This is a genomic window from Streptomyces sp. NPDC055243 (assembly GCF_044544025.1).
In the GTDB taxonomy this organism is placed as follows: Bacteria; Actinomycetota; Actinomycetes; order Streptomycetales; family Streptomycetaceae; genus Streptomyces.
In genome coordinates this window covers 167,528-225,198 of the sequence record NZ_JBITWR010000011.1, presented here as the reverse complement: position 1 = coordinate 225,198, position 57,671 = coordinate 167,528, and the positions used below count along the sequence as shown (strand labels likewise).

Annotated in this window: 48 protein-coding genes and 3 pseudogenes (1 of these 51 cut by a window edge); 16 read left to right on the top strand and 35 right to left on the bottom strand. The window is 70.1% G+C overall.

Features of this window, described 5'->3' with window-relative positions; translation table 11 throughout:
- On the bottom strand, positions 1–158 hold the start of the coding sequence (locus tag ACIGXX_RS29905) for an NADH-quinone oxidoreductase subunit B (RefSeq protein WP_399980259.1). The gene continues 499 nt to the left of window position 1, outside the view; the window shows 158 of its 657 coding nt (coding positions 1–158); it begins with the start codon at positions 156–158; its stop codon lies beyond the left edge, outside the window.
- Positions 149–538, bottom strand: a complete 390-nt coding sequence (locus ACIGXX_RS29900) for an NADH-quinone oxidoreductase subunit A (RefSeq protein WP_351170314.1) — start codon at positions 536–538, stop codon at positions 149–151. Before ACIGXX_RS29900 ends, ACIGXX_RS29905 begins: the two co-directional genes overlap by 10 nt.
- A 218-nt stretch (positions 539–756) precedes the next feature.
- Between ACIGXX_RS29900 and ACIGXX_RS29895 the strand changes: the two genes are divergently transcribed.
- From ACIGXX_RS29895 to ACIGXX_RS29875, 5 genes are all read left to right on the top strand, one after another.
- A complete protein-coding gene (locus ACIGXX_RS29895; protein WP_361468998.1) occupies positions 757–1,947 on the top strand; it encodes a sensor domain-containing protein in 1,191 nt (396 codons plus the stop codon).
- Positions 1,948–2,126: 179 nt separating this feature from the next.
- Positions 2,127–3,482 carry a sensor domain-containing protein gene (locus tag ACIGXX_RS29890; RefSeq protein WP_351170308.1) on the top strand — a complete coding sequence of 452 codons (1,356 nt, stop codon included), beginning with the start codon at positions 2,127–2,129 and terminating at the stop codon, positions 3,480–3,482.
- Positions 3,483–3,756: 274 nt separating this feature from the next.
- Positions 3,757–4,416: a response regulator transcription factor gene (locus tag ACIGXX_RS29885; protein WP_351170452.1), complete on the top strand. Its 660-nt coding sequence runs from the start codon at positions 3,757–3,759 to the stop codon at positions 4,414–4,416.
- Positions 4,417–4,723: 307 nt separating this feature from the next.
- On the top strand, positions 4,724–6,655 hold the full coding sequence (locus ACIGXX_RS29880; RefSeq protein ID WP_351170305.1) for a 2-oxoacid:acceptor oxidoreductase subunit alpha: 1,932 nt from the start codon (positions 4,724–4,726) through the stop codon (positions 6,653–6,655).
- A complete protein-coding gene (locus tag ACIGXX_RS29875) occupies positions 6,648–7,730 on the top strand; it encodes a 2-oxoacid:ferredoxin oxidoreductase subunit beta (RefSeq protein WP_351170302.1) in 1,083 nt (360 codons plus the stop codon). Before ACIGXX_RS29880 ends, ACIGXX_RS29875 begins: the two co-directional genes overlap by 8 nt.
- Positions 7,731–7,766: 36 nt before the next feature.
- On the opposite strand, the gene ACIGXX_RS29870 is transcribed toward ACIGXX_RS29875, so the two are convergent.
- Positions 7,767–8,159, bottom strand: coding sequence for a helix-turn-helix domain-containing protein (locus ACIGXX_RS29870; RefSeq protein WP_351170299.1), 393 nt, complete (start codon positions 8,157–8,159; stop codon positions 7,767–7,769).
- 91 nt (positions 8,160–8,250) lie between these two features.
- On the opposite strand from ACIGXX_RS29870, the gene ACIGXX_RS29865 reads away from it, so the two are divergent.
- The 5 genes from ACIGXX_RS29865 to ACIGXX_RS29845 all read left to right on the top strand — a co-directional run bounded on the left by ACIGXX_RS29865 (position 8,251) and on the right by ACIGXX_RS29845 (position 14,097).
- Entirely contained in the window at positions 8,251–9,111 is an 861-nt protein-coding gene (locus ACIGXX_RS29865) for an SDR family oxidoreductase (RefSeq protein WP_399980252.1), read from the top strand.
- 147 nt (positions 9,112–9,258) lie between these two features.
- On the top strand, positions 9,259–10,314 hold the full coding sequence (gene rarD / locus ACIGXX_RS29860; protein WP_361469006.1) for an EamA family transporter RarD: 1,056 nt from the start codon (positions 9,259–9,261) through the stop codon (positions 10,312–10,314).
- 465 nt (positions 10,315–10,779) lie between these two features.
- A complete protein-coding gene (locus tag ACIGXX_RS29855; protein WP_399980248.1) occupies positions 10,780–12,327 on the top strand; it encodes a hypothetical protein in 1,548 nt (515 codons plus the stop codon).
- Between the two features lie 114 nt (positions 12,328–12,441).
- Entirely contained in the window at positions 12,442–13,383 is a 942-nt protein-coding gene (locus tag ACIGXX_RS29850; protein ID WP_361469012.1) for a M28 family metallopeptidase, read from the top strand.
- A 132-nt stretch (positions 13,384–13,515) separates the two neighbouring features.
- A complete protein-coding gene (locus ACIGXX_RS29845; protein WP_361469015.1) occupies positions 13,516–14,097 on the top strand; it encodes an NAD(P)H-dependent oxidoreductase in 582 nt (193 codons plus the stop codon).
- A gap of 36 nt (positions 14,098–14,133) precedes the next feature.
- On the opposite strand, the gene ACIGXX_RS29840 is transcribed toward ACIGXX_RS29845, so the two are convergent.
- The 5 genes from ACIGXX_RS29840 to ACIGXX_RS29820 form a co-directional block, all read right to left on the bottom strand.
- The gene (locus ACIGXX_RS29840; protein WP_399980244.1) at positions 14,134–15,123 is read right to left on the bottom strand and encodes an ABC transporter permease; all 990 of its coding nucleotides are present in this window, start codon (positions 15,121–15,123) and stop codon (positions 14,134–14,136) included.
- Positions 15,110–16,078 (bottom strand): ABC transporter ATP-binding protein, encoded by a 969-nt coding sequence (locus tag ACIGXX_RS29835; protein ID WP_366461880.1) that lies wholly within the window; start codon positions 16,076–16,078, stop codon positions 15,110–15,112. Before ACIGXX_RS29835 ends, ACIGXX_RS29840 begins: the two co-directional genes overlap by 14 nt.
- Before the next feature lie 121 nt (positions 16,079–16,199).
- Positions 16,200–17,489 (bottom strand): DUF2092 domain-containing protein, encoded by a 1,290-nt coding sequence (locus ACIGXX_RS29830; protein ID WP_366461879.1) that lies wholly within the window; start codon positions 17,487–17,489, stop codon positions 16,200–16,202.
- A gap of 249 nt (positions 17,490–17,738) precedes the next feature.
- Positions 17,739–18,731 carry a CHRD domain-containing protein gene (locus tag ACIGXX_RS29825; protein ID WP_399980240.1) on the bottom strand — a complete coding sequence of 331 codons (993 nt, stop codon included), beginning with the start codon at positions 18,729–18,731 and terminating at the stop codon, positions 17,739–17,741.
- A 155-nt stretch (positions 18,732–18,886) separates the two neighbouring features.
- Positions 18,887–19,897: a polyprenyl synthetase family protein gene (locus ACIGXX_RS29820; protein WP_351170272.1), complete on the bottom strand. Its 1,011-nt coding sequence runs from the start codon at positions 19,895–19,897 to the stop codon at positions 18,887–18,889.
- Positions 19,898–20,222: 325 nt separating this feature from the next.
- Here ACIGXX_RS29820 and ACIGXX_RS29815 point away from each other — a divergent pair, with 325 nt between their 5' ends.
- A complete protein-coding gene (locus ACIGXX_RS29815; protein ID WP_399980237.1) occupies positions 20,223–21,737 on the top strand; it encodes a peptide MFS transporter in 1,515 nt (504 codons plus the stop codon).
- Between the two features lie 19 nt (positions 21,738–21,756).
- Positions 21,757–23,745, top strand: coding sequence for a CocE/NonD family hydrolase (locus ACIGXX_RS29810; protein WP_399980234.1), 1,989 nt, complete (start codon positions 21,757–21,759; stop codon positions 23,743–23,745).
- Positions 23,746–23,751: 6 nt separating this feature from the next.
- Here the strand turns inward: ACIGXX_RS29810 and ACIGXX_RS29805 are convergent, their stop codons facing one another.
- The 3 genes from ACIGXX_RS29805 to ACIGXX_RS29795 form a co-directional block, all read right to left on the bottom strand.
- Positions 23,752–24,567 (bottom strand): HAD family hydrolase, encoded by an 816-nt coding sequence (locus ACIGXX_RS29805; RefSeq protein WP_351170263.1) that lies wholly within the window; start codon positions 24,565–24,567, stop codon positions 23,752–23,754.
- Positions 24,568–24,791: 224 nt separating this feature from the next.
- A complete protein-coding gene (locus tag ACIGXX_RS29800; RefSeq protein WP_351170260.1) occupies positions 24,792–25,994 on the bottom strand; it encodes an FAD-dependent oxidoreductase in 1,203 nt (400 codons plus the stop codon).
- A gap of 129 nt (positions 25,995–26,123) precedes the next feature.
- Positions 26,124–27,380, bottom strand: coding sequence for an ATP-grasp domain-containing protein (locus ACIGXX_RS29795; protein WP_366461877.1), 1,257 nt, complete (start codon positions 27,378–27,380; stop codon positions 26,124–26,126).
- A 193-nt stretch (positions 27,381–27,573) separates the two neighbouring features.
- Here ACIGXX_RS29795 and fahA point away from each other — a divergent pair, with 193 nt between their 5' ends.
- Positions 27,574–28,869 carry a fumarylacetoacetase gene (gene fahA / locus ACIGXX_RS29790; protein ID WP_351170254.1) on the top strand — a complete coding sequence of 432 codons (1,296 nt, stop codon included), beginning with the start codon at positions 27,574–27,576 and terminating at the stop codon, positions 28,867–28,869.
- A gap of 142 nt (positions 28,870–29,011) precedes the next feature.
- Here fahA and recQ read toward each other — a convergent pair whose 3' ends face one another.
- The 15 genes from recQ to ACIGXX_RS29715 all read right to left on the bottom strand — a co-directional run bounded on the left by recQ (position 29,012) and on the right by ACIGXX_RS29715 (position 47,209).
- Complete coding sequence (gene recQ, locus ACIGXX_RS29785; protein ID WP_351170251.1) at positions 29,012–31,006, bottom strand: DNA helicase RecQ; 1,995 nt, start codon at positions 31,004–31,006, stop codon at positions 29,012–29,014.
- A gap of 175 nt (positions 31,007–31,181) precedes the next feature.
- Entirely contained in the window at positions 31,182–32,885 is a 1,704-nt protein-coding gene (gene nuoN, locus ACIGXX_RS29780; RefSeq protein WP_399980229.1) for an NADH-quinone oxidoreductase subunit NuoN, read from the bottom strand.
- Positions 32,882–34,453 carry an NADH-quinone oxidoreductase subunit M gene (locus ACIGXX_RS29775; protein ID WP_351170245.1) on the bottom strand — a complete coding sequence of 524 codons (1,572 nt, stop codon included), beginning with the start codon at positions 34,451–34,453 and terminating at the stop codon, positions 32,882–32,884. Before ACIGXX_RS29775 ends, nuoN begins: the two co-directional genes overlap by 4 nt.
- A gap of 5 nt (positions 34,454–34,458) precedes the next feature.
- On the bottom strand, positions 34,459–36,354 hold the full coding sequence (gene nuoL, locus ACIGXX_RS29770; RefSeq protein WP_351170242.1) for an NADH-quinone oxidoreductase subunit L: 1,896 nt from the start codon (positions 36,352–36,354) through the stop codon (positions 34,459–34,461).
- Positions 36,355–36,368: 14 nt separating this feature from the next.
- Complete coding sequence (gene nuoK, locus ACIGXX_RS29765; RefSeq protein ID WP_249588397.1) at positions 36,369–36,668, bottom strand: NADH-quinone oxidoreductase subunit NuoK; 300 nt, start codon at positions 36,666–36,668, stop codon at positions 36,369–36,371.
- Positions 36,665–37,480 (bottom strand): NADH-quinone oxidoreductase subunit J, encoded by an 816-nt coding sequence (locus tag ACIGXX_RS29760; protein ID WP_351170238.1) that lies wholly within the window; start codon positions 37,478–37,480, stop codon positions 36,665–36,667. Before ACIGXX_RS29760 ends, nuoK begins: the two co-directional genes overlap by 4 nt.
- The gene (gene nuoI, locus ACIGXX_RS29755; RefSeq protein WP_366461874.1) at positions 37,477–38,148 is read right to left on the bottom strand and encodes an NADH-quinone oxidoreductase subunit NuoI; all 672 of its coding nucleotides are present in this window, start codon (positions 38,146–38,148) and stop codon (positions 37,477–37,479) included. The genes ACIGXX_RS29760 and nuoI overlap by 4 nt, the downstream gene beginning before the upstream one ends.
- Positions 38,141–39,505, bottom strand: a complete 1,365-nt coding sequence (gene nuoH, locus ACIGXX_RS29750) for an NADH-quinone oxidoreductase subunit NuoH (RefSeq protein WP_351170446.1) — start codon at positions 39,503–39,505, stop codon at positions 38,141–38,143. The genes nuoI and nuoH overlap by 8 nt, the downstream gene beginning before the upstream one ends.
- 8 nt (positions 39,506–39,513) lie before the next feature.
- Entirely contained in the window at positions 39,514–42,027 is a 2,514-nt protein-coding gene (locus ACIGXX_RS29745) for an NADH-quinone oxidoreductase subunit G (protein ID WP_399980222.1), read from the bottom strand.
- On the bottom strand, positions 42,024–43,388 hold the full coding sequence (gene nuoF, locus ACIGXX_RS29740) for an NADH-quinone oxidoreductase subunit NuoF (protein ID WP_361469045.1): 1,365 nt from the start codon (positions 43,386–43,388) through the stop codon (positions 42,024–42,026). The genes ACIGXX_RS29745 and nuoF overlap by 4 nt, the downstream gene beginning before the upstream one ends.
- The gene (nuoE, locus tag ACIGXX_RS29735) at positions 43,385–44,191 is read right to left on the bottom strand and encodes an NADH-quinone oxidoreductase subunit NuoE (protein ID WP_351170443.1); all 807 of its coding nucleotides are present in this window, start codon (positions 44,189–44,191) and stop codon (positions 43,385–43,387) included. The genes nuoF and nuoE overlap by 4 nt, the downstream gene beginning before the upstream one ends.
- Positions 44,192–44,229: 38 nt before the next feature.
- On the bottom strand, positions 44,230–45,552 hold the full coding sequence (locus tag ACIGXX_RS29730; RefSeq protein ID WP_351170226.1) for an NADH-quinone oxidoreductase subunit D: 1,323 nt from the start codon (positions 45,550–45,552) through the stop codon (positions 44,230–44,232).
- Positions 45,552–46,277 carry an NADH-quinone oxidoreductase subunit C gene (locus tag ACIGXX_RS29725; protein WP_351170224.1) on the bottom strand — a complete coding sequence of 242 codons (726 nt, stop codon included), beginning with the start codon at positions 46,275–46,277 and terminating at the stop codon, positions 45,552–45,554. Before ACIGXX_RS29725 ends, ACIGXX_RS29730 begins: the two co-directional genes overlap by 1 nt.
- Positions 46,274–46,828, bottom strand: coding sequence for an NADH-quinone oxidoreductase subunit B family protein (locus tag ACIGXX_RS29720; protein ID WP_160506582.1), 555 nt, complete (start codon positions 46,826–46,828; stop codon positions 46,274–46,276). The genes ACIGXX_RS29725 and ACIGXX_RS29720 overlap by 4 nt, the downstream gene beginning before the upstream one ends.
- A gap of 21 nt (positions 46,829–46,849) precedes the next feature.
- Positions 46,850–47,209 carry an NADH-quinone oxidoreductase subunit A gene (locus tag ACIGXX_RS29715; protein ID WP_003992243.1) on the bottom strand — a complete coding sequence of 120 codons (360 nt, stop codon included), beginning with the start codon at positions 47,207–47,209 and terminating at the stop codon, positions 46,850–46,852.
- A gap of 998 nt (positions 47,210–48,207) precedes the next feature.
- On the opposite strand from ACIGXX_RS29715, the gene ACIGXX_RS29710 reads away from it, so the two are divergent.
- Entirely contained in the window at positions 48,208–49,023 is an 816-nt protein-coding gene (locus ACIGXX_RS29710; RefSeq protein ID WP_399980216.1) for a C40 family peptidase, read from the top strand.
- 106 nt (positions 49,024–49,129) lie between these two features.
- Here ACIGXX_RS29710 and ACIGXX_RS29705 read toward each other — a convergent pair whose 3' ends face one another.
- From ACIGXX_RS29705 to ACIGXX_RS29695, 3 genes are read right to left on the bottom strand one after another with little or no spacing between them, the layout of a single operon-like run.
- On the bottom strand, positions 49,130–49,456 hold the full coding sequence (locus ACIGXX_RS29705) for a putative quinol monooxygenase (RefSeq protein ID WP_351170218.1): 327 nt from the start codon (positions 49,454–49,456) through the stop codon (positions 49,130–49,132).
- 48 nt (positions 49,457–49,504) lie between these two features.
- Positions 49,505–50,242: an IclR family transcriptional regulator C-terminal domain-containing protein gene (locus tag ACIGXX_RS29700; RefSeq protein ID WP_361469052.1), complete on the bottom strand. Its 738-nt coding sequence runs from the start codon at positions 50,240–50,242 to the stop codon at positions 49,505–49,507.
- A gap of 7 nt (positions 50,243–50,249) precedes the next feature.
- Entirely contained in the window at positions 50,250–51,539 is a 1,290-nt protein-coding gene (locus ACIGXX_RS29695) for a geranylgeranyl reductase family protein (protein ID WP_351170213.1), read from the bottom strand.
- A 97-nt stretch (positions 51,540–51,636) separates the two neighbouring features.
- Here ACIGXX_RS29695 and ACIGXX_RS29690 point away from each other — a divergent pair, with 97 nt between their 5' ends.
- Positions 51,637–52,161, top strand: a complete 525-nt coding sequence (locus ACIGXX_RS29690) for a GNAT family N-acetyltransferase (protein WP_351170211.1) — start codon at positions 51,637–51,639, stop codon at positions 52,159–52,161.
- 29 nt (positions 52,162–52,190) lie between these two features.
- The gene (locus tag ACIGXX_RS29685) at positions 52,191–52,538 is read left to right on the top strand and encodes a PASTA domain-containing protein (protein WP_383820321.1); all 348 of its coding nucleotides are present in this window, start codon (positions 52,191–52,193) and stop codon (positions 52,536–52,538) included.
- 41 nt (positions 52,539–52,579) lie between these two features.
- Here ACIGXX_RS29685 and ACIGXX_RS29680 read toward each other — a convergent pair whose 3' ends face one another.
- The 6 genes and pseudogenes from ACIGXX_RS29680 to ACIGXX_RS29655 form a co-directional block, all read right to left on the bottom strand.
- Positions 52,580–54,883 carry a hypothetical protein gene (locus ACIGXX_RS29680; RefSeq protein ID WP_399980333.1) on the bottom strand — a complete coding sequence of 768 codons (2,304 nt, stop codon included), beginning with the start codon at positions 54,881–54,883 and terminating at the stop codon, positions 52,580–52,582.
- Between the two features lie 276 nt (positions 54,884–55,159).
- A pseudogene (locus ACIGXX_RS29675) lies at positions 55,160–55,228 on the bottom strand (zinc-ribbon domain-containing protein); the annotation flags it as partial.
- Positions 55,229–55,444: 216 nt separating this feature from the next.
- Entirely contained in the window at positions 55,445–56,137 is a 693-nt protein-coding gene (locus tag ACIGXX_RS29670; protein WP_351170206.1) for a demethylmenaquinone methyltransferase, read from the bottom strand.
- A 42-nt stretch (positions 56,138–56,179) separates the two neighbouring features.
- Positions 56,180–56,434: pseudogene (locus ACIGXX_RS29665) on the bottom strand (acyltransferase); the annotation flags it as partial.
- A pseudogene (locus ACIGXX_RS29660) lies at positions 56,430–57,113 on the bottom strand (polysaccharide deacetylase family protein); the annotation flags it as partial. The pseudogenes ACIGXX_RS29665 and ACIGXX_RS29660, both read right to left, overlap by 5 nt.
- Positions 57,110–57,484: a hypothetical protein gene (locus ACIGXX_RS29655; protein WP_361469062.1), complete on the bottom strand. Its 375-nt coding sequence runs from the start codon at positions 57,482–57,484 to the stop codon at positions 57,110–57,112. The pseudogene ACIGXX_RS29660 and the gene ACIGXX_RS29655, both read right to left, overlap by 4 nt.
- Between the last annotated feature and the right edge of the window lie 187 nt (positions 57,485–57,671).

Below are 57,671 nucleotides of genomic sequence, written 5' to 3'. Positions count from 1 at the left end.
CACAGCGAGTACCGGCGGCCCCAGTTGAGGACCACCTTCATCGGCTCGGGCGCGAGACGGGACAGCACGCCGAGCTTCTGGGGCTCGGCACGCAGCACCGGCGCCGGCAGGTCCACCGAGGCGGCAGCGGAGGAGGCGGAAGCGGGGGTCACGTCCATGTGAGGACGCCCTTCTTGTATGCGTACAGCAGGCCCACGGTCAGGAAGCCGAGGAAGACGAACATCTCCACCAGCGTCGTCGCACCGTAGCCGGGCGCGGCGAAGACCGTCGCCCATGGAAAGAGGAAGATCGAGTCGACGGCGAAGATGACATAGAGGAACGCGTAGACGTAGTAGCGGACCTGGGTGTGCGCCCAGCCGTCGCCGACCGGGTCGACGCCGCACTCGTACGTCAGGAGCTTCTCGGGTGTCGGCACGACGGGCCGCAGCAGCCGCCCCGCGCCGAAGGCGACGGCGACGAACAGCACGCCGACGACGGCGAGCAGTCCGACGACGGAGTACGACTGGTAGTAGCTCGCCGCGACGTTCGTCACGTGCACGTCAGCCCCTCACTCCCTGACCGCCTCTGACACTCAGCACTGTTCGACGATCTGTACGCACGGGAGTCTAGGGCCTGCTAAAGACGAGGTAAGCAGAGCGTCACGCATCGGCAAGGACTGATCGCCCGTGCCGGACCACTGGCGGTGGGGTTATCCCCCGGGTCTCCGGGCGGCCCTCCTCATGGCATCACGACGGCGAGCCGTGCACCCTAGCGCGTATGACCGCACGCGCCATGTCCTCATCCACGTCCCCGCTGCCGCCCGCGCGCTTCGCGGGATACGACCGGCAGACCTGGAAGGAGATCGCGCACCTTCTCGTCAACCTCCCGCTGGGAGTGGCCGGTTTCGTCTACGTGGTCGCGACGCTCGCGACCGGCGGCGCCCTCGCCGTTACGGTCGTCGGCCTGCCGCTGCTCGCGGGCGCGCTGCTCGGCGCGCGGCTGCTCGGCAGGGCGGAGCGGGCCCGCGCGCGCAAGCTGCTCGGGCTGCGGATCGACGAACCGAGCCCGATGCCGAAGCAGCGCGGCCACGGCTTCTTCAGCTGGCTGTGGTCGAGCCTGAAGGATCCGGTCGGCTGGCGCACGATGCTGTACTCGTTCATGCGGCTGCCCTGGGGCGTGCTGACGTTCGCCGTCACCCTGGTCGGGCTCTTCGTGCTCTGGCCCGTGCTCCCCTACCTCGTGCGCGGCCTGACCAACGCCGACCGCGCGATGGTGCGCGGCCTGCTCTCGCCCTCCGACGAACTGGAGCGGCGCATCGTCGAGTTGGAGTCGGACCGCGGAGTCGTGGTCGACACGGCGGCGGCCGACCTGCGCCGCATCGAGCGCGACCTGCACGACGGGGCACAGGCCCGCCTGGTGGCGCTCGCCATGGGGCTCGGTCTGGCCAAGGAGAAGCTCCTGGAGGGCCAGGCCGACGACACGGTGGCGGCGATGGTCGACGAGGCGCACGGCGAGGTGAAGCTCGCCCTCCAGGAGCTGCGCGATCTCGCCCGCGGCATCCACCCGGCGGTCCTGACCGACCGCGGCCTGGACGCGGCGCTCTCCTCGCTCGCCGCCCGGTGCACGGTCCCGGTGAAGGTGACGGCGGATCTGCCGCACCGCCCGGCCGCCGCGATCGAGGGCATCGCGTACTTCACCGTCTCCGAGCTGCTGCAGAACGTCAGCAAGCACAGCGGGGCGCGCTCGGCGTCCGTGGACGTGTGGCGTGCCGATCAGCGGCTGCTCATCCAGGTGGGGGACGACGGCCGGGGCGGCGCGAGCCTGGACGGGGGCACGGGCATGGCGGGGCTCGCGGACCGGCTGGGCGCGGTCGACGGCCTGTTCGTGATCGAGTCTCCGCAGGGCGGTCCCACGACGATCACGGCGGAGCTGCCGTGGCGGGACCGCGACCGCGCCGCCCAGGCATGACGGGCTGGGCGACGCGCCGCGTGACACACGGGCCGGCACGCGGGGCCGACACGCGAGGTAGGGAAAACCCCCGGTCGAAGACACCTACGCACCGCATGGTCCCGATCAGCCGCGGCCGACACTCTGGAGATACAACGGCCGAGCGGCCCGAGCAGACCGAGCAGAAACGGACGACACCGATGGCCACGGAGTACGGACAGGAGTACGGGCACATGGAGCGTTCGGAGTTCCGGGGGTCCGACCTCGACGAGCGGCGGCGGCGTCTCCCCGCCGGTCTTCGCGCGCCGATCGAGGCCCGCGCCTGGAAGGAATTCGGCTATGTGCTCCTGAGCCTGCCGATCAGCCTGGTCACGTTCGTGTTCGCGGTCACGATGCTGTCGCTCGGCGCCGGCCTGCTGATCACGTTCATCGGCATCCCGGTGCTCGCCGCCGGGCTCGCCGCCTGCCGCGGCATCGGCTCGCTGGAGCGGGTGCGGGCGCGGGCGCTGCTCGACGTGGAGGTGGCGGACCCGGAGCCGCTGCGGCCCAAGAGCGGCGGCCCGACGGGGTGGATGGGGGCCGTGCTCAAGAGCGGCGTCTCCTGGCGGCACGTCCTCTACTCCGTGCTCCACATGCCGTGGGCGGTCTTCTCCTTCACCGTGTCGGTGATCTTCTGGACGTACGGATGGGCGATGCTCACGTACCCGCTGTGGCACTGGATCTTCCCGGTCTACGCAGGTCAGGACGGTATCCAGCTCTACGGCGACGACGGACACCGCATCTACGTGGACAACCCCTTCGAGATCGGCGTCACCGCCCTCACCGGCCTGCTGATCACGCTCGCCACCCCCTGGATCATCCGGGCCCTGACCACCGTCGACCGCGTCATGGTCGTCGGGCTGCTCGGCCCCTCCAGCCTGGCGACGCGCGTCGTCGAGCTGGAGTCGGACCGCGGTGTCGTCGTCGACACGGCGGCGGCCGACCTGCGCCGCATCGAACGCGACCTGCACGACGGCGCGCAGGCCCGCCTGGTGGCGCTCGCCATGGACCTGGGCCTGGCCAAGGAGAAGCTGACCGAGGACCCGGAGGCCGCGGCGCGCATGGTGGGCGAGGCGCACGGCGAGGTGAAGGTCGCCCTCCAGGAGCTGCGCGACCTGGCCCGGGGCATCCACCCGGCGGTCCTGACCGACCGCGGCCTGGACGCGGCGCTCTCCTCGCTCGCCGCCCGGTGCACGGTCCCGGTCCAGGTCGAGGTGGACCTGCCCGCGCGGCCCGCCGCCGCGATCGAGGGCATCGCGTACTTCACGGTCTCCGAGCTCCTGCAGAACATCAGCAAGCATGCGCGGGCGTCGCGTGGTTCGGTCGACGTCTGGCAGGTCGAGGACCGGCTGATGCTCCAGGTCTCCGACGACGGGGCCGGGGGCGCGGACGTGACCGGCGGCTCGGGTCTCGCGGGGCTCGCCGAGCGGCTCGACGCCGTCGACGGAATCCTGGTCGTGAACTCGCCGGTGGGCGGGCCCACGACGGTGACGGCCGAGCTGCCCTGGCGGGCCTAGTCGCCTGGCGGGCGCGGCCGCGGATCTTCGCGCGCTCACTCACCCGTTCACCCACCCGTTCACCCACCCGTTCACCCCGCGGCACGGGGGATCGGGTGGGTTCCGCCATGCCGCAGATGCGCGGCGCGGGCGAGGGGTCCGTCCTCTGGCGGACAAGGGGTCTGTCCACCAACTGTCCACGAACGCGGTAACGCCCCTCCGTACGCGCGATACTGAGGTGCCGGGGGACAACCAGAACCGAATATGCCGGGGGGCCGTGAACGTGGAGGACAAAGTGCGGGTCGTCATCGCCGAGGATTCAGTGCTGCTGAGGGAGGGCCTGACCCGGTTGCTGACCGACCGCGGGCACGACGTCGTCGCGGGGGTGGGCGACGCGGACGCGCTGATCAAGACGATCAACGAACTCTCCTCGGAGGGCGCGCTGCCCGACGTGGTCGTCGCCGACGTGCGGATGCCGCCGACGCACACGGACGAGGGGGTGCGGGCCGCTGTGCACCTGCGCCACCAGTTCCCCGGGCTCGGGGTACTCGTCCTGTCGCAGTACGTGGAGGAGCAGTACGCCACCGAGCTGCTCGCCGGATCGAGCCGTGGCGTCGGTTATCTGCTCAAGGACCGCGTCGCCGAGGTGCGCGAGTTCGTGGACGCGGTGGTGCGTGTCGCGCAGGGCGGCACCGCGCTCGACCCGGAGGTCGTGGCGCAGCTGCTCGGCCGCAGCCGCAAGCAGGACGTCCTCGCGGGGCTTACACCGCGCGAACGCGAGGTACTCGGTCTGATGGCCGAGGGGCGGACGAACTCCGCGGTCGCCCGGCAACTGGTGGTGAGCGACGGTGCCGTCGAGAAGCACGTCAGCAACATCTTCCTGAAGCTGGGGCTTTCCCAGAGCGACGGGGATCACCGGCGCGTGTTGGCGGTTCTCACCTATCTGAACTCCTAGCAATCTGACACTTCGTCAGCTATTGAGTGTCCGTAGAGGCGATCGCGCCACGATCGCACCAGCACGAGCACGAGCATCAGCACGAGTACGGAGAACAGTCCTAGAACCAAAGGATGAGTGGGGGCGTCTTCCATGACGGGCCGGGGGGCGAGGCACACCGTGACAAATCGGGGCATCGTTGCGTCTCAAAAGCGCGTCCGTCATGCGATCTACCACAGGTAGGCGACCCTTACCGACGTAGGGTGGGCCTTGGGGAGGTCGCTCGCCCGGCCCTTCCCGCTCAGCCGCCCGAGGGAGGTCCAGTTCAGTGACCAGCCAGGTCAGTAGCCCAGCCGAGCAGGCCGATGGGGCAGTCGTCGGAGAACAGCGCAAGCCTGCTGGTGAGAAGGATGTACGCCGTCTGGACCGGGTGATCATCCGCTTCGCGGGTGACTCCGGTGACGGTATGCAGCTCACCGGTGACCGTTTCACTTCGGAGACGGCGTCCTTCGGGAACGACCTCTCGACTCTGCCGAACTTCCCCGCCGAGATCCGCGCTCCTGCCGGGACCCTGCCGGGCGTCTCCTCCTTTCAGCTGCACTTCGCCGATCACGACATCCTCACGCCGGGTGACGCGCCGAACGTTCTGGTGGCGATGAACCCGGCCGCGCTGAAGGCGAACATCGCCGATGTGCCGCGCGGCGCGGAGATCATCGTCAACACGGACGAGTTCTCCAAACGGGCGATGCAGAAGGTCGGCTACGACGTCTCGCCGCTGGAGGACGGCTCACTGGACGGCTACAGCGTCCATCCGGTGCCGCTGACGACGCTCACCGTCGAGGCGCTCAAGGAGTTCGACCTCTCGCGCAAGGACGCGGGCCGCAGCAAGAACATGTTCGCGCTGGGGCTGCTCTCGTGGATGTATCACCGCCCGACGGAGGGCACCGAGAAGTTCCTGCGCACGAAGTTCGCCAAGAAGCCGGAGATCGCGGAGGCGAACATCGCCGCCTTCCACGCGGGCTGGAACTTCGGCGAGACGACCGAGGACTTCGCGGTCTCGTACGAGGTCGCCCCCGCCGCCTCGGCCTTCCCGACCGGCACGTACCGCAACATCTCGGGGAACCTGGCCCTGTCGTACGGACTGATCGCCGCGGGCCGGCAGGCGGATCTGCCGCTGTATCTGGGCTCGTACCCCATCACTCCGGCCTCCGACATCCTGCACGAGCTGTCCAAGCACAAGAACTTCGGTGTGCGCACCTTCCAGGCCGAGGACGAGATCGCGGGGATCGGCGCCGCGCTGGGCGCGGCCTTCGGCGGCTCGCTCGCGGTGACGACGACCTCGGGGCCGGGAGTGGCGCTGAAGTCGGAGACCATCGGGCTCGCGGTGTCGCTGGAGCTGCCGCTGCTGGTGGTGGACATCCAGCGCGGCGGACCCTCGACCGGTCTGCCGACCAAGACCGAGCAGGCGGACCTGCTCCAGGCGATGTTCGGGCGCAACGGCGAGGCACCGGTGCCGATCGTGGCGCCGATGACGCCGGCCGACTGCTTCGACGCGGCGATCGAGGCGGCCCGCATCGCGGTCACCTACCGCACGCCCGTCTTCCTGCTGTCCGACGGCTACCTGGCCAACGGCTCCGAGCCCTGGCGCATCCCGGACACCGACGAACTCCCGGACCTGCGCGTGCAGTTCGCCTCGGGGACCAACCACACCGAGGACGACGGCACCGAGGTGTTCTGGCCCTACAAGCGCGACCCGCAGACGCTGGCCCGCCCGTGGGCGATCCCCGGAACGCCGGGTCTCGAACACCGCATCGGCGGCATCGAGAAGCAGGACGGCACCGGCAACATCTCCTACGACCCCGCCAACCACGACTTCATGGTCCGCACCCGCCAGGCCAAGATCGACGGCATCCAGGTCCCCGACCTGGAGGTCGACGACGCGACCGGCGACGCCAAGCTCCTGGTCCTGGGCTGGGGTTCGACCTACGGCCCCATCACCGCGGCGGTGCGCCGGCTGCGGGCGGTCGGCGAGAGCGTCGCGCAGGCCCATCTGCGCCACCTCAACCCCTTCCCGCGGAATCTGGGCGAGGTCCTGAAGCGTTACGACAAGGTGGTGATTCCCGAGATGAACCTCGGGCAGCTCGCCACGCTCCTCCGCGCCAAGTACCTCGTGGACGCGGTCTCGTACAACCAGGTCAATGGAATGCCGTTCAAGGCCGAGCAGCTCGCCACGGCTCTCAAGGAGGCCATCAATGGCTGACACGAAGACCGAAGGCACCGGGAGCACGATCGAAGCGCTTTCGCTGGTGCCCAAGGCCGAGGCCAAGCAGTCCATGAAGGACTTCAAGTCCGACCAGGAGGTGCGTTGGTGCCCCGGCTGCGGTGACTACGCGGTCCTGGCGGCCGTGCAGGGCTTCATGCCCGAACTCGGCCTGGCCAAGGAGAACATCGTCTTTGTCTCGGGCATCGGCTGCTCCAGCCGCTTCCCGTACTACATGAACACCTACGGGATGCACTCCATCCACGGCCGCGCCCCCGCCATCGCCACCGGACTCGCCTCGTCCCGGCGGGATCTGAGCGTCTGGGTGGTCACCGGCGACGGCGACGCGCTGTCCATCGGCGGCAACCACCTCATCCACGCCCTGCGCCGCAACGTGAACCTGAAGATCCTGCTCTTCAACAACCGCATCTACGGACTCACCAAGGGCCAGTACTCCCCGACCTCCGAGGTCGGCAAGATCACCAAGTCGACGCCGATGGGCTCGCTGGACGCGCCCTTCAACCCGGTCTCCCTCGCGATCGGCGCGGAGGCGAGCTTCGTGGCCCGCACCGTGGACTCCGACCGCAAGCACCTCACCTCGGTGCTGCGCGAGGCCGCCGAACACCCCGGCACCGCCCTGGTGGAGATCTACCAGAACTGCAACATCTTCAACGACGGCGCCTTCGAGGTCCTCAAGGACAAGCAGCAGGCCGAGGAAGCCGTCATCCGCCTCGAACACGGGCAGCCCATCCGCTTCGGGGCGGACGGCGGCAAGGGCGTGGTGCGCGACCCGGCCACCGGCGACCTCAAAGTCGTCCCGGTCACGCCTGAGACCGAGTCGCAGATTCTGGTCCACGACGCGCACTCGACCTCGCCGACGCTGGCCTTCGCGCTGTCGCGGCTCGCGGACCCCGACACCCTGCACCACACCCCGATCGGCGTCTTCCGCAGCGTCGAGCGCCCGGTCTACGACACGCTGATGTCCGACCAGCTCGACACCGCCATCGAGCAGAACGGCAAGGGCGACCTGGCCGCGCTGCTCGCGGGCGGCGACACCTGGACGGTCGTCGGCTAGCTCGACCGGCTCGTCCCGAGGCCCGGTCCTGATCCTTCAGGACCGGGCCTCGTCGTACGCCTGACGCGCTTCGTCGTACGCCTGCCGCGCTTGCTGCACGTCGGCGAGGCGCCGCTCGGTCCACTCGGCGAGGCCACGGACCTGCCCGCCTACCTCGCGCCCGAGGTCGGTGAGCGAGTAGTCGACGCGCGGCGGGATGACCGGCTTGGCGTCGCGGTGCACGAGGCCGTCGCGCTCCAGGGTCTGGAGGGTCTGCGTCAGCATCTTCTCGCTGACCCGGCCGAGGGCCCGGCGCAGCTCACTGAAGCGGTACGAGCGCTCGTCCAGGGCGATCAGGACGAGCACGCCCCAGCGGCTCGTGACGTGTTCCAGGACGAGGCGCTGCGGGCACATCCCCTCGTCCCCGAGGTTCCAGTTACTTACTGCCATGTCAGTACCTTACTTCAAAGTGGGTACTTTCCAGAAGTTAGCGCTAGACGTAGGATCGTTGCCAGAACCACACCAAAGGGAGATTCCAGACATGAGCATCGTCGTCACCGGAGCCACCGGACACCTCGGCCGTCTCGTCATCGACGGGCTGCTCGACGCGCGGGTGCCCGCCGGGCAGATTGCCGCCGTCGTCCGCGACAAGGAGAAGGCGGCCGATCTCGCCGCGCGCGGCATCGAGCTGCGGATCGCGGACTACAGCGCGCCCGAGACCCTCGCCGGCGCCTTCGCCGCGGGCGACAGGGTCCTGCTGATCTCCGGCAGCGAGGTCGGGCAGCGCGTGCCGCAGCACGCGGCGGTGATCGACGCGGCGCGCGGCGCGGGCGTCGCGCTCCTGGCGTACACCGGCATCCTGGGCGGACCGGACGCCGACTTCGACCTGGCGGCCGAGCACAAGGAGACCGAGCGGCTCGTCCTCGACTCCGGCCTTCCGCACACGTTCCTGCGCAACGGCTGGTACCACGAGAACTACACGGCCAACCTCGCCCCCGTCCTGGAGCACGGCGCCGTCGTCGCCTCCGCGGGCGAGGGCCGGGTCGCCTCCGCGGCGCGCGCCGACTACGCGGCGGCCGCCGTCGCCGTCCTGACCGGCGACGGCCACGAGGGCAAGGTCTACGAGCTGAGCGGTGACGTCGCCTGGAGCCTGTCCGAGTACGCAGCCGAGATCGCCCGGCAGACCGGCAAGGACATCTCGTACGCGAACGTCTCCGCCGAGCAGAACCTCGCGATCCTGACCGGCGCCGGTCTTCCCGAGCCGTTCGCCGCGATCCTCGTCGACGTGGACTCGGCGATCGAGCGGGGGCTGCTCGCCGGTACGAGCGGCGATCTGGCCCGGCTGATCGGGCGGCCCACGACGCCGCTCGCCGATGCGGTCGCGGTGGCGCTCAAGGGCTGACGCCGGGCGGCTCACGGGGCTGTCGGCGGGCGACTCGCGGGACTGACTGCGGGCAGCTCGCGGGGCTGACTGCGGGCGAGACGGAGGTCATGACCGTTTTCGTGAGACGGGCATGACACGGGGGCGTCCGGGCCGCTACCTTCTTGGATGCAGCGTGGGGCTGCCGTGCACCAAGGAGGGGCCGTGGACGCTGCCGCAGCTGAGCAGTCGAAGAGCGAGCAGCGCATAGGCCTGCTGAACGGCTTCGCCGCCTACGGGATGTGGGGCCTCGTGCCCCTCTTCTGGCCCCTGCTCAAGCCGGCCGGAGCGGGCGAGATCCTCGCGCACCGCATGGCGTGGTCCCTCGTCGTGGTCGGCGTCGCGCTGCTGATCGTGCGGCGCTGGGCCTGGGCGGGCGAACTGATCCGCCAGCCGCGCAAGCTGGGCCTGGTGACGATCGCGTCGGCGGTCATCACCGTCAACTGGGGCGTCTACATCTGGGCCGTGAACTCCGGCCACGTCGTGGAGGCCTCCCTCGGCTACTTCATCAACCCCCTGGTCACCATCGCCATGGGCGTCCTGCTCCTGGGCGAACGGCTGCGTCCCGTGCAGTGGGCGGCCGTCGCCGTCGGCCTCGCGGCGGTCCTCGTGCTGGCCTTCGGGTACGGGCAGCCGCCGTGGATCTCGCTCTGCCTCGCCTTCTCCTTCGCCACGTACGGCCTGGCGAAGAAGAAGGTCGGGCTCAGCGGTCTGGAGTCCCTCGCCGCCGAGACCGCCATCCAGTTCCTGCCCGCGGTCGGGTTCCTGGTGTGGCTGGGGGCGCGGGGCGACGCCACGTTCGGCGCGGAGGGCCTCGGGCACGCGGCGCTCCTCGCGGCGACCGGTGTGGTCACCGCCCTTCCCCTGGTCTGCTTCGGCGCCGCCGCGATCCGGGTGCCGCTGTCGACGCTCGGGCTGCTCCAGTACCTCGCTCCCGTCTTCCAGTTCCTGCTCGGCATCCTGTACTTCCATGAGGCGATGCCGCCCGAGCGGTGGGCCGGGTTCGGTCTCGTGTGGCTGGCGCTGACGCTGCTGACGTGGGACGCGTTGCGCACCGCGCGGCGCAACGCGGTGCGGCTCGCCGCGGGGCGTCAGGCTGCTGTTGCGGCGGCTTCGGCCTCCGCCGCCGGGCGGGAGACCGAGCCGATGACTCCCGCTGCGGGGCGGGAGGGGTCCGCGGTCTGACGTCGCGAGGTCTTTCTGCTTGCGGCCGCGAGTGCGTTGTGGCTGGGCGCGCGGTTCCCCGCGCCCCTTTGGGGCGCCCCCGGCAGCAAGATCAGCCCCAGGCCTTCGCCTTCGCCGCGGCCTTCGCGTAGACGCCGAAGTCGCGCGGCTCTCGGCCCAGGACATCTCGTACGCCCGGCGTGGGCTTCGCGTTGTGGCCCCCCGCCAGCCAGGCCAGGACGTCCGCGAGGGCGCGGGCCGCGTCATCGGGGACGTCGGCTGCACGCGGATCACCGCCGCGTCGGGCGAGCCGCGCGTCCTGCGGGAGGGTGACGCCGCCGTGGTCTGCACGACGGCCGGCCGGCGGAACACGTCGGCCCCACCTCCTGCGATTTCGGCGTCATCGTCGCTACCTTCCCCATAAGGGAACAGAAGTGATCGAAAGCGACATGACCTGACCGAGGCCGGCGGGAGGTCGAGACCCTCGTGCCCGAGAAGCCGCGGACGCCGCAGAAGCCGCAGACACTGCCGACACTGCAGACGCTGCGGAAACCGACGAAGCCGTGGACGCCGCGGAAGCCGCGGAAGCCGCGTCCGAGTGGCCGCCGCCCCCTCCTCGCCGCCTGCGCCGCCTTCGCCCTCCTCTCCGCGGCCCTCGTCCCGTTCACCCTCTCCCTCGGCTGGGACGAGATCGTCTACGCGAGCCGCTTCCCGCCGTACGCGCCCGCCACCCCCTTCAGCGCGCCCCGCACCCGTGGCGTCCCGGTACTCATCGCCCCCGTGGCGGCCTGGAGCGACTCGGTCGTCCTGCTCAGGGTCTGGCTGACGCTGCTCGCGACCGCCGCCCTCTACCTGGGCTTCCGTCCCTGGCTGCGCGTCCTCGCGCACCGTCCCGCCGCCGTCGGCGTGGCCGCCGGGCTCTACGGAAGCCTCTGGTTCGCGCTGTTCTACGCGAACGCCGCGATGCCGAACCACTACACCGCCATGGGGATCACGGCCGCGGTCGGGCTCTTCCTCGGGGCGGGCCCCGGGCGCCTCGCCCTCGCGGGGATCGCGGCGGGGCTCGCCCTCGCCGCCCTCATGCGTCCCAACGACGCTGCCGCCGTCGCCGCCGCGCTGCTCCTCGCCGCCCTGGCCGTGCCCGTCTGGCGGACGCGGGGGCGCTTCATCGCCGTGGCGGGCGGCGTCGCGGCCGGTCTGCTGCCGTGGATCGTCGAGGCGTACGTCCGCTTCGGCGGCGTACGCGAGCGGCTCACCGACGCGAGCGACGTGCAGGGCGGTCTGCGTCCCCTCGCGGCCATCGAGGCCCAGTTCACCGCGCTCGACGGCCCGTTGCTCTGCCGCCCCTGCGACGCCGACCGGCTCAGGGTCCCGGCCGCGGAGTGGTGGATCCTGCTGCCGCTGCTCGTGGCCGCGGGGCTGTGGGCCGTGCGAAGGGCGGTCGACGGCTCCGAGCGGGCGACCCGCCGGGCCCTCTGGCTGGCCGTGGCCGTCGCGCTGACCGCCGCCCTCCCCTATCTCCTCCTCGTCCCCTACGGCGCCCCGCGCTTCCTCCTGCCCGCCCACGCCCTCCTCGCCGTCCCCGCGGCCGTCGGCGTCCTCGCCGTCGCCGACCGCGCGCGGCGCGCCCTCACCGTCGCCCTCGCCGTCCTCCTCGTCGCCCACCTGGCGGTCCAGCTCCCCCTCACCTTCGGCAACGCCCGTATCCAGACGGGCGCCCGCGGCGACTGGGCCCGCATCACCGACGTCCTGTACGCGCAGGGGGTCCGCGCCCCGTGCCTCCTGAAGGGCAACACTTCGGTGATCCCCATCGCGTACGTGTCCGGATGCTCGGCCGCTCACCGGGACGACCGGCGCCGGCCCGCCGCCCTGGTCCTGCGCGAGAAGGAACCCCCGCGCTGGGCCCGCGACTGGCGGCGCCACCCCGTGCCGGACACCTACGCGCCCGGCTGGACGGTGTTCCTGCCACCCCCTGCCGCCGAGTCGAGCCGTTCGACCGCCCTGCGGAACACGGCGCCCGATATGCGCTCTTGACGCACGGTCAAGCTCCGCAGCACCATCAGGCACGCCAATTCTGTTCGACGTTCACGGAATTGGCGTACCCCCAACCCCCCACCGAACGATCCAACAGAACACGGAGCCCCCCACATGAAGCTCTCCGTTCCCGGACGCGCCACGGCCGCGGCCGTCATAGCCGTCACCGGACTGCTGACCACCAGCGCGATATCCTCCGCGGCCCCCGCCCCCACGGCGGCCGCCCCCGACATCTCCGTGGCCAACGTCCAGGGCCACCTCTCGCAGCTCCAGTCCATCGCCTCGTCCAACGGCGGCAACCGCGCCCACGGCAGCGCGGGCTACAAGGCCTCCGTCGACTACGTGAAGGGCAAGCTGGACGAGGCCGGATTCACCACGTCCCTCCAGGAGTTCACCTCCAACGGCAAGACCGGCTACAACCTGATCGCCGACTGGCCCGGCGGCAACGCCGACGAGGTCGTCATGGCGGGCTCGCACCTCGACAGCGTCGACTCGGGCCCCGGCATCAACGACAACGGCTCGGGCTCCGCCGCGATCCTGGAGACCGCGCTCACCGTGGCGCGCGAGCAGTACAAGCCCACCAAGCACCTGCGGTTCGCCTGGTGGGGTGCCGAGGAGCTGGGGCTCGTCGGCTCCTCGCACTACGTCGACAAGCTGCCCGCCGACGAGCGCTCGAAGATCAAGGGCTACCTGAACTTCGACATGATCGGCTCCCCGAACCCGGGCTACTTCGTCTACGACGACGACCCCACGATCGAGAAGACCTTCAAGGACTTCTACGGCGGCCTGGACCTCGCCACGGAGCCCGACGAGGAGGGCGACGGCCGCTCGGACCACGCCCCGTTCAAGGACGCGGGCGTCCCGGTCGGCGGTCTGTTCAGCGGCGCCGACTACAAGAAGACCGCCGAGCAGGCCCAGAACTGGGGCGGCACGGCCGGTGAGCCGTTCGACAAGTGCTACCACTCCGCCTGCGACACGGAGTCGAACGTCGACGGGACCGCTCTCAACCACAACAGCGACGCCGTGGCATACGCGGTGTGGGGGCTCTCCTCGTAGACCCCTGGGGCCCGAGGGCGGCCGAGCACCCCCTGGACGCAATTACCTGCGCGTGCATATAGTGCATGCGCAGGTAATTGCGCGGCCTTGAGCGGCCGTGCGCGACCACGCCACTGATCCAGGGGGCCCACCATGACCCGCAACTTCCTCTTCGTCCTCGGCAGCTCCCGCCCCGAGGGCAACACGGAGATCCTGGCCCGCCGGGCCGCCGAGCAACTCCCCTCGGACGTCGGGCAGCGCTGGCTGAACCTGGCCGACCACCCGCTGCCGGACTTCGAGGACCTCCGCCACGACAGCGATCACGTCCGCCCGAGCGGCGACAGTGCCGCGGTCCTGCTCGACGCGACCGTCGAGGCGACCGACATCGTCATCGCCTCGCCCCTGTACTGGTACTCGGTCTCGGCCACCACCAAGCGCTACCTCGACTACTGGTCGGGCTGGCTGCGCACCCCCGGCGTCGACTTCAAGGCCACGATGGCCGGGCGCAATCTGTGGGGCGTGACGGCGCTCGCCCACGAGGAGGGGGTCGTCGCCGATCCGCTCGTCGGCACCCTGCGCAACTCCGCCGCGTACCTCGGGATGCGCTTCGGCGGCGTACTGCTCGGCAACGGCAGCAAGCCCGGCGACGTACTGAAGGACGAGCGGGCGCTGACCGAGGCCAAGACGTTCTTCGCGCAGGAGCCGCCGCTCGCGCGCTTCCCGTACGACAGCTGACGCCGACCACGCCGTGCTGCCGGGCGCCATGACGTCCTACGCCGTGATGTCCTTCGCCCCGAACCGCGCCCACGCCGCCGAGCCGAACAGCACCGCGTACAGGCCCTGGAGGCCGAGGTTCTTGACCAGCTCGTCCCAGTAGACGGGCTCGCGCATGAGGTCCGCGAAGGACAGCCAGTAGTGCGAGAAGAAGTACGGCTGGATGGCGTGCAGTTGCGGGATCTGGTCGAGGATCTGGACCGTGATGAGCAGGCCGACGGTCGTCGCCATCGCCGCGATGCCGCTGCTGGTCAGCGTCGACACGAAGAGACCGAGCGCCGCCACACCGATCAGTGACGCGGCGACCACGAGGGCGATGAGCAGGGCGCGCAGCAGCCCCTCGCCGAAGCCGATCCGGGTGCCGGAGATCGTGGTGACCTCGCCGACCGGGAAGAGCAACGCCCCGACGGCGAGCGCCGACAGGGCCACGACGAGCGTCGCGACCAGGCAGAACGTCATCGTCGTCGCGTACTTGACGAGCAGCAGGCGGGTCCGTCCCGCCGGGGCGACCAGGAGATAGCGCAGCGTCCCCGCGCTGGACTCGCCCGCTATGGAGTCGCCCGCGACGACACCGACCGCCATGGGCAGGAAGAAGGGGAGCGTCGCGGCGAGCGCGGTGAAGACCAGGAACAGGCCGTTGTTCGTGACCTGCGCGATGAACGCGGGGCCGCCGGCCTCGCCGCCCCCGCCCACCGTCGAGCCGTCGCTGGTCTCGATCTTGACGGCCACGCCCACCAGGATCGGCACGGCGGCGAGCACACCGAGCAGGGCGAGGGTGCGCCAGCGGCGGAAGGTGATCCCCAGCTCGCTGCGGAAGAGCCCGAGGGTCCAGATCCGCCGCACCTCACGCACCTCACGCACCTCACGCGCTTCACCGCTCTCCCGCGCTTCACCGCTCTCCCGCACGTCGTCGCGTGTGTCGCGTGCGTCGCGTGCGCCCTGTGCGTCGCTTGCGTCGTGTACGTCGTCGACCTCAGCCCGCGACATCGAACCCCTCCCCCGTCAGTGCCACGAACGCGTCCTCCAGCGAGGCCCGTTCGACGCCGAAGCCGCGCACCCGGACGCCCGCGCCGACCAGGGCGGCGTTCAGCTCCGCGAGGTCCGTGCCGGTGTCCGCGCCCGGCGGTTCGCCCGTCACGCGGTCCTCCGTCACCACGAGATCCGGCACGCCGAGCTCCTTCAGGACGCGGACCGCGTCGCCCGTGTCCGGTGTCGTCACGACCAGACGTCCGCGCGCACCGGCGGCGAGTTCGGCGACCGGGCCCTGGGTGATCAGGCGGCCCTGGGCCATCACCGCGGCATGCGTGCAGACCTGCTCGATCTCGTCCAGGAGGTGCGAGGAGAGGAAGACCGTCGTGCCCTCCGACGCCAGCTCGCGCACCAGCGACCGGATCTCGCGCATGCCCTGCGGATCGAGGCCGTTGGTCGGCTCGTCGAGCACGAGGAGCCTGCGCGGCTGGAGCAGCGCCGCCGCGAGACCGAGGCGCTGCTTCATCCCCAGCGAGTACGCCTTCGCCTTCTTGCCCGCGGCGGCCGTAAGACCCACCCGGTCCAGGGCCGATTCGGCGCGGACACGGCGGGTGCGCGGGTCGGCGGTCGGGTCGGCGGCGTCGTACCGCAGGAGGTTGTCGCGGCCGGAGAGGAAGCCGTAGAGAGCCGGGCCCTCGATGAGCGCGCCCACGTGCGGGAGCACCGTACGGATCTCGCGCGGCATCGGGCGGCCAAGGACCTTGGCCCGGCCCGAAGTCGGCTCGATCAGGCCCATCAGCATCCGGATGGTGGTCGTCTTGCCCGAGCCGTTCGGCCCGAGGAACCCGAAGACGCTTCCGGCGGGGACGGTGAGGCTGAGGCGGTCCACGGCCAGCTGCTTGCCGTAGCGCTTGGTCAGCACGTCGGTCTCGATCACGCTCTCCGCCGTGGCCCCGGCACTGCTTCCCGGCACCTTCGTCCTCCCCGCTCTCAGCCGCTCTTAGCCGCTCTTAGCCGCATTCAGCCGTGACGGCGGGTCCGAGGTGCCTGCCCGGCACCTCGGACCCGCCGCTCCATCGCCTTGCCGCGGCACGCTACTTCGCGTCGTTCGCCGCCTTCACGAGGGCGTCCTTGGTGACCGCGCCCGCGTAGACCTTGCCGTCGTCGGTGATCAGGGCGTTGACCAGGCGGGTCTTGAAGACCGTGCCCGAGCCGAACTCGCCCGTCACCTTGTCGCCGAGCGAGTCGAGCAGCCGCTGCGCGTCCGGCGGGACATCACCGGAGCCGCCCGTCGGGAGGCCCTGGCCGCCCGGCAGCTTCAGCTCGGCGATGGAGTTCCAGCCCTCGCCGATGACGTTCAGGCCGTTCAGGTCCTCCTCGCCCTTGAACTCCTTGCCGCCGAACTCCTTGCCCCCGAACTCCTTGCCGCCGTCCGTGAAGCCGTGCTTCTCGGCCTTGGCCTCGTCGCCCTCCTCCGTGACCTTCGCGCCCTTGGGCGGCGTGAAGTCGAACGTCGACGCGGCCGGCTTGCCGAAGTCGACCTTCGTGAAGCCCGCGTCGACGACCGCGCTGCCGCCGCTCGCCGGGGTGAGCGTGAACTTCAGCGGCGTACCGGTCTTGGAGTCCACCGCGACCGTGATCTGGCCGATCGTCGAACCGGACTGCTTGGGCTTGATGACCAGGCGGTAGGCGTCACGGCCCGCGACCTGCGCGGTGCCGTCCACCTTCACCGACGTCGTGCCGTCGACCGCCTTCAGTGCTTCCTCGGCCAGCTCCTTGGGCGTGGACGGGACGTCCTTGGGGAGGTCCTTCTTGCCGGAGTCCTTGCCGGAGTCCGCGGCCTTGCCCGCCGACTCGGAGTGGTAGACCTCGTTCGACTTGCTGTCGTACGCCCACACGTCGTCGCCGTTGTGGATCAGGCTGTACTCGGCGGCGTCGTCCAGGACGGACAGCTTCTGCTTGTCGGGGCCATCGGCCGCGACGCGCAGCGTGTGCGTGCCGGACGCCAGCTCCATCAGCTTCGACTGCGGGTCGGCGGCCGAGCCCTTGCCGTCGCCGTCCTCGCCGTCGCCGCCCGAGCCGCTGCCCGGGGCGAAGCCGCCGGCCAAGTCGCCGCCGAAGGACGGGAGGCCGAGGTCGGTGCTGATCTTCACGGTGCCCGAGAGCTGCTCCGTGTCCGAAGCGGCGATCTTCTCGATGAGTTCCTGTGCGGTGACGTCGGGCAGCTTGGGGTCGCCCGACGTCGCGAGCGCCGGGACGAGCCCGATGGTCGCCGCCGCCACCCCCGCCACCGCGACGGGGACCACGTAACGCGCCGCCTTCCGGCGGCCTACGCGCAGCTCCCCGGTCTCACTGGTGTTCTGCTCCGGTTCGTACGGTGCCATTGTGTGCCCTACCTCCGTGGTCGGCGGCGGCCTTCCCAGTACGTGCGTGCGTCCACCCCGCGCCGCCATTCTCACCCGAATAGGTCAGGAGTGGTTGTTCTTGCTGGACCTTGCTGTTCTCTATACGACCAAATCGGCCAGCCGGAAGCGTCAGACCCCGGGAGCAACTCCACGTACTGCTGTGGGATGACAAAAACAGGCGGCGCCTCCCCCGACCAGTAGGGGAAGCGCCGCTTCGGTCTCAGGGGCTCAGCGCTGCACGAACACGTAGTCCGCCTTGTACGGCACCTTCGCGATGGCACCCGGCTTGCAGGAACCCGCCGGTGCGACCCCGCCCTCGGTGTTCAGGCGCAGGATCTCCGCGGTGCCGGCGAGCAGACCGCGCGGCTTGCCCGTCTGGGTGGCCGCCAGGTCGAGTTCGGGGATGTTCTTGTCGCCGTTCGGGGTCCGGGAGATCAGCTTGCCGGTGACCTGGCTGCGGTCGGGGGCGGTCCAGCGCGGGGTGCCCGAGTTGGGGGCGACGAAGTCGTGCGCGATGGCGCCGCCGAGTCGGGCGCGCACGTCACGCTGGGCGAAGGCGAACTTTCCGGAGCCGTCGTCGGCCTTCTTGCACTCGTAGATCTGCTCGCCCCGGATCACGGACGCCTGGAAGTTGGCCGCCGCGCCCCGGAAGTCGAAGTCCGTCGTCACCTTGTGGAGCTGGCCGCGGACCGCGCCGCCGGGGAACTCGGCGGTGTGCAGGTTGGCGTAGAAGCTGTTGGGATCGGCCTTCAACTGCTTGAGCAGCGCCGCGTCGTCGACCTTGACCGTGCCCGTGACGCGGTTGCCCTTGCTCTTGCCGAGCAGCCCGGTGAAGTCGATCCTGACGCCGCCGTTGGTGCCCTTGGCGCCCTGGTGGATGTGCAGGGCGGTCGGCTTTCCGGTGCCGCGCCACTTGACCGTGACGGACACCTTGTCGCCCTTGACCTGGACGAACTCCAGGGCCTTGCCGTCCTTGTCGTTGACCGCGGGCCCGCCCGGCACCGGCACCTCGTTCGCGCCGTTCATGCTCGCCGCGAAGATGGCTCCGCCGGTGCTGCTGGTGGTCCTGGTCGTGGTGCTGGTGCTGGCGCTGCTGCCGCCGTCCGCGAAGGCGGGCATCGCCGCCACCGCCAGGCTTCCCGCAGCGGCGACGGCCACACCGGCGGCGAGCAAGGTCCGGCGCCTGTTCGCGACAGTGCCGGAGGTACCAAAAGTGCCCATGGTCAGAAATCTCCCCGTACCTGAGCCGACGCCCCACTGCGTCGGCTTCCGGGCATAGGTACGGAATAGATCTGATCCTGGACTCAATCCAAGGCCAACGTAAAGTGTGACGTAGGTCACACTCCGTAGGTGCCTGACCGGCTCTGGCGGGGGTCTCAGCCCGCCCGGTGGACCACCAGATCGCAGAGCTCGACGAGCGAGGTCTTCGCGTCGCAGTCCCGCAGCGGCGCGAGCGTGTCCCGCGCCTCCTCCGCGTACCGCACGGTGTCCTTGCGGGCCTGCTCCAGGGCCGGGTGGGCCCGCAGCCGCGCCAGCGCCTCCGCGTGCCGCGCGTCGTCCGTCAGGTCCGAGTCCAGGAGCTCGGAGAGGGCGATGTCCTCGGGGAGCCCGAGCTTCTCCACCCGCTCGCGCAGCCGCAGGACCGGCAGCGTGGGAATGCCCTCGCGCAGGTCGGTGCCGGGCGTCTTGCCGGACTCGTGCGAGTCCGACGCGATGTCCAGTACGTCGTCGGCGAGCTGGAAGGCCACGCCGAGCCGCTCGCCGTACTGGGTCAGGACGTCCACGACGGTCTCGTCGGCGCCCGACATCATGGCACCGAAACGGCAGGCCACGGCGACGAGCGAGCCGGTCTTGCCGCCCAGCACGTCGAGGTAGTGGTCGATCGGGTCGCGGCCCTCGGTCGGGCCCGCCGTCTCCAGGATCTGGCCGGTGACCAGGCGTTCGAAGGCCTCCGCCTGGATGCGCACGGCGTCCGGGCCGAGGTCGGCCAGGATGTACGAGGCGCGGGCGAAGAGGAAGTCGCCGGTGAGCACGGCGACGGAGTTGCCCCAGCGCTGGTTGGCGCTGTCGACCCCGCGGCGCACGTCCGCCTCGTCCATCACGTCGTCGTGGTAGAGCGTCGCGAGGTGCGTGAGCTCGACGACGACGGCGGAGGGCACGACGCCCGGCGCGTACGGATCGCCGAACTGCGAGGCGAGCATCACGAGGAGCGGCCTGAACCGCTTGCCGCCCGCGCGCACCAGATGCTGCGCGGCCTCCGTGATGAAGGGGACCCCGCTCTTGGTGGCGTCGAGCAGACCTTCCTCGACGGCCGCCAATCCGGCCTGGACATCGGCTTCGAGAGCCTGGTCCCGCACGCTGAGGCCGAAGGGCCCGACGACGGTCACGAGGGGTTCTCCTGTCTGCTGACGATCACAAGTCGGTCACTCGGTCGATCATCACTCGGTCGATCTTTGCGTGATGATCGCGTCGATGACACGGTTTGTCGATGTGTCGCTGCCATCACTCAAGTCAGCGTATCCGGTCGCCTTTCGATCACAGTGGGCACCCGCCTGTGCAATGCCGCCCAGGCGACGTGCGATCACCACCGGTATGTTCTTGATCAGCTGATACGACACAGAAGACCGCATCGCCCCGTAATCCGCGTAATCCCCGTGACCCCCGTGATCCCCGAAAGCCCCATGAACAACGGAACTACCGGGAGCAGAACCTTTGTCCCGCACTGAGGCCGACACCGAACCGCCCGCGGAGCCGCCGACGGAGCCACCGCCCGGCGACGACCACGCCTTCTTCGGGCAGCCGCGCGGGCTGCTCACCCTGTCGGGTCTCGAGGTCTGGGAGCGCTTCTCGTTCCTGGGCATGCAGGCCATCCTCGTCCTGTACTTCGCGGACTCCGTCGCGAACGACGGAATGGGCATGGATTCCGGGACCGCCGCCTCGGTGTCGGCGGCGTACGGAACGCTCGTCTACCTCGTCTCGGTGGCGGGCGGCTGGCTCGCCGACCGAATCCTCGGCTCGTACCGCGCGGTCCTGTGGGGCGGCATCCTCATCGCCTGCGGCCACTACTCGATGGCCGTCCCGACGGCGACGATGACCTGGGTGGGCCTGGGCCTGATCAGCGCGGGCACCGGTCTCCTGAAGCCGAACGTCGCCTCGATGGTGGGCAAGCTCTACCGCACCGACGACGACCGCCGCGACGCGGGCTTCGCGCTGTACTACATGGGCATCAACATCGGCGCCTTCGCGGGCCCGCTGATCACCGGCTGGCTCGGCGACCACAAGGGCTGGCACTGGGGCTTCTCGGCGGCCGCGATCGGCATGACCTTCGGCCTCGTCCAGTACGTCCTGGGCCGCCGTCACCTCGCCGGACGCAAGGCGGCGGCCGAGTTCGCGCTGCCCAAGGACGCGATGCGCCGCGCGGTCGTCCTGATCGTCGTGGGCGTCCTCGTGTTCGCGGCACTCGCGGGGCTGCTCGCCGCCCTGGGCTGGCTCACGATGGACCGCTTCGTCGACCTGCTCACCCTGATCTCGGTGATCGCGCCGATCGCCTACTTCGTGGTGATGTTCCGCAGCCCGCGCGTGAGCAGCGAGGAACGCGGGCGGCTGAGGCCGTACGTGGTCCTCTTCCTCGCCTCGGTCGTCTTCAACTTCATCCTCTTCCAGGCCTACTCGACGATGATCCTGCTCGCGTCGACGAACGCCGAGACGTCGATCCTCGGCTACGAGTTCCCCGCCAGCTGGTACGCCTCCGCGCTCGGCGCCTTCGAGGTCGCGCTCGCCCCCGTCGTCGCCGCGGTCTGGGCCAGGATGGGCCACCGCCAGCCGCACGCCTCGAACAAGATCGCCTTCGGCGTGATCCTGGGCGGGCTCTCGTTCCTCCTGATGGTCCTGCCGACCTCGGGGCACGGGGACGACACGTACAAGATGGCCGTCTGGTGGATCGTCGGCTCCTACCTGCTGCTCGGGCTCGGCGACATCCTCGTCGAGACGTCCGGCATGTCGGCCACGACGAAGCTCGCCCCCAAGGCCTTCGCCAGCCAGACCATGGCCCTCTGGTTCCTCTCGCTCGCCCTTGCCAACGGCATCCAAGCGCAGATCGTGAAGCTCTACGGAGAGGTCTCCAACCCGGCGTACTTCGGCGTGAACGGCGCGGTCGCGGTGGCCGCGGGTGTGGCCGTCGTCCTGCTCGCGCCGTGGCTGCGCCGCACCATGCATCCCGTCCACTGAGGACACTGAGGTTCCCGCCATGCAGATTCGCACTTCCTTCCCGTACGAGACCACGCGCGAGGACGTCCAGGTACCCCTCCCGGACGGGACCAAGCTGTACGCGCGCGTCTGGCGCCCGGTGACGGACGAACCCGTCCCCGCGCTCCTGGAGTACCTCCCCTACCGCCTGAGCGACTGGACGGCGCCGCGCGACTTCCAGCGCCACCCCTGGTACGCGGGCCACGGCTACGCCTCCGTGCGCGTGGACGTGCGGGGCCACGGCAACTCGGAGGGCATGCCGGGCGACGAGTACGACGCCGTGGAGCTGGCGGACGGGGTCGCGGTCGTCAACTGGCTCGCCGAGCAGCCCTGGTGCACCGGCAAGGTCGGCATGTTCGGCATCTCCTGGGGCGGCTTCAACTCCCTCCAGATCGCGGCCCTGGCGCCCGAGCCGCTCAAGGCGATCATCACGGTCTGCTCCGCGGACGACCGTTATGACAACGACGTGCACTACATGGGTGGTTCCGTCCTGGCGGTGGACATGCACGCGTGGGCGGCCACGATGCTCGCCTTCGTCTCGCGCCCGCCGGACCCGCTGTTCGTCGGCGACCGCTGGCGGGACATGTGGCTGAGCCGTCTCGAAGCCGTGGACCCCTTCATCCACACCTGGCTCGACCACCAGACGCGGGACGCCTACTGGCGCCACGGCAGCGTCTGCGAGGACTACTCGGCGATCGGCGCGGCGGTCCTCGCGGTGGGCGGCTTCCACGACCCCTACCGGGACACGGTCCTGCGCCTGGTCGAGCATCTGCCGGGCGAGGTACGGGGGCTGATCGGCCCGTGGTCGCACCAGTACCCGGACCGGGGGCTGCCGCCGGGCCCCGCGATCGGCTTCCTCCAGGAGACGCTGCGCTGGTGGGACCACCACCTCAAGGGCGTCGACACGGGCATCATGGCCGAGCCGAAGCTGCGCTCCTGGATCAGCGACTCGCACCCGCCGGCGACCGTGTACGCCGAGCTGCCGGGCGGCTGGGTCGGGGACCCCTCCTGGCCGTCGCCGAACGTCACACCCACGTCCTACGCCCTCCAGGGCGCGCCCATGGTGGTGAACTCCCCCCAGCACACCGGCCTGGACGCGGGCCGCTACTTCCCCTTCGGCAACGACGCGGACCTGCCGCCGGACCAGCGCGACGAGGACGCGAAGTCGGCGTGCTTCGAGTTCGAGGTCCCCGCTGCCGTACGCATCCTGGGCCGCCCCAAGGTGACGCTGCGCCTGAAGATGGACGCCCCGTCCGGCCAGGCGATCGCGCGGGTGTGCGACGTGGCCCCGGACGGTTCGTCGACCCTGGTCACCCGGGGCGTACTGAACCTGTCGGCCCGCAACGGCCGGGACCGGGTGGATCCGTGGCCGGTGGGCGGGACGGAGGACGTGACGTTCGAGCTCAACGCGATCGGCCACACCTTCCCGCCGGGTCACAAGATCCGGCTCGCGGTGTCGTCGGCGTACTGGCCGTGGATCTGGCCGCAGGCCGAATCGGCGGGTTTCGTCCTGGACCCGGCGGGCAGCGCGCTCGAACTCCCGGTGCGGCAGGGCGATCTCGACCCTTCGATCACCTTCGAGGCTCCCGAGCAGTCGGAGCCGCTCGGGGTGGTGTACCCGGCGACGCTCGACGAGCTGCGTCCCGAGCGCCTCGTCGTACGCGATGTGGCGAAGGGCGAATGGCGCATGGAGGTGGACCCGCGCTACGGCGGTACGCGGGTCTACCCGGACGGCCTCGAATTCACCGAGGACGCGGTGGAGACGTACACGATCGACGAGTCCGACCCCCTCAGCGCCCGCACCCGCTCCGACTGGACGATCCGCCTGCACCGCCCGGAGCTGGCGTGGGACGTGTCGATCCGGTCCCGCTCGGAGATCACCTGCGACGCGGCGGACTTCATCACGTCGAACGAGGTGGTGTGCAAGGACGGGGACGAGGTGGTGTTCCACCGGACGTGGGAGAACCGCATCCCGCGGACGGCGGGCTGACGCGCCCTACCGCCGCGCCGAGAGCAGCCGCTCCAGGACGACGGCCACCCCGTCGTCCTCGTTGGACGAAGTCACCTCGTCGGCGGCCGACTTGAGGTCGGGGTGGGCGTTGGCCATGGCGACACCGCGGGCCGCCCACACGAACATCGGTACGTCGTTGGGCATGTCCCCGAAGGCGATGGTGTCCTCGGAGGTCATCCCGAGCCGCTCGGCGGCCAGCGCGAGCCCGGTCGCCTTGGTCACCCCGCGCGGCTGGAGCTCGACGGTGCCGGGCCCGGACATGGTGACGGTGGCGAGGGGCCCGACGGCGTCGCGGGCGACGGCGGCCAACTCGTCGTCGGTCAGCTCGGGATGGCGCAGGAGCACCTTGCTGATGGGCTCGGCCCAGAGCGCGTCACGCCCTCGCACGCGTACGGCGGGCAGCGTGGGGTGCGGCATCAGATAGCCGGGCTCGATGAGCGTGAGCCCGTCCACGCCGTCCTGGTCCACGGCGGCGTAGACCTGCCCGACCTCCGCCTCGATCTTCCCGAGCGCGGCCTCGGCGAGCTCGCGGTCGAGCGTCACGGACCAGACCATGCGGTCGGCCCCGGAGTCGTACAACTGCGCCCCCTGACCGCAGACGGCGAGGCCACCGCCGCCCAGATCGTCGAGGAGCGGCTTCACCCGCGGCGCGGGTCGCCCGGTCACCACCAGGTGGCGCGCCCCCGCCGCGGCCGTCGCCGCGAGCACGGCCAGCGACCGGTCGGAGACGGTGTCGTCGCCGCGCAGCAGCGTCCCGTCCAGGTCAGTGGCGATGAGTGAATATGCGAGGGGGGCAGCCATGATCCAGAGAATACGGATCCCCGGCGATGCTGAAAGCAACGTGACAGGAGCTGTGACGCGCGCAGTGCGCTGGTCGCACAACCGGCGCTCGGAGGATTCACCGGGACGAGTCGCCGCGAACCGGCTTCGGGGCGCATCCCGGCGGCCCGCCCCGCTCTTGAAGTGCGCGGAGTGTGCAGGGGCCGGAGGCGCCAGGCGTACGCCCCCTGCGCACTCCCGTCACCTCACCCGTGCACCCGCGCCAAGTGCCCCACCAGCCGCGGCGAAGCGAACTCCGTGCCGCACACGAAGCGCATCACGGGGCCGTACGACGCCGCCGCCGGAAGGCCCGTGAAGTACAGGCCCGGGACCGACGAGACGTACCCCGCGCCCAGCTTCGGCGTGCCGCGGCTCGTGGCGAGGCGGGCCCGGAGCGCGGGGCCCAGGAAGTCCATCGCGGCGATGTCGACCCGGTAGCCCGTCGCCGCTATGACGTGGTCGGCGGAGAGCTCGCGGTCCCGGCCGCCCAGGGTCTCCACCCGCAGGACGGGGCTGCCGCCCCGGACCTCCGCCGACGTCACACGGCGGACCTCGCGCGTCTCGACCTTGCCCTCGAAGCGCTCGCGCAGCCACCACGCGCCCAGCGGTCCGAGGATGCGGCGGACCAGGAAGTGGCGAGCCTGCGGGGGCAGATAGCGGTAGGGGTGGGGGTAGTAGCTGATCGCGTAGAGCGACCAGGCGCGGCCGAACGGCGACTCGGGGCGCAGCCTCGGCTGCTTCCACGGAGGCTCACCGAAGGCCACCGACCCCTTGCCGCGCGCCACCACCCGTACGTTCGCGCCCGCTTCAGCGGCGAGCGCGGCCGTCTCCAGGGCCGACTGCCCCGCGCCGACCACGATCAGCTCACGCCCCGCGAACCGCGACAGGTCGCTGTGCTGCGAACTGTGCGAGACCGGCCCTGTGGGGGTCGGCCCGTCCGGGGCGGCCGCGGCGAGCGCGGGCGGCAGCTGCGCCAGGCCCGAGAGACCGGTGGCGACGACGACCGCGCGGGCCGTGAACTGCTCGCCGGAGTCCAGCTTCAGGTCGAAGCCCGCCGTGCCCCCGCGGTCGACCGACACGACCCGCACCTGCTCCAGGTCGGGCACGAGTTTCTCCTTGAACCACTCCCCGTAGGCCACGAACGTCTCGATCGGGATGATGTCCTCGTCAGTGACCAGGCGCCGTATCCCCGCCGCGTCGCAGTAGTCCACGAGGTCGTGGCCGCGCTGCGGCGCGTCGATGTTCGAGGCCACCGGGGTCGATTTCAGGAGCATCCCCGCGGGCATGTGCGCGCGCCAGCTCACCATCGGATCGCCGAAGACCCGCACCGGAATGCCGCGCGCCCGCAGGTGGGCCGCGGTGGAGAGGCCGAACGGCCCCGCCCCGATGACTGCTACTGGATGGATCACGAAGTCCCTCCCCAGGACGTCACTTGTTGCGTGTGCCTACTTCGTGTGGTGCCGGGTCCACTGGATTCAGCTGGAACCACTGGATTCAGTTGTGGTGGCGCGCGCCGTGACGCCCGCCGTGACGGGTGGTCAGCTCGCGCTGCTGCCGCGTCTGTTCGTGCGCCAGAGCTGATACAGATGCTTCGCCCCGGGCCGCACGAAGCGCGCGAGCATCGTGAAGAACGGCTTCATGTCGTCCGCCGCGAGCCAGGCAAGCTCCGTGCCGCGCGCGTGCGGGGGCGCGTGCGGTGTGGTGTAGCCACTGCGGCGGTAGGCGAGGAGGGCGGGCAGGTCGATGTTCTCCACGACATACCGATGACCGGCGCGCTGTTCCCCCTCGGGGACCGGGCGGCCCGTCAGATGCAGGTGCATCGCACGGATGACGTCGATCCCCGACTCGTTCTCGAAGAGTCGGAACTGTGCGCCCATGCGGGGGTTGAAGTCGAGCAGTTTGTACTGACCGTCGCGCCGGTCGAAGCGCAGGTCGAGGTCGATGACGCCGGTGAAGCCGATCTGTTTGATGAAACGTGCGGCGAGGTCCGCGAGTTCCGGGTTGTCGACGACGTACGCGTTCGCCGTCATCCCCGCGTGCGGGGGCCAGGAGCGCACCTTGACGCCCGTGAAGATCGCGCGCGGCTCCGAGTCCGCGTCGAAGTACGCGTGCACGATCCAGTCCTCGGCCTGCTCCCTGGGCAGGTACTCCTGGAGTATCACTCCGGGCCGCTCGCCCCAGTCACGGGCGAGGCCGAGCAGGCCCCCGGGGGTCTCTATGCGCGTCGTCCCGTTCACCGCGGGGCGGGAGCGGCGCGTGAACGCCTCGCGGTTCTTGGCGACCACCGGGAAGACCGCCCCGGCGGCGAACTCCACTATGTCGCCGTAGCTCTCGGGGAAGCACGCGGCCGGCGAGGCTATGCCGTGCTCCACGCACAGCTCGTGCAGGCCCTGCTTGCTGGCGAGGCGACGCGGCAACTCCGGCTCCACGCGCGGGAAGAGAAACCCGGCCCCGCCCAGCGCGCCCTGGTGCTCGGCGATGAGGACGGCCGCTTCCTCGTCGGTCGGGATCAGGACCGTGGGCCTGCCGATCCGGCGCGCGACGCGCAGCATCCCCTCGACGAGCCGCTCCGGCTCCTCCGCCCCCGTGGTCGGCCAGGGAAAGGCGCGGGTGAGATGGCGCGAGGCGGCGGCCGGTGTGTAGCGGTCCTCCGTGATCGCGTACATGGGAACGCCGAGCCGCCCGAGGCTGCGGATCGCGCCCACACCTCCGTGGTGCAGCGGATAGTTGCCGAACTTCACGATCAGGCCGGGCACCTCACGGTCCACCGCGAAGGGCACGCTGTAGTTCCTCATGGCCACGGGTCCCCCCACGTGTCCCTCCGTCTGACCCGGACCCACCCCGTCCGCGTCCCCCAAAGGACGCTAAGCCGGAACTGACCACTCCAGCAAGGCTTATTCGGACATTGCGAACTCTTTAGACACTGCCCCAACCGGGGGCTTCCACGTAACGTGTGGCACACCCATATGGAAAGCGAGGCAGGTACGCATGTCCGAGCACACCCCGCTCGATCAGGGCGGAAGCGACCCTTCCGTCCGCTCCGTAAGCGACCCGTTCGCTCTCGCGGAGGGCGATCCCTTCGGGCCGCACAATCTCCCGTACGGCGTGTTCTCCCTGGCCGGGGACGCGCCCGGGACCACGGAGCGCCGGGTCGGCGTACGACTCGGTGATCACGTCCTCGACGCGGGGGCCGCGGCCGCCGCGCTCGGCTCGCCCTACGTCTCGCTGCTCGCCGGGCCCACGCTCAACCCGCTGCTCGCCGCGGGCCGCACGGCCTGGTCCGACGTGCGGCGCGCGCTCACCGCTTGGGTCACGATCCCGGCGCACCGCGAGGTCGTGCGCCCCCTGCTGCACCCGTTGTCCGAGGTCAGGCTGCACCTCCCCTTCGAGGTCGCGGACTATGTGGACTTCTACGCCTCCGAGCACCACGCGACCCACCTGGGGCAGATCTTCCGCCCTGACGCTCCGACCCCGCTGACCCCGAACTGGAAGCACCTCCCCATCGGTTACCACGGCCGGTCCGGCACCGTTGTGGTCTCTGGAACTGAAGTGGTACGCCCGTCCGGGCAGCGCAAGGCTCCCGCGGAGACCGCCCCGGTCTTCGGACCCTCCGTCCGCCTGGACATCGAGGCCGAGGTCGGCTTCGTCGTGGGTACGCCGTCGGAGCTGGGCACCCCGGTGCCGCTCGCGGACTTCCGTGACCACGTCTTCGGCCTGACCCTGCTCAACGACTGGTCGGCGCGCGACATCCAGGCCTGGGAGTACGTCCCCCTCGGGCCGTTCCTCGGCAAGTCCTTCTGCACCTCGGTCTCGGCGTGGATCACCCCCCTCGAAGCCCTGGACGCGGCGCGGGTCGCCCCTCCCGAGCGCACGCACGAACTCCTGCCCTACCTGGACGACTCGGCGGAGTCTGTCGCGGACGAGCCCGCCGGCTACGACCTGCGCATCACCGTGACCCTGAACGGCCACGTCATCTCCGAGCCGCCCTTCTCCAGCGTCTACTGGACGGCCGCCCAGCAGCTGGCCCACATGACGGCGAACGGCGCGTCCCTGCGCACGGGCGATTTGTACGGCTCGGGCACGGTCAGCGGACCTTCCGAGGGCCAGTACGGCTCCCTCATCGAGATCACCTGGAACGGCCGCGACCCGCTTGTCCTTCCGGACGGGAAGCGGACGTTCCTGGAGGACGGGGACGAGGTCACCCTCACGGCATGGGCCCCCGGGCCCGATGGCACCCGGGTGGGCCTCGGCGAGGTTTCTGGCAGGGTCGCCTCGGCGCGGTAGGACTGTCGGCCGGGGGTGAGTTCACCCCCGGCTCCCTCCGCACCTGGTTCGTCTGCGGCGCCACCGTGGCTGGTCGCGCCCACGCGGCGGAGCCGCACATGTCAGAGCCCCGCGCCCCTTTGGGGCGCTGCCCCTCGGCCGCTCAGAAGTCGTCCGGCGGCTCCGGCCACTCCTCCTCCGGCGGCTCCGGGGCCTCCCGCGGCTCCGGGGCCTGCGGGGGCGCTGCGGCCTGCTCGGGCACCGCGGCCTGCGGGGGCGGTGGAGTGGCCGCTCCGCCCAGCTCCGCGAGGACCTCAAGCACGCCCTCTCCGTACGTCGCCAGTTTCTTCTCGCCCAGGCCGCTGATGCCGCCCAGCTCCGCGAGCGACGTGGGCCGCAGTGTGGCGATCTCCCGGAGCGTGGCGTCGTGGAAGATCACGTACGCCGGCAGGCCGAGCTCCTTGGCCTGCGCGCCGCGCCATGCACGCAGCGCCTCGAACACCGGCACCGATTCCGCCGGCAGCTCGGCGACGGCCGCCGCGGACTTCGCCTTCCGCTCGCCCTTCGGGGTCTTCGCGGCGGCGGGCCGCTTCGGCTCCTTGCGCAACCGCACCTCCCGCTCCCGGCCGAGGACCGTGCCGCTCTCCTCGGTCAGGACCAGCGTGCCGTACTCCCCCTCGACCGCGAGCAGTCCCTGGGCCAGCAACTGCCGCACCACGCCCCGCCATTCGGCCTCCGCGAGCTCCTCGCCGATGCCGAAGACCGAGAGCTGGTCGTGGTCGAACTGGATGATCTTGGCGGTCTTCTTGCCGAGCAGGATGTCGATGATCTGGCCCGCGCCGAACTTCTGGCCGCGCTCGCGCTGGAGGCGCACGACCGTGGAGAGGACCTTCTGGGCCGGGACCGTGCCGTCCCAGGTCTCCGGCGGTGTCAGGCAGGTGTCGCAGTTGCCGCAGGACTGCGCGTCCGCGTCCTGGCCGAAGTACGTGAGGAGCTGGACCCGGCGGCACTGGGCGGTCTCGCACAGCGCCAGCATCGAGTCCAGGTGCGAGGCCGCCCGGCGGCGGAACGCCTCGTCCCCCTCGCTGCCCTGGATCATCTTCCGCTGCTGGACGACGTCCTGCAGGCCGTACGCCATCCAGGCCGTGGAGGGCAGGCCGTCACGGCCGGCGCGGCCCGTCTCCTGGTAGTACCCCTCGACCGACTTCGGCAGGTCGAGGTGGGCGACGAACCGGACGTCCGGCTTGTCGATGCCCATGCCGAAGGCGATCGTGGCGCAGACGACCAGGCCCTCCTCCCGCAGGAAGCGGGACTGGTGGGCGGCGCGCGTCCTGCCGTCCAGGCCCGCGTGGTACGGCACGGCCTCGATGCCGTTCTTGCAGAGGAACTCGGCGGTCTTCTCCACCGAGTTGCGCGAGAGGCAGTAGACGATGCCCGCGTCGCCCGCGTGCTCCTCTTTGAGGAAGGACAGGAGCTGCTTCTTCGGCTCGGCCTTCGGCACGATGCGGTACTGGATGTTGGGCCGGTCGAAGCTCGCCACGAAGTGCTTCGCGTCCGGCATGCCGAGCCGCTCGGTGATCTCCCGGTGCGTGGCGTGCGTCGCCGTCGCCGTCAGGGCGATCCGCGGCACGTCGGGCCAGCGCTCGCCGAGCAGCGAGAGCGCCAGATAGTCCGGGCGGAAGTCGTGGCCCCACTGCGCCACGCAGTGCGCCTCGTCGATCGCGAAGACCGAGATCTTGGCGCGGGAGAGCAGATCGAGCGTCCCCTCCAGGCGCAGCCGCTCGGGCGCCAGATACAGCACGTCGAGCTCCCCCGCGAGGAACTCGGCCTCCATCACGCGCCGCTCGTCGAAGTCCTGCGTGGAGTTGATGAACCCGGCCCGCACGCCGAGGGCCCGCAGCGCGTCCACCTGGTCCTGCATGAGTGCGATGAGGGGGGAGACGACCACGCCGGTGCCGGGCCTGACCAGGGCGGGGATCTGATAGCAGAGCGACTTGCCGCCACCGGTGGGCATCAGCACGACGGAGTCCCCGCCCGCGACCACGTGCTCGATGATCGCTTCCTGCTCACCGCGGAAGGCGTCATATCCGAAGACGCGGTGCAGCGTCCGCAGGGCGTCACTCTCCGCCACCGCGCTCTGTACGGTCACCTCGCTCATGCCACTGTTCCCATCCATCGCCCTGCCCCCGTGTGCCGCGCTTCGACCACAGACTCCACGATAGGGCTCCGCACCGACAGCTCCGGCAGTTATCCACAGGCTGCGGCCCGGCACCCCTGTCGGAGGGGATGCCGGGCCGCGGCGAGTAGAACAGGTGGGCTACCGGAGCAGGCGGCTACCGGACGAAGACCCCCGCCTGGTTCGCCAGATCCAGGAAGTACTGCGGGGCCACGCCCAGGACCAGCGTCACCGCCACGCCCACGCCGATCGCCGTCATCGTCAGCGGCGAGGGCACGGCGACGGTCGGACCGTCCGCCTTCGGCTCGCTGAAGAACATGAGCACGATCACACGGATGTAGAAGAACGCCGCGATCGCGGACGAGATCACACCGACCACGACAAGCGCACCGGCGCCGCCCTCGGCCGCCGCCTTGAAGACCGCGAACTTTCCGGAGAACCCGGAGGTCAGCGGAATGCCGGCGAAGGCGAGCAGGAACACCGCGAAGACGGCGGCGACCAGCGGCGAGCGCCGGCCGAGCCCCGCCCACTTCGACAGGTGCGTGGCCTCGCCGCCCGCGTCCCGCACCAGCGTGACCACGGCGAACGCGCCGATCGTCACGAAGGAGTAGGCCGCCAGGTAGAAGAGGACCGACGAGATGCCGTCCGGGGTCATGGCGATGACACCGGCGAGGATGAAGCCCGCGTGGGCGATCGAGGAGTACGCGAGCAGCCGCTTGATGTCGGTCTGGGTGATCGCGACGATCGCACCGGCCAGCATCGTGAGGATCACGACGCCCCACATCACGGGCCGCCAGTCCCAGCGCAGCCCCGGCAGGACCACGTACAGGAGCCGGAGCAGCGCGCCGAAGGCGGCCACCTTGGTCGCCGCGGCCATGAAGCCGGTGACCGGGGTGGGCGCTCCCTGGTACACGTCGGGCGTCCACATGTGGAACGGCACCGCGCCCACCTTGAAGAGCAGGCCCATGACGATCATCGCGGCGCCGATCAGGAGCAGCGCGTCGTTGCCCATGGTGTCGGCGAGCGCCGGGTTCACCGTCTGGATGCTGCCGTCGACGATCTTCGCGATGGTGCCGTACGACACCGAGCCCGCGTACCCGTACAGCAGGGCGATCCCGAAGAGCAGGAACGCCGAGGAGAACGAGCCGAGCAGGAAGTACTTGACGGCGGCTTCCTGCGACATCAGGCGCTTGCGGCGGGCGAGCGCGCAGAGCAGGTAGAGCGGCAGCGAGAAGACCTCGAGGGCGATGAAGAGCGTCAGGAGGTCGTTCGCCGACGGGAAGACGAGCATCCCGCCGATCGCGAAGAGGGCCAGCGGGAACACCTCTGTGGTGGTGAACCCGGCCTTCATGGCGGCCTTCTCGCCCTCGCTGCCCGGTGTGGAACCGGCCTGCGCGGCGAACGAGTCGACGCGTCCCCAAGCTCTCAACTTCGTTCGAGCAGGGGAGGCCCCAACGCCATGCGTCACCGGATCGAGCCGCCGCTCCGCGAAGGTGAAGATCGCGACGAGTCCCGCGAGGAGGATCGTGCCCTGCAGGAAGAGCGCGGGTCCGTCGACCGCGATCGCGCCCATGGCGGCGATGTGCGCCTTCGTCGTGCCGTACCCAGTGGTCGCGAGGCCGACGACCGCGGCGAAGGCCGCGGTGAGGGCGACGACGGCCACGAACACCTGCGCGTAGTAACGGGACTTGCGCGGTACGAAGGCCTCGATGAGGATCCCGAGGACCGCCGCGCCGATGACGATCAACGTCGGTGACAGCTGCGCGTACTCGATCGTGGGAGTGTCGATCTTGTCGATCTGATCTTGGGGCGCCGCGGCCGACGCCATTGTCCACAGGCTGTGGACGGCTGATGCGCTCACTTGGCCGCCTCCACGTCGGGCTTCGGGTCCTTCTGCTGTACGTCGGACATGGTGTGCTTGACCGCCGGGTTCACCAGGTCGGTGAGCGGCTTCGGATAGACACCGAGGCCGATCAAGAGCGCGATCAGCGGTGCGACGACCACGAGTTCACGTACCCGCAGGTCCGGCATGGCCGAGACCTCCGGCTTCACCGGGCCCGTCATCGTCCGCTGGTAGAGGACGAGGGTGTAGAGCGCGGCGAGCACGATGCCGATGGTGGCGATGATCCCGACCACGGGATAGCGCGCGAACGCGCCGACCAGGACCAGGAATTCACTGACGAACGGGGCGAGTCCCGGCAGCGAGAGCGTCGCGAGACCGCCGATCAGGAAGGTGCCCGCGAGCACCGGGGCGACCTTCTGCACCCCTCCGTAGTCCGCGATGAGCCGCGAACCGCGCCGCGAGATCAGGAAGCCGGCCACCAGCATCAGCGCGGCGGTCGAGATCCCGTGGTTGACCATGTAGAGCGTCGCGCCGGACTGCCCCTGGGAGGTCATCGCGAAGATGCCGAGAATGATGAACCCGAAGTGCGAGATCGACGCGTAGGCCACCAGGCGCTTGATGTCGCGCTGGCCGACCGCGAGCAGCGCGCCGTAGATGATGCTGACCAGCGCGAGCACGAGGATGACCGGCGTCGCCCACTTGCTCGCCTCGGGGAAGAGCCCGAGGCAGAACCGCAGCATCGCGAAGGTGCCGACCTTGTCGACCACGGCCGTGATCAGGACGGCGACCGGGGCCGTGGACTCGCCCATCGCGTTCGGCAGCCAGGTGTGCAGCGGCCACAGGGGCGCCTTCACCGCGAAGGCGAAGAAGAAGCCGAGGAAGAGCAGCCGCTCGGTGTTGGTCGCCATGTCCAGCGAGCCGTTGGCCCGCGCCTCGGCGATCTCCTGGAGCGAGAAGTTCCCCGCCACCACGTAGAGACCGATGACGGCGGCCAGCATGATCAGGCCGCCGACCAGGTTGTAGAGGAGGAACTTCACGGCCGCGTACGAGCGTTGCGCCGAGGCCTTCTCGTCGCTGCCCGCGTGGGCACGGTCCCCGAAGCCGCCGATGAGGAAGTACATCGGGATGAGCATGGCTTCGAAGAAGATGTAGAAGAGGAAGACGTCGGTGGCCGCGAAGGAGATGATCACCATCGCCTCGACGGCGAGGATCAGGGCGAAGAAGCCCTGAGTCGGCCGCCAGCGCGAGGACTTCGTCTCCAGGGGGTCGGCGTCGTGCCAGCCTGCCAGGATGATGAAGGGCATCAGGAGTGCGGTGAGCGCGATGAGGGCGACACCGATGCCGTCCACCCCGAGCTCGTACCGCACCCCGAACTCCGCGATCCAGGCGCGGGACTCGGTCAGTTGGTAGCGGGATCCGTCGGGGTCGAACCGCACGAGCACGGTCACGGCGAGCGCGAGCGTGGCGAGCGACACGAGCAGCGCGAGCCACTTGGCGGCGGTCCGCCGGGCGGCCGGGACGGCCGCCGTGGCGATCGCACCGATCGCGGGCAGGGCCGCCGTCGCTGTCAGCAGAGGAAAGGACATCGGTATCAGACCGCCCTCATCAGCAGGGTCGCGGCGATGAGTACCGCAACGCCGCCGAACATCGAGACCGCGTAGGAGCGGGCATAGCCGTTCTGCATCTTGCGCAGCCGTCCGGAGAGCCCGCCGACCGAGGCCGCCGTGCCGTTGACGACTCCGTCGACCAGGGTGTGGTCGACGTAGACCAGGGAGCGGGTGAGGTGCTCTCCGCCGCGGACCAGGACGACGTGGTTGAAGTCGTCCTGGAGGAGATCGCGCCGGGCCGCCCGGGTGAGCAGCGAACCTCGCGGGGCGGTGACCGGGACGGGCTTGCGGCCGTACTGGACGTAGGCCAGGGCCACACCGATGAGCAGGACCACCATGGTGGCGCCGGTGACCGTGGTGGCGCTCAGCGGCGAGTGGCCGTGGTCGTGGTGGGTGACCGGCTCCAGCCAGTGCATGAAGCGGTCGCCGATGCTGAAGAAGCCACCGGCGAAGACCGACCCGAAGGCGAGCACGATCATCGGGATCGTCATGGACCTGGGCGACTCGTGCGGGTGCGGCTCGTTGCCGTCCGCGTCCGGCTGCCAGCGCTTCTCTCCGAAGAAGGTCATGATCATGACGCGCGTCATGTAGAACGCGGTGATCGCGGCGCCGAGCAGCGCTACCGAGCCGAGGATCCAGCCCTCCGTGCCGCCCTTGGCGAACGCCGCCTCGATGATCTTGTCCTTGGAGAAGAAGCCGGACAGACCGGGGAAGCCGATGATCGCCAGATAACCGAGCCCGAAGGTCACGAAGGTGACCGGCATGTACTTCCTGAGGCCGCCGTACTTCCTCATGTCGACCTCGTCGTTCATGCCGTGCATGACCGAACCGGCCCCGAGGAAGAGCCCGGCCTTGAAGAAGCCGTGCGTCACCAGGTGCATGATCGCGAAGACGTAGCCGATGGGGCCGAGGCCCGCGGCCAGGATCATGTACCCGATCTGGGACATCGTCGACCCGGCGAGGGCCTTCTTGATGTCGTCCTTCGCGCAACCGACGATCGCACCGAAGAGGAGCGTGACCGCACCGACGACGGTGACGACCAGCTGTGCGTCCGGTGCGGCGTTGAAGATCTCGCCGGAGCGGACGATCAAGTACACGCCCGCGGTCACCATCGTCGCCGCGTGGATGAGGGCCGAGACCGGGGTCGGGCCCTCCATCGCGTCGCCGAGCCAGGACTGGAGCGGCACCTGGGCCGACTTGCCGCAGGCCGCGAGCAGCAGCATCAGGCCGATGGCCGTCAGCTTGCCCTCCGACGTCTCACCGGTGGCCTCCAGGACAGGACCGAAGGCGAAGGTCCCGAAGGTGGTGAACATCAGCATGATGGCGATCGAGAGGCCCATGTCGCCGACCCTGTTGACCAGGAAGGCCTTCTTCGCGGCGGTGGCCGCGCTGGGCTTGTGCTGCCAGAAGCCGATCAGGAGGTACGAGGCAAGACCGACGCCCTCCCATCCGACGTACAGGAGGAGGTAGTTGTCGGCGAGGACCAGGATGAGCATCGCCGCGAGGAACAGGTTCAGGTAGCCGAAGAAGCGGCGGCGCCGCTCGTCGTGCTCCATGTACCCGATGGAGTAGATGTGGATCAGTGTGCCGACACCGGAGATCAGCAGGACGAACGTCATCGACAGCTGGTCCAGCTGGAAGGCGATGTCCGCCTGGAAGCCCTCCACGGGGATCCAGCTGAACAGGTGCTGCGACAGGGAGCGCTCCTCGGCGCCCTTGCCCAGCATGTCGGCGAAGAGCACGACGCCGACGACGAAGGAGGCGGCCGCGAGCAGCGTGCCGAGCCAGTGGCCCACACGGTCCAATCGCCGCCCGCCGCACAGCAGTACGGCCGCTCCGAGCAGAGGCGCCGCTACGAGCAGCGCGATCAGGTTCTCCACTTTTCAGCGACCCCTTACAGCTTCATCAGGCTGGCGTCGTCGACCGAGGCCGAGTGACGGGAGCGGAACAGCGACACGATGATCGCGAGGCCGACCACGACTTCCGCCGCGGCGACGACCATCGTGAAGAACGCGATGATCTGGCCGTCGAGATTGCCGTGCAGCCGGGAGAAGGCGACAAAGGCGAGGTTGCACGCGTTGAGCATCAGCTCGATACACATGAAGACCACGATCGCGTTCCGCCTGATCAGCACGCCGGTGGCGCCGATCGAGAACAACAGCGCCGCGAGATACAGGTAGTTGACCGGATTCACTTCGACGCCTCCTCGCTCTTGGGCGACCGCTCGAGGCGCTCCGTGGAGCGCTGTTCGAGGGCCCGCAGGTCGTCCAGCGCCTCGGCGGACACATCGCGGATCTGGCCGCGCTCACGCAGCGTCTTGTTGACCGTGAGCTCCGACGGGGTGCCGTCGGGGAGCAGTCCGGCGACGTCCACGGCGTTGTGCCGGGCGTAGACACCGGGGGCGGGCAGCGGCGGGAGGTGCTTGCCGCGCACGCGCTCCTCGGACATCTCGCGCTGCGTCTTGGCGCGCTCCGTGCGCTCGCGGTGGGTGAGCACCATCGCGCCGACGGTGGCGGTGATGAGCAGTGCGCCGGTGATCTCGAAGGCGAAGACGTACTTCGTGAAGATGCTCTCGGCGAGGCCCTCCACGTTGCCGCCCGCGTTCGCCTTGCCGAGGCCCGCGAACTCGTTCACCGAGGCGTTCCCGATCCCCGCGAAGAGCAGGATGGCGAAGCCGAAGCCGCAGAGGCCGGCCAGCCAGCGCTGCCCCTTGATGGTCTCCTTCAGGGAGTCGGCGGCGGTGACACCGACGAGCATGACCACGAAGAGGAAGAGCATCATGATCGCGCCGGTGTAGACGACGACCTGGACGATGCCCAGGAAGTACGCCCCGTTGGCGAGGTAGAAGACCGCCAGGATGATCATGGTCCCGGCGAGGCAGAGCGCGCTGTGCACGGCCTTCTTCATGAGGATCGTGCACAGGGCTCCGATCACGGCGACCGTGCCGAGCACCCAGAACTGGACGGCCTCACCGGTGGATGTGGTGTAGGCGGCGAGCTGCGTCATCGGCGGATCACCTTCTCCGACGCGGGCTCGGAGTCCCCGAAGGTGGAGGCGGCCTCCTGGGGCGTCTCCCCCTTGGAGAGGGCGACTTGGGGAACCGTGCCGGGCGCCGCTTCCGTCACCAGACCGCGGTAGTAGTCCTGCTCGTCCGTGCCCGGGAAGATCGAGTGCGGTGACTCGACCATGCCTTCCTCCAGGCCGGCGAGCAGCTGCTCCTTGGTGAAGATGAGCTTCTCGCGGCTGCTGTCGGCCAGCTCGAACTCGTTCGTCATCGTCAACGCGCGCGTGGGGCACGCCTCGATGCACAGGCCGCACAGGATGCAGCGGGCGTAGTTGATCTGGTAGACGCGGCCGTACCGCTCGCCCGGGGAGTAGCGCTCCTCCTCGGTGTTGTCCGCGCCCTCCACATAGATCGCGTCCGCGGGGCAGGCCCAGGCGCAGAGCTCACAGCCGATGCACTTCTCCAGGCCGTCCGGATGGCGATTGAGCTGGTGCCTGCCGTGGAAGCGGGGAGCGGTGGTCTTCTCCTGCTCCGGATACTGCTCGGTCAGCCGCTTCTTGAACATGGCCTTGAAGGTCACGCCGAAGCCCGCGACGGGGTTCTGGAACCCCTGCTTCGATTGGTTCGACTCGTGCTGCGACTGGTGTGACTCTTTCTTCGACTCAGCCATCGGACGCCTCCTTTCCGTCACTGCGGGTTCCGTCACTTTGAGTATCCGGCCCACCACTGACAATCAACTCCCGCTCCTGGCGCGAGCGTCGGCGCGGCACGGGCGGCAGACTCTGGCCGGGCAGCGGCGGAACCGGGAATCCGCCCGCCATCGGGTCGAAGGCGACCGGCTCCTCCTCGGCTGCCGCTTCCTTCTCGCGCTTGTCGCGGAAGATGTCGACGACCACGGAGAGCAACAGGAGCGCGATGACCCCGCCGCCCACATAGAGCGCGATCGAGGTGAAGTCGTACTCCTCGTTCCGCATCGCCCTGACCGTCGCCACGAGCATCAGCCAGACGACCGAGACCGGGATCAGGACCTTCCAGCCGAGCTTCATCAGCTGGTCGTAGCGGACGCGTGGCAGCGTGCCGCGCAGCCAGATGAAGAAGAACAGCAGCAGCTGGACCTTGATCACGAACCAGAGCATCGGCCACCAGCCGTGGTTCGCGCCCTCCCAGAAGGTGCTGATCGGGTACGGGGCCCGCCAGCCGCCCAGGAAGAGGGTGACCGAGACCGCCGAGACGGTGACCATGTTGACGTACTCGGCGAGCATGAACAGCGCGAACTTGATCGACGAGTACTCGGTGTTGAAGCCGCCGACGAGGTCGCCCTCGGACTCCGGCATGTCGAACGGCGCGCGGTTGGTCTCACCGATCATCGTCACGATGTAGATCAGGAACGAGACCGGAAGCAGCAGGACGTACCAGCGGTCCGCCTGCGCCTCCACGATCGCCGAGGTCGACATCGACCCGGAGTAGAGGAACACCGAGGCGAACGCGGCGCCCATCGCGATCTCGTACGAGATCATCTGCGCGCAGGAGCGCAGGCCGCCCAGGAGCGGATAGGTCGAACCGGAGCTCCAGCCCGCGAGCACGATGCCGTAGATGCCGACCGAGGCGACCGCGAGGATGTAGAGCATCGCGATCGGCAGGTCGGTGAGCTGCATCGTCGTACGCTGGCCGAAGATCGAGATCTCGTTGCCCGCGGGCCCGAAGGGGATCACCGCGATGGCCATGAAGGCCGGGATCGCCGCGACGATCGGGGCAAGGATGTAGACCACCTTGTCCGCGCGCTTGACGATCAGGTCTTCCTTGAGCATCAGCTTGATGCCGTCCGCGAGGGACTGCAGCATGCCCCAGGGGCCGTGCCGGTTGGGCCCGATGCGCAGCTGCATCCAGGCGACGACCTTGCGCTCCCAGACGATGGAGAAGAGCACCGTCACCATCAGGAACGCGAAGCAGAAGACCGCCTTGACGGCCACCAGCCACCACGGGTCACGGCCGAACATGGACAGGTCTTCCGCCGCAAGCGGCACCATGTGGTGCATCACGACGTCACCTCCGGGGCCTCAGAGGGCTCCGGCAGGAGCGCCGGGCCGATGCGGACGAGGTCGCCGGGGCGCGCGCCGGTGTCGGAAGTGACGCCTCCCCCGGTCGAGTTCAGCGGCAGCCACACCACGCGGTCGGGCATCTCGGTGACCTGGAGCGGCAGTTCCGTCGCCCCCGCGGGGCCGGTGACCGCGAGGACGTCGCCGTCCTTGACGCCCGCCTCGGCCGCGGTGGCCGCCGAGAGCCTGGCGACCGCGGCGTGCCGCGTGCCGGCGAGCGCCTCGTCGCCCTCCTGGAGGCGGCCCTGGTCGAGCAGCAGCCGGTGCCCCGCGAGAACGGCCTCTCCGGAGGCGGGCCGTGGCGGCTGAGCCGCCGTCTCCTGGGGGTCGCCGACGTGCTGGCCGTCCCAGCCGCCGAGCCGGTCCAGCTCGCGCCGGGCACTGGCCAGGTCGGGCAGACCCAGGTGCACGTCCCCGGCGTCGGCCAGCATGTGCAGCACACGCGCGTCCGTCGGGGCCAGCGTGCGCGTCATCTGGTCCGGCTTGAGCGCGGCGTCGAACATCCGCGCCCTGCCCTCCCAGTTGAGGAAGGTGCCGGGCTTCTCCGCGACCGCCGCCACGGGCAGTACGACGTCGGCGTGCTCGGTGACCTCGCTGGGCCGCAGCTCCAGGGAGACCAGGAAGCCGACCTCGGAGAGAGCTTCACGCGCGCGTGCCGGGTCGGGAAGGTCGGCGACCTCCACGCCCGCCACGAGCAGCGCACGCAGTTCGCCGGTGGCCGCGGCCTCGATGATCTGGCCCGTGTCACGGCCGTAGCGGTGCGGGAGTTCGGCGACGCGCCAGGCGGTGGCCACCTCGTCCCGCGCGCGCGGGTCGGTGGACGGACGCCCGCCGGGCAGCAGCGAAGGCAGCGCGCCCGCCTCGACGGCGCCGCGCTCCCCCGCCCGGCGCGGAATCCACACCAGGCGCGCACCGGTCGCGGACGCGGCCCGTACGGCGGCGGTGAGCCCGCCCGCCACGGCGGCGAGCCGCTCGCCGACCACGATCACCGCGCCCGAAGTGCGCAGCGCATCGGCCGCCTTGGCACCGTCACCCTCGAGACCGGCTCCGCCGGCCAGGGCGTCGAGCCACTGCGTCTCGGTGCCCGGAGCAGCGGGCAGCAGCGTGCCGCCCGCCTTCTCCAGGCCCCGGGTCTGATGCGTCGCGAGCGAGAACGTCCGCTGGCCGTGCTTGCGCCAGGCCTTGCGCAGACGCAGGAAGACCCCGGGCGCCTCTTCCTCGGACTCGAGCCCGACGAGCAGGACGGCGGGTGCCTTCTCCATTTCCGCGTACGTGACTCCGGTGCCGTCGAGATCCCGGCCCCGGCCCGCGACCCGGGCGGCGAGGAAGTCGGCCTCCTCGCTGCTGTGCACGCGCGCGCGGAAGTCGATGTCGTTCGTGTCGAGCGCCACGCGCGCGTACTTGCTGTACGCGTAGGCGTCCTCCACGGTGAGGCGACCGCCGGTCAGCACACCGGCCCGGCCGCGCGCGGCGGCGAGCCCGGTGGCCGCGGCCTCGAGCGCCTCGGGCCAGCTTGCGGTCTCCAGCTCACCTGTCGCGGAGTTGCGCACCAGCGGCGTGGTGAGGCGATCCGGCTTCTGCGCGTAACGGAAGCCGAAGCGCCCCTTGTCGCAGAGCCACTCCTCGTTGACCTCGGGGTCGTCGGCGGCGAGGCGCCGCATGACCTTGCCGCGCCGGTGGTCGGTGCGCGTCGCGCAGCCGCCCGCGCAGTGCTCGCAGACCGACGGCGACGACACCAGGTCGAAGGGCCGGGAGCGGAAGCGATACGCCGCCGAGGTCAGCGCGCCGACCGGGCAGATCTGGATGGTGTTGCCGGAGAAGTACGACTCGAAGGGGTCGCCCTCGCCCGTGCCGACCTGCTGGAGCGCGCCGCGCTCCAGCAGCTCGATCATCGGGTCGCCCGCGATCTGGTTGGAGAAGCGGGTGCAGCGCGCGCAGAGCACACACCGCTCGCGGTCGAGAAGCACCTGCGTGGAGATCGGCACCGGCTTCTCGAACGTCCGCTTCTTGCCCTCGAAGCGGGTGTCCGTGTCGCCGACCTGCATCGCCTGGTTCTGCAGGGGGCACTCGCCGCCCTTGTCGCAGACCGGGCAGTCCAACGGGTGGTTGATGAGGAGCAGCTCCATCACACCGCGCTGGGCCTTCTCGGCGACCGGCGAGGAGAGCTGCGACTTCACGACCATGCCGTCGGTGCAGGTGATGGTGCAGGAGGCCATCGGCTTGCGCTGGCCCTCCACCTCGACGATGCACTGGCGGCAGGCGCCCGCGGGATCGAGCAGCGGGTGGTCGCAGAACCGGGGGATCTCGATGCCGAGGAGCTCGGCGGCCCGGATCACCAACGTCCCCTTCGGGACGCTGATCTCGATGCCGTCGATCGTCAGCGACACGAGGTCTTCCGGCGGAACGGCCGGCTCGCCCCCTCCGGAGGGAGCGCTGTTGGTGGTCACTGTCATGCGTTCACCTCCGAATGTGCGGCGGGCCGGTCGGCCCAGAGAGTCGACTTGGCCGGGTCGAAGGGGCAGCCCTTGCCGGTGATGTGCTCCTCGTACTCCTCGCGGAAGTACTTGAGCGAGGAGAAGATCGGCGAGGCGGCGCCGTCACCGAGGGCGCAGAAGGACTTGCCGTTGATGTTGTCGGCGATGTCGTTCAGCTTGTCCAGGTCGGACATGACGCCCTTGCCGGCCTCGATGTCGCGCAGCAACTGCACCAGCCAGTACGTTCCTTCGCGGCAGGGCGTGCACTTGCCGCAGGACTCGTGGGCGTAGAACTCGGTCCAGCGCGTGACCGCCCGCACGACGCAGGTCGTCTCGTCGAAGCACTGGAGCGCCTTCGTGCCCAGCATCGAACCGGCGGCGCCCACGCCCTCGTAGTCCAGGGGGACGTCGAGGTGCTCGTCGGTGAACATCGGCGTCGAAGAGCCGCCCGGCGTCCAGAACTTGAGCCGGTGGCCCGCCCTGATCCCGCCGCTCATGTCGAGCAGCTGGCGCAGCGTGATGCCCAGCGGCGCCTCGTACTGACCGGGGCTCGTGACGTGGCCGCTCAGCGAATAGAGCGTGAAGCCGGGGGACTTCTCGCTCCCCATCGACTTGAACCAGTCTTTTCCGCGATTCAGGATCGCGGGAACCGACGCGATGGACTCGACGTTATTGACGACAGTGGGGCATGCGTAGAGGCCCGCGACGGCAGGGAAAGGGGGACGCAGTCGCGGCTGGCCACGGCGGCCTTCGAGCGAGTCGAGCAGCGCGGTCTCCTCACCACAGATGTACGCGCCCGCGCCCGCGTGCACGGTGAGTTCGAGGTCGAGTCCGCTGCCCAGGATGTTCTCGCCCAGGAATCCCGCCTCTTTCGCCTCACGCACGGCCTCGTGCAGCCGTCGGAGCACGGGGACGACTTCACCACGCAGGTAGATGAAGGCATGCGACGAGCGGATCGCGTAACAGGCGATCACAATGCCCTCGATGAGGCTATGCGGGTTCGCGAAGAGGAGCGGGATGTCCTTGCAGGTCCCCGGCTCCGATTCGTCGGCGTTGACAACTAGATAGTGAGGCTTTCCGTCTCCCTGCGGAATGAACTGCCATTTCATTCCGGTGGGGAATCCCGCGCCGCCCCGGCCGCGCAGACCGGAGTCCTTCACGTACGCGATGAGGTCGTCCGGCGCCATGGCCAGGGCTTTGCGCAGACCCTCGTACCCCTCGTGCCGCCGGTAGGTCTCCAGCGTCCAGGACTTCTCCTCGTCCCAGAACGCCGAGAGCACCGGCGCGAGCAGTTTCTCGGGGCTTGTCTCGTGGTCGATCTCGGCTGCCAAGGTCATCACTCCCCCTCCTCGGCGGTCGGTCCGGCCGGGTGGGCCGGGTCGGATGCCGAGGTCTCCTGCGGTGCGTCGTGCGAGCTGAGGTGCTCGGCAGGCGCCTCGTCCTGCGGACCGCCCGTGCGCGGGTGGACCACGCGCGGCTGCGGCAAGTCGCCCTTGGCCAGGCGGAGTCCGATCAGCGACGCGGGGCCCGCGCCGCCGCTCGCCTCGACGGCGCCCGCGCGCTCGTCCGGGAATCCGGCCAGAATCCGGGCCGTCTCCTTGTACGTGCACAAGGGGGCGCCGCGGGTCGGCTCGACCTGCACGCCCGCGCGCAGGTCGTCGACGAGCCGCTTGGCGGTCTCGGGAGTCTGGTTGTCGAAGAACTCCCAGTTGACCATCACGACGGGGGCGAAGTCGCAGGCCGCGTTGCACTCGATGTGCTCCAGCGTGACCTTGCCGTCCTCCGTGGTCCCTTCGTTGCCGACCCCCAGGTGCTCCTGGAGCTGCTCGAAGATCGCGTCGCCGCCCATGACGGCGCACAACGTGTTGGTGCAGACGCCGACTTGGTAGTCGCCGGAGGGCTTGCGCCGGTACATCGTGTAGAAGGTCGCGACCGCGGTGACCTCGGCGGTGGTCAGGCCGAGCACCTCCGCGCAGAAGGCCATGCCCGTGCGCGTGACGTAGCCCTCCTCCGCCTGCACCAGGTGCAGCAGCGGAAGCAGCGCGGACCGGGAGTCCGGGTAGCGGGAGATGACCTCCTTGGCGTCCGCGTCGAGCCTGGCCCGTACGTCGGCCGGGAAGTCGGGGGCGGGGAGTTGGGGCATGCCCAGGCTGACGCCCGTGCCCTGCTGGGGAGTGGTGGTCACCGGTCGACGCCTCCCATCACGGGGTCGATGGACGCGACGGCGACGATGACGTCGGCGACCTGGCCGCCCTCGCACATCGCCGCCATGGCCTGGAGGTTGGTGAAGGACGGGTCGCGGAAGTGGACCCGGTAGGGGCGGGTGCCGCCGTCGGAGACGACATGCACCCCGAGTTCGCCCTTGGGCGACTCGACCGCGGTGTACGCCTGCCCGGCCGGGACCCGGAAGCCCTCGGTCACCAGCTTGAAGTGGTGGATCAGGGCCTCCATGGAGGTGCCCATGATCTTCTTGATGTGATCGAGCGAGTTGCCGAGGCCGTCGGGGCCGAGCGCCAGCTGCGCGGGCCAGGCGATCTTCTTGTCGCCGACCATGACCGGACCCGGCTCCAGGCGGTCCAGGCACTGCTCGATGATGCGCAGCGACTGGCGCATCTCCTCCAGGCGGATCAGGAAGCGTCCGTAGGAGTCGCAGGTGTCGGCGGTCGGCACGTCGAACTCGTAGTTCTCGTAGCCGCAGTAGGGGTCCGACTTGCGCAGGTCGTGCGGCAGGCCCGCCGAGCGCAGGACGGGGCCCGTGGCGCCGAGGGCCATGCAGCCCGCGAGGTCGAGGTAGCCGACGTCCTGCATACGGGCCTTGAAGATGGGGTTCCCGGTGGCGAGCTTGTCGTACTCGGGAAGGTTCTTCTTCATCTTCTTCACGAACTCGCGCATCTGGTCCACTGCCCCCGGGGGCAGGTCCTGCGCGAGGCCGCCGGGCCGGATGTACGCGTGGTTCATGCGCAGGCCGGTGATCAGCTCGAAGATGTCGAGAACGAGTTCACGATCGCGGAAGCCGTAGATCATGATCGTCGTCGCGCCCAGCTCCATGCCGCCGGTGGCGATGCACACCAGGTGCGAGGAGAGCCGGTTGAGCTCCATCAGGAGCACGCGGATGATCGAGGCGCGGTCCGGGATCTGGTCCTCGATGCCCAGGAGCTTCTCGACCCCCAGGCAGTACGCCGTCTCGTTGAAGAACGGCGTCAGGTAGTCCATGCGCGTGACGAACGTCGTGCCCTGCGTCCACGTGCGGTACTCGAGGTTCTTCTCGATGCCCGTGTGCAGATACCCGATGCCGCAGCGGGCCTCGGAGACGGTCTCGCCCTCGATCTCCAGGATGAGCCGGAGCACACCATGGGTGGACGGGTGCTGCGGACCCATGTTGACGATGATGCGCTCGTCGTCGGACCGGGCCGCGGACTGGACGACCTCGTCCCAGTCGCCGCCGGTGACTGTATATACAGTCCCCTCGGTCGTCTCGCGCGCGGATGCATGTGACGTGCTCATCAGCTGTACGACCTCCGCTGGTCCGGAGCCGGGATCTGGGCGCCCTTGTACTCGACGGGGATGCCGCCGAGGGGGTAGTCCTTGCGCTGCGGGAAGCCCTGCCAGTCGTCCGGCATCATGATCCGCGTCAGCGCCGGGTGACCGTCGAAGATCAGGCCGAAGAAGTCGTACGTCTCGCGCTCGTGCCAGTCGTTCGTCGGGTAGACCGCGACCAGCGAGGGGACGTGCGGATCGGCGTCAGGGGCACTGACTTCGAGCCGGATCAGGCGGTTGTGGGTGATCGAGCGCAGGTGGTAGACGGCGTGCAGCTCGCGGCCCTTGTCCTCGAGGAAGTGCACCCCCGAGACGCCCGTGCAGAGCTCGAAGCGCAGGGCCGGGTCGTCGCGCAGGGTCTGCGCGACCCGGACGAGGTGCTCGCGCGCGATGTGGAAGGTGAGCTCGTCGCGGTCGACGACCGTCTTCTCGATCGCGTTCTCCGGAAGCAGCCCCTGCTCTTCCAGGGCCCCCTCCAGCTCGTCCGCGACTTCGTCGAACCAGCCGCCGTAGGGGCGCGCGGAGGCGCCCGGCAGGGTGACCGTCCGCACGAGCCCGCCGTAACCGGACGTGTCGCCGCCGTTGTTGGCGCCGAACATGCCCTTGCGTACGCCGATGACCTCGCCGGCCTCGTCGCGGGGGGCGGGAACTCCGTTCCCGTTCGCGTTCCCGTTCGGGTGCTCGTCGCTCACCGCAGCAGCCCCTTCATCTCGATGGTGGGGAGCGCCTTGAGGGCCGCCTCCTCCGCCTCGCGGGCCGCTTCCTCGGCGTTGACCCCGAGCTTGCCGCCCTGGATCTTCTGGTGGAGCTTGAGGATCGCGTCCATCAACATCTCGGGCCGCGGCGGACAGCCGGGCAAATAGATGTCAACAGGGACAATGTGGTCCACGCCCTGCACAATCGCGTAATTGTTGAACATCCCGCCCGACGAAGCGCAAACCCCCATGGAAATGACCCACTTGGGGTTGGGCATCTGGTCATAGACCTGCCGCAGGACCGGCGCCATCTTCTGGCTCACGCGCCCGGCCACGATCATCAGATCGGCCTGCCGCGGCGAACCGCGGAAGACCTCCATGCCGAAGCGAGCCAGGTCATAACGCCCGGCTCCCGTCGTCATCATCTCGATGGCGCAGCACGCGAGGCCGAAGGTCGCGGGGAAGACGGATGACTTGCGCACCCAGCCCGCGGCCTGTTCGACGGTGGTCAGCAGAAATCCGCTCGGCAGTTTCTCTTCGAGTCCCATTGCTCTTTGCCCCTCAGACCCTTAGTCCCATTCCAGGCCGCCACGCCGCCATACGTACGCGTACGCGACGAAGACGGTGAGCACGAAGAGCAGCATCTCCACGAGCCCGAAAATCCCCAGCGCGTCGAAGGTGACGGCCCAGGGGTAAAGGAAGACGATCTCGATGTCGAAGACGATGAAGAGCATCGCCGTCAGGTAGTACTTGATGGGGAATCGCCCACCACCGGCCGGAGTCGGCGTCGGCTCGATTCCGCACTCGTACGCCTCGAGCTTGGCGCGGTTGTACCGCTTTGGACCGATAAGCGTGGCCATGACCACGGAGAAGATCGCAAAGCCTGCCCCGAGGGCTCCCAGCACGAGGATGGGCGCATAGGCATTCACGCTCCTCGCTCCTCTCAGTCGGCACTGACTGTTGGCGGTTGCATTGGACTGCGGCCCGCGAAGATCGCGTACATGTGAAGCAGGTCACAAGCCCAACTGCCCCGCATCTTATGCCCGCCGGTCTGTGATCTGCGACACGGGGTGCGACAACGGCTTTGTGATCTCCACCACCTGACGAAGGATCATGAAGTCGGATGAGCGGTGATCTTCATACGCGAAGCGCCTGAGTGATCACCAGAGGTGACATCTCAGCGAGTTACCGCTGGTCGGGAGGGGGTCGCCCTATCAAGCGATGGCCGCCGCAAGCAAATTGGCGCTGGACGCGCTGGCTTGATAGTGGCGGCTCGTTCACACTTTGGCGGGAGAGGTGTGGATGAAGGCGGCCATGAACGCGTGCACCGATTCACGAGCGGCGGGCGCGCGGCTTCACAAGCGCCAGGCACTCCTCCGCACAAGCACCCGGCGCGCACCTTCACCAGCGGTCGGCTCCCACCTCTTCATGAGCGGTCGGCACGCACCCCTTCACGAGCGGTCGGTACGCGCCTTCGCGAGCGCCCGACATGTGCCCTTCGCGCCGCCTCGTCGTAGATCCACCGCGGATCCACCGCGGATCCACCGTCGATTCCCCGTCGATCCGTCACCGATCCCCCACGCCGGCGACACCGCCGACAACACCCCTGAATTCTTCGGGAGATCTCGGGAAGGTCTCGGCGGGACCTCAGGGAGATCCCCTAGGGCCACACCTGTGACCTGCGCCACACGAGTGATCGTGGCGGAGAAACCGGGGTTGGCCAACCGGCTCAACCGGTGGTAGTCCACGGGCAATTCGGGCGTATCGCAGAAAACCCATGATCACAGGCGTGATCGCCGTTGTCCGCATTGCCCGTTACGGCGTCAATAAGAAGTGACACGCCCGGGATTCGAGGCCGCCGGGGGCAACTGTGGCGCAGCCCACGTTTCTTGAAGGGAACCCTGACTCCCTGATAGCGGTTGTTCTCATGTCCCACACCGCTCACATACCCAGCCACCGGAAGCCCCGTCGTAGCGCCTCGAAGATGGCCCTGCGCGCCGGAGTTGCCGGTGGCGTCCTCAGCACCCTGGCAGTGGCCGCCGCCGGAACGGCGACCGCCGCCGAGCCGGTGACCGAGACCATCGAAATGCCCACGCTCACCGCGGATCTCTCCACGCAGATCGCGCAGTCCGCTGAAGCCACCCAGCAGACCGCCGACAGCTACCAGCTCCGTGCCGAGCAGGACGCGGCCGCCGTGAAGGCCGCCAAGCAGGCCAAGGAAGACCAGGCGCAGGCCGAGAAGAAGGCCGAGGCCAAGGCGAAGGCCGAGGCCGCCGCCAAGAAGAAGGCGGAAGAGGAGCGCGCGTCGCGTTCCGCCGAGCGCACGACGCTCAGCGCCGCCGGTTCAAGCTCCAGCGCCTCGACCGCCGAGGCGCCCGCCCCGGCCAGCGGCAGCGTCGGCTCGGTCATCGGCTTCCTCAAGGCCCAGCTCGGCGACGCGTACGTCATGGGTGCCTCCGGACCCAACGCGTGGGACTGCTCCAGCCTCGTCCAGGCCGCGTTCAAGCAGGCGGGCGTTGACCTTCCGCGCGTCTCGCAGGACCAGTCGGTCGCGGGCACCCCGGTCTCGCTCTCCAACGTCCAGGTGGGCGACATCCTTTACTGGGGTGGCGCGGGCTCCGCGTACCACGTGGGTGTGTACATCGGTAACGGTCAGTACCTCGACGCCGCCAACCCGAGCAAGGGCGTTGTCATCCAGGACCTGTCGGGCTACCCGGCCGACGGCGCCGTGCGCGTCCTCTGAGGGCCCTCACAGCTACGCAGAAGGGCCGGGAACCCCGTGGTGGGGTCCCCGGCCCTTCCGTGTGCTCGACGAGCCGTACGCCCCGGCCCGAGGGCCGCGCCCCCGGCTAGCCCTTCGGCGAGAGCTCGCCCATCTCGGACCAGCTGCTGCCCGGGATCTCGGTGTGGATGATCTCCGGGGTCGATGCGATCAACTCGGACATCGTCTCCATGGCGGCCTTGAAGTGGTCGGAACCGACGTGCGCGGCGCCGGCCTCCTGCGAGGCGAAGCCCTCCAGGAGCACGAACTGGTTCGGGTCGTCCACGCTGCGGGACCAGTCGTAGAAGAGGTTGCCCTCCTCCGCGCGCGTGGACCGGGTGAACTCGGCGGTCCGCTCCAGCCAGCTGTCGGCGTACTCGGGGCGGACGGTGAACTTGACGGCGATGAAAATCATGCGGCCAGCGTCCTGCCGACCGCCGCGCCGGGCAAGCCGGAGATGTCCCTATTCCGGCAGCGTCGGAAACCCGCGCCGCGCCGCCCGCGTGAGCACCCGCGCCAACTCCCGCTGCCGCCCGCGGTAGGCGGCGGTCGGCAGCGAGACCGACAGGGCCCGCGCACTGTCCGGCAGCGGCACGGCCACGCAGGTGAACGCCGGGTCCGTCTCCCCCACCGACACGGCGACGCCCGCCGCGCGCACCCGGCGCAGCTCGGCCTCGAAGCGGTCGGGGCTTGTGATCGTGTTCTCGGTGAGACGCGGCAGTCCGTGCGCGTCGAGATAGCGGCGTCTGGCCGCCCGGCTCAGCGAGGCGAGCAGCACCTTGCCGTGGGCGGTGGCGTGGGCGCCCTGGTCGAGGCCGACCTCGAAGGGGTCGGCCTCCCCCGGCGACGCGGTGCTGTCGACGACCGCGATCCGGCTGCCCCGCCGCGCGCTCAGATAGGCGTGGGCGCCGACAGCCCTTCGTACGCCCAACAGGAGCCCTCTGCTTGCCTCGTCGATCCCGGCGTGCCGCTGGAAGGAGCGGTAGAGGGCGGGCACGCGCGGCCCGAGCGCGTACCCGGCGCCCGTGCGCTCCACGTGTCCGCGCGCGGTGAGCGGCGCGAGCAGGTGGTAGACGGTCGACAGGGCGCAGCCGAGTTCACCGGCCAGCACCTTGGCGGGGACGGGGCCGGGGGCCCGGGCGATCGCCTCCAGGAGGTCGAGCGCCCGGTCCACCGACGCGGGACCGGGGTCCGCGCTCATGGGGTGCTCACGCCTTCGGGGCCACCTTGCTCAGACCGTTGATGATGCGGTCCATCGCGTCGCCGCCCGTCGGGTCGGTGAGGTTGGCCAGCATCTTCAGCGTGAAGCGCATCAGCATCGGGTGGGTCAGGCCGCGCTGGGTGGCGATCTTCATGACCTTCGGGTTGCCGATGAGCTTCACGAAGGCGCGGCCCAGCGTGTAGTAGCCGCCGTACGTGTCCTTGAGGACCTTCGGGTAGCGGTGCAGCGCCAACTCGCGCTGGGCGGGTGTCTGCCGGGCGTGCGCCTGGACGATGACGTCCGCCGCGATCTGCCCGGACTCCATGGCGTACGCGATGCCCTCGCCGTTGAAGGGGTTCACCATGCCGCCCGCGTCGCCGACCAGGAGCAGGCCCTTGGTGTAGTGCGGCTGGCGGTTGAACGCCATCGGCAGGGCGGCGCCGCGGATCGGCATCGTCATGTTGTCGGGGGTGTAGCCCCAGTCCTCGGGCATCGAGGCGCACCAGGCCTTCAACACCTCGCGCCAGTCCAGCTCCTTGTAGGCGGAGGACGAGTCGAGGATGCCGAGCCCGACGTTCGACGTGCCGTCGCCCATGCCGAAGATCCAGCCGTAGCCGGGAAGGAGCCGGTCCTCGGAGCCGCGCCGGTCCCACAGCTCCAGCCAGGACTCCAGGTAGTCGTCGTCGTGGCGGGGCGAGGTGAAGTACGTACGGACGGCGACGCCCATCGGGCGGTCGTCGCGGCGGTGCAGGCCCATCGCGAGGGAGAGCCGCGTCGAGTTGCCGTCGGCGGCGACCACCAGCGGGGCGTGGAAGGTGACCGGGGTCTTCTCCTCGCCGAGCTTGGCGTGCACGCCGGTGATGCGGCCCGTGCGGTCGTCGACGATCGGGGCGCCGACGTTGCAGCGCTGGTACAGCCGGGCGCCCGCCTTCTGGGCCTGGTTCGCGAGCTGCTCGTCGAAGTCGTCGCGCTTACGGACGAGGCCGTAGTTCGGGTAGGCGGCGAGTTCCGGCCAATCCAGTTGGAGGCGAACACCGCCCCCGATGATCCGCAGGCCCTTGTTCCGAAGCCAGCCCGCCTCCTCGGAGATGTCGATTCCCATGGAGACGAGCTGCTTGGTGGCGCGCGGGGTCAGGCCGTCGCCGCAGACCTTCTCCCTGGGGAACGCGGTCTTCTCCAGGAGGAGTACGTCGAGTCCGGCCTTCGCCAAGTAGTAGGCGGTCGTGGAACCGGCTGGCCCGGCCCCGACGACGATCACATCAGCGGTGTGTTCGGTGAGGGGCTGGGGCTGGGTCACGGCGGGTTCTCCCCAAGGCTCGAAATCTGTGTGCCGGAGGGCACGGGATATGGGCAGTCTATGCAGCGGTACTGATCAGCCAGCCGAAGGGCCACCCGTGACAAAGCAGGCACTGCCGACCAAGACCCTGCCCGCCGTACACCTGCGCGTGCCGACCCACGAGGACGCCTTCGTCTGGCACCGGCTCTTCGACGACCCGGAGGTCATGGAGTTCCACGGCGGCAGGTCGGCCGAGCTCTCCGTGTACGAGGAGCTGACCGCCCGGCAGCGCAGACACGACGCCGAACTCGGCTTCTGCCTCTGGACGTTGCTCGACGCCGACGGTGAGCCGATCGGCTTCACCGGAGCGCAGCCCTGGCCGCACGACTGGGGGCCCAAGGGCGAGATCGAGATCGGCTGGCGGCTCGGCCGCGCCGCCTGGGGCAAGGGGTACGCGACCGCCGCCGCGCAGGCCACCCTGGAGCGGGTGCGCGCGGCGGGCGTACGGGACGTGGTGGCGATGGTCGACGTCCGCAACGAACGGTCCGCCGCGGTGACCCGGCGGCTCGGCATGGAACTGGCCCAGACGCTGACGTCTCCGGTGTCGAAGCGGGAGGCCCATCGCTTCCGGCTCGCGCTGTAGCGGGTCTACCCTTCCGGTACCGCTGGGGGGTGACATCTGTGCCGAAGGCGCCCAGGACGGCCGAAGTGCGCGTGCCGCGGCTGATCGGTCTCATGGCCGTGGACGCGCGCGAGTCGGCGGCGAAGCACGGCCTGCTGCTCGCGGCGCCGGACCGCCCCGACTTCCATCTGGTGGTCCTCGACTTCGTGGTCCGGCAGTACCCGCCCCCCGACACGTGGATCCCCCGCGACGCCGTCGTCACCGTCTGGTTCGATCTCGGCCCCGACGAGGGCGAGGGCGGCGCGGGGGTGCGCGAGCCGCGCCGCCCGGGGCCTCCGGACGGCGGGCTGCGACAGGAACTGGACGAGCCGGGGAACGAGGTCGGCGCCGCGCTGTGACGCCGGGGGCGCCGGTGACGCCTGTAGCGCCGCCGGGTGCCTCAGCCGTTGAGCCGCCAGTGCTCCAGCGCGGTGCTGTGGGTCTTCTCGCCCTCCCCCGCGGGCCAGAAGTCCGCGCGCCAGGAGAGCTGAATGGCGTACTCGGTGCCGTTGTCCGCGACGTAACTCTGGTTCACCGCGTGGATCTCGCGGCCCGCCGTGTCGGTGAAGGTGTACTCCCAGATCGCGCCGCTGCGCCCCTGGAAGGTGTTCGGCTCCAGCCGGATGCGCTGGTAGTCCGACTTCTTCGGGTCCTTCTTGGCGTCCTTCTCGATGGTCGTGAAGTTCTCGTACGAGGTGTACGGGGCGTTCGGCACCACGCCGACGAGGAACTCCTCCCGGCCGGTCGACCCCGCGTACACGATCTGCCCCGGCCGGTCCTCGCCCTGCCGGCTCCAGCCGTCGGGCACGGCGAACTCGAAGCCGCTCACGTCAGAGACCAGGTCGTAGCCCGCGGGCAGTTCGGGGGCGGCGTCGTCCAGGGCGTCCGGGCTCTCGGTCGGCTCCTCGGTCGGCTCCTCCGTCGGGGTGAACGAGGGGGACGGTGACGGCGACGCGGTGGGGTCCTCGGTCCGGGTGACGGCGGGCTTGTCGTCCTTGCCCCCGGCGTTGTCGGCCTTGCCGTCCTCGTTGTTCTGCCAGAGCAGGACGCCGGCCGCGATACCGCTGCCGATGAGGAAGGCACCGGCGAGGGTGCCGACCCACACGGCGGTGCGGCGGGAGTTGGGGGTGGCCGGGCCCCGCTGGTGCAGCTGGAAGGCGTGGGGGTCGTAGGCGGCGGGGGCGTAGCCGGGGTTCGCGGCCGGGTCGTACGCGTGCTGGGGCGGCGCGGGGGCCGGGGGTGCGGGGAGCTGGGGCGCGGGGGTGGCGACTCCGGCCGTCGGTGCGTCCGCAAGGGCGACATCGGCGGCTGCGGCGCCGGGAGCCTCGGGCGCGCCCGAGGGACCGCCGACCGGCATCGGCGGCACCGGCGGGACCGGGACCGGGACGATGCCCGTGCGCTGCCCCGCCATCTGGAGCAGGTACGGCGCGAGGAACGCCGCGGCGAAGACCCAGAGCAGCCCGAACAGCAGCGCGTCCGGCACGCTCACGCCCGCGTCGAAGCTGCCGTTGCCCGAACCGCTCCCGCCTGCGCCGCCGCCGAACTCCGACGACGCGCTTCCGGTGGCGTCGACGCCGAACCCGCCGAACCCGGCGACGACCAGGAAGAGCCCGAAGAAGATCCCGGCTGCGAGGAGTTGTTCGCCCCGGTGCGCGGAGCGGCGTGCGGCGAGGATGCCGAGGGTCAGCGCGCACACGAGCCCGAGCGTCAACGCCCCCACGATCGCCCAGTCGTTGGTGACGTCGCCGAGCTCGGAGAGCCCGAAGGACTCGCTCTCGTAGCCGCCGCCGTACGCCGAACTGCTGCCCTCGACGGACGCCTTGAGCGGCGCTCCCCAGCCCAGGCCGAGCGCGGCGACGCCGAGGTTCGGCAGCACGAGCAGGGCGATGACCAGCGGGGACACATCGGCGTCGTCGAGGTCGGCGAGCCTTTCCAGGTCGTCGATCTGGGCGAGGCTGATGAACGCGACGACCGAGCAGAGCGCCAGCACGATCGCGAGCGCCCGCAGCGCGGTGCCGGTGGCGCGGAACGCCGCCTGCCAGCCGGGCCGTCGGGCCAGCCAGGGGGCCAGGTCGTCGCGGTGCAGCACACCGCAGGAGACGGCGAGTCCCAGGACGAGCGCACCGAGCGCGGCGAGCACCGGCGACGACGAGAGCTCGACGCCCTCGATCTCGGGCTGCGCGAAGAGGCTGAGCACGAGGGTGCCGACGGTCACCAACAGCGTGACGCGCACGGCCGCTTCGAGCCCGGCCGTGCCGCCGCCGTGGCCTCCGGTCCGCAGGAGGACGCGGCTGCGCAGGACGCGTACGCCGATGAAGAGGGCCCCGATCCACAGGGCGGTGGCGGTGAGCGGAATGAGGTGGAGCGTGGCGCTGCCGTCGAAGGCGACGTCCATGCTGGAACTCTCGCCGCCGAAGACGGAAGACTGCTGCCGCTCGCCGCCCGAGATCTCGAAGCCGCCGCCCACGGCCTGGAGCAGCAGCGCGAGCGCGATCCGCAGCCGCTCGCCGAACCCGACGACGTCACTCTCCTCGCCCTGCCCGTAGGACGGAACGGCCAGCGCGACGGCGGCGACGAGCACCAACCCAACGGGCCACAGCGCGGCTTGAGCGGCTCCGGCCCAGTCGCCCCGGAACGCCCGCCCGAAGAAGGCACCGAGGGGCGAGGGGGCCCCGGGGGCATGCGCGGGCGGAGGCGGTGACACGGGGACGGTGGGCACCACGACCGGGTGAAGTGGGGGCGCGGGAAGGGAAGTTGCGGTGTACCCGGGTCCCGCGGGCGTGTCTTCGGCCCCGCCTGCGGGAGCTTCCGCTTCAGGTTCCTCCTCGTCCGCAGCCTCGTCCGCAGCCGCAGCCGCAGCCGCAGCCGGAACCGGAGCGTCAGCCTCAGCCGACGCGTCCGCCGAGGTAGGCACACCGAGCTCTGCCGCGGGCAGCTCCGCGGGACCCGCGTCCACCGACGTGTCGCGCGGGCGCTCGTGCCCGCACTTCATGCAGAAGCGGGCCTCGTCAGGGGTGGGTGCCCCGCAGTGAGGGCAGTACGACGCCATGGGAACGCTCCGTCATTGGGGAGATGACCAGCAACACCGACCCGCGCCGAACGATCCCGCGGCGGCCGACGCGAAAGAGCGGCTTCGCATCGACACCGCCGCGTCGGCGGGGTCGTATCACAACGGACACATCTTGCCCGGCGGCTGGTTCCCGTCAACTCGGTTCACATCGCAGGATTCCGCGCGCTCCGGTTTAGGCGTGGGAAAGCCGCAGGCCTAGGCCTTGAACCCGCGGTGCAGGGCCACGACCCCACCCGTCAGATTCCGCCACGCCACCTTCGACCAGCCCGCCTCCCGCAACCGCGCGGCCAGCGCCGGCTGGTCCGGCCAGGAGCGGATGGACTCCGCGAGATAGACGTACGCGTCGGGGTTGGAGGAGACGGCGCGCGCGACCGGCGGCAGCGCCCGCATCAGGTACTCCTCGTAGACCGTGCGGAACGGCGTCCACGTCGGGTGCGAGAACTCGCAGATGACGACCCGGCCGCCGGGCTTCGTCACGCGGTACATCTCGCGCAGCGCCTCGTCCGTCTCCTGGACGTTGCGCAGGCCGAAGGAGATCGTGACGGCGTCGAACGTGTCGTCCTTGAACGGCAGCTTCGTCGCGTCCCCGGCCGTGAACGGCATCCAGGGGTGGCGCCCCTTGCCGACCTGGAGCATGCCGATCGAGAAGTCGCAGGGCACGACGTACGCGCCCGCCTGGGCGAAGGGCTGCGAGGAGGTGGCGGTCCCCGCGGCGAGGTCGAGGACCTTCTGCGCGGGCCGCGCGTCGACGGCCTTCGCGACCTCCTTGCGCCACAGCCGGGCCTGCCCGAGCGACAGCACGTCGTTCGTCAGGTCGTACCGTTCCGCCACGTCGTCGAACATCGAGGCGACTTCGTGCGGCTGCTTGTCCAGAGATGCGCGGGTCACCCGACCATTGTGGCAGTACGGGCACCGGCTCAGGGAAGCGGCTCACGGCAGCAGCCGGGGCCCGCGCCGGGCGGCTACGTCCTCGACCCAGCCCAGGAGCAGCACGGCGACGCCGATCAGCGGCCAGGCCACGGCGAACTGGAACCACAGGCTGTCCAGCGGCAGCCACCGCTCGAAGGCGGGGACCCGACACATCAGGTCGATCAGCGGCACGCTCGCCATCAGGGCGGCCTCGTGCCAGAGGTAGAGCGTGACGGCGCGGGCGTTGAGGACCGTCACGAGCCGGTCCAGGAACCGCGGTGTACCCCAGCGAGCCGAGCTTCTTGTAGACCGACCAGGAGTAGTTGTCGATGGCGTCCGGCTGGGAGGAGTACGGCGCGCGGAACAGCGTCGTCGTGATGCCCGCGGCCCCCGCCAGCGCGAGCTGGGTCTGCTCCAGCTCCCGTTCGACGCGGGCCGGGCTCTGGTAGGAGAGGTCGACGTGCGTGAACGTGTGGACGCCGACCTCGCTGCCCTGCGCCACCAGGTCCTGCACCACGTCCGGGTAACGGGAGACCATCGAGCCGACCACGAAGAAGGTGCCGTCGACGTCGTTGTCCGCGAGCACCTTGAGGACCTTGGGAGTCCACTCGGGGTCGGGGCCGTCGTCGAAGGTGAGCACGATGGTCTTGTCCGGTACGGACCCGCTCTGCGCCTGGCCCGCGCGGAAGTCGAGTAGCGGCCCGCCGTCCAGGACCTTCTGCGGTACGTCGCTCGAACTCGCCCCGACGCGCACGCGTGAGTCGTCGCCGATCTCGGCCCGCAGATATCCGTCGAGCAGCATCACGCTGGTGAGGGCGAGCAGGAGCAGCAGGGCGAGGACGACCCGCGGCCGCTGCAGCGAGGCGGCGCGGCGGCCCGCGCGTTCCATCCTGCTGGGGGTGGCGTGCCGCCGGCCTCGCGGCCCCACGGGCGGGGGTGTCGTCGTCCGGGTCATGAGCGCGCGCCCTCCGGCGGTGCGAGGGGCGTGCCGGAGGGCGGTGTGCCGGTCGGGGGTGTGCCGGTCGGGGCTTCTCCGGGGGCTGAGGCGCCTCCCGGGGCTGAGGCGCCTCCCGGGGCTCCGCCGCCGTCGAAGGGCAGCAGCTCGGCGGGGCTGAGCGAGGTGCCCCAGCCCATGAAGGCCATGCCGAGCACGATCGCGTAGCCGAGGCAGGCGATGCCCGCGAGGACTCCGGCCCGGCGCAGCAGGCGCGCCCTGCGCCCGGAGGTGTCCACGAACACGGGGCCCGCTTCAGGCCCGTTGCCGCGTTTGCGGCGGTGGCCTCGGCGCCGGGCGGCACGCTTTTCGACGGCAGAATCGGAATGCATTGATGGATGCAAGCAGGGCAATTTCGCAAAACTCCCTGAGGGGAAGTGAGCGGACCGTGAGAATCGCGCCAACCTGTCACTGAGCTGGGAGAGTTGACGGCCATTCGTGCCCACCGGCCATTCCGGGTACGTTGAAAACGTCAGCCTTTCCCGAGCCAGTGAGCGAGTGAACGTGCGGAATATACGA

Bases quoted from the DNA above. Each gene is read 5' to 3' on its own strand.
- ACIGXX_RS29720 (WP_160506582.1), bottom strand. From the start codon at position 46,828: ATGGGACTCGAAGAGAAACTGCCGAGCGGATTTCTGCTGACCACCGTC.
- ACIGXX_RS29845 (WP_361469015.1), top strand. From the start codon at position 13,516: ATGACCCGCAACTTCCTCTTCGTCCTCGGCAGCTCCCGCCCCGAGGGC.
- ACIGXX_RS29865 (WP_399980252.1), top strand. From the start codon at position 8,251: ATGAGCATCGTCGTCACCGGAGCCACCGGACACCTCGGCCGTCTCGTC.
- recQ (WP_351170251.1), bottom strand. From the start codon at position 31,006: ATGAGCGAGGTGACCGTACAGAGCGCGGTGGCGGAGAGTGACGCCCTG.
- ACIGXX_RS29705 (WP_351170218.1), bottom strand. From the start codon at position 49,456: ATGATTTTCATCGCCGTCAAGTTCACCGTCCGCCCCGAGTACGCCGAC.
- nuoE (WP_351170443.1), bottom strand. From the start codon at position 44,191: ATGCCCCAACTCCCCGCCCCCGACTTCCCGGCCGACGTACGGGCCAGG.
- ACIGXX_RS29890 (WP_351170308.1), top strand. From the start codon at position 2,127: ATGGCCACGGAGTACGGACAGGAGTACGGGCACATGGAGCGTTCGGAG.
- ACIGXX_RS29745 (WP_399980222.1), bottom strand. From the start codon at position 42,027: ATGACAGTGACCACCAACAGCGCTCCCTCCGGAGGGGGCGAGCCGGCC.
- ACIGXX_RS29810 (WP_399980234.1), top strand. From the start codon at position 21,757: ATGCAGATTCGCACTTCCTTCCCGTACGAGACCACGCGCGAGGACGTC.
- ACIGXX_RS29775 (WP_351170245.1), bottom strand. From the start codon at position 34,453: ATGTCCTTTCCTCTGCTGACAGCGACGGCGGCCCTGCCCGCGATCGGT.
- ACIGXX_RS29830 (WP_366461879.1), bottom strand. From the start codon at position 17,489: ATGGCACCGTACGAACCGGAGCAGAACACCAGTGAGACCGGGGAGCTG.
- nuoH (WP_351170446.1), bottom strand. From the start codon at position 39,505: ATGGTGCCGCTTGCGGCGGAAGACCTGTCCATGTTCGGCCGTGACCCG.
- nuoI (WP_366461874.1), bottom strand. From the start codon at position 38,148: ATGGCTGAGTCGAAGAAAGAGTCACACCAGTCGCAGCACGAGTCGAAC.
- rarD (WP_361469006.1), top strand. From the start codon at position 9,259: ATGCAGCGTGGGGCTGCCGTGCACCAAGGAGGGGCCGTGGACGCTGCC.
- ACIGXX_RS29850 (WP_361469012.1), top strand. From the start codon at position 12,442: ATGAAGCTCTCCGTTCCCGGACGCGCCACGGCCGCGGCCGTCATAGCC.
- ACIGXX_RS29895 (WP_361468998.1), top strand. From the start codon at position 757: ATGACCGCACGCGCCATGTCCTCATCCACGTCCCCGCTGCCGCCCGCG.
- ACIGXX_RS29655 (WP_361469062.1), bottom strand. From the start codon at position 57,484: ATGCATTCCGATTCTGCCGTCGAAAAGCGTGCCGCCCGGCGCCGAGGC.
- fahA (WP_351170254.1), top strand. From the start codon at position 27,574: ATGTCCGAGCACACCCCGCTCGATCAGGGCGGAAGCGACCCTTCCGTC.
- ACIGXX_RS29760 (WP_351170238.1), bottom strand. From the start codon at position 37,480: ATGACGCAGCTCGCCGCCTACACCACATCCACCGGTGAGGCCGTCCAG.
- ACIGXX_RS29795 (WP_366461877.1), bottom strand. From the start codon at position 27,380: ATGAGGAACTACAGCGTGCCCTTCGCGGTGGACCGTGAGGTGCCCGGC.
- ACIGXX_RS29825 (WP_399980240.1), bottom strand. From the start codon at position 18,731: ATGGGCACTTTTGGTACCTCCGGCACTGTCGCGAACAGGCGCCGGACC.
- ACIGXX_RS29805 (WP_351170263.1), bottom strand. From the start codon at position 24,567: ATGGCTGCCCCCCTCGCATATTCACTCATCGCCACTGACCTGGACGGG.
- ACIGXX_RS29875 (WP_351170302.1), top strand. From the start codon at position 6,648: ATGGCTGACACGAAGACCGAAGGCACCGGGAGCACGATCGAAGCGCTT.
- ACIGXX_RS29700 (WP_361469052.1), bottom strand. From the start codon at position 50,242: ATGAGCGCGGACCCCGGTCCCGCGTCGGTGGACCGGGCGCTCGACCTC.
- ACIGXX_RS29840 (WP_399980244.1), bottom strand. From the start codon at position 15,123: ATGTCGCGGGCTGAGGTCGACGACGTACACGACGCAAGCGACGCACAG.
- ACIGXX_RS29730 (WP_351170226.1), bottom strand. From the start codon at position 45,552: ATGAGCACGTCACATGCATCCGCGCGCGAGACGACCGAGGGGACTGTA.
- ACIGXX_RS29870 (WP_351170299.1), bottom strand. From the start codon at position 8,159: ATGGCAGTAAGTAACTGGAACCTCGGGGACGAGGGGATGTGCCCGCAG.
- ACIGXX_RS29710 (WP_399980216.1), top strand. From the start codon at position 48,208: ATGTCCCACACCGCTCACATACCCAGCCACCGGAAGCCCCGTCGTAGC.